At 71.2% G+C, this 56,929-nt stretch carries 53 protein-coding genes (2 of these 53 cut by a window edge); 15 read left to right on the top strand and 38 right to left on the bottom strand.

All coding sequences use genetic code 11. The features are described 5' to 3' along the window. From trpC to ACOKM3_RS29945, 5 genes are all read right to left on the bottom strand, one after another. Positions 1–314, bottom strand: the start of a protein-coding gene (trpC, locus tag ACOKM3_RS29965) for an indole-3-glycerol phosphate synthase TrpC (protein WP_426904124.1). Its footprint begins 493 nt before the window's first position; the window shows 314 of its 807 coding nt (coding positions 1–314); it begins with the start codon at positions 312–314; the stop codon falls past the left edge of the window. Between the two features lie 125 nt (positions 315–439). Further along, a complete protein-coding gene (locus ACOKM3_RS29960; protein ID WP_426906935.1) occupies positions 440–877 on the bottom strand; it encodes a DUF2752 domain-containing protein in 438 nt (145 codons plus the stop codon). Between the two features lie 121 nt (positions 878–998). Continuing rightward, entirely contained in the window at positions 999–1,250 is a 252-nt protein-coding gene (locus ACOKM3_RS29955) for an HGxxPAAW family protein (protein WP_426904123.1), read from the bottom strand. 124 nt (positions 1,251–1,374) lie between these two features. Then, entirely contained in the window at positions 1,375–2,031 is a 657-nt protein-coding gene (locus tag ACOKM3_RS29950) for a TIGR02234 family membrane protein (protein ID WP_426904122.1), read from the bottom strand. A gap of 71 nt (positions 2,032–2,102) precedes the next feature. Continuing rightward, complete coding sequence (locus tag ACOKM3_RS29945; RefSeq protein ID WP_426904121.1) at positions 2,103–3,575, bottom strand: anthranilate synthase component I; 1,473 nt, start codon at positions 3,573–3,575, stop codon at positions 2,103–2,105. 78 nt (positions 3,576–3,653) lie between these two features. Here ACOKM3_RS29945 and ACOKM3_RS29940 point away from each other — a divergent pair, with 78 nt between their 5' ends. Further along, positions 3,654–4,127 (top strand): hypothetical protein, encoded by a 474-nt coding sequence (locus tag ACOKM3_RS29940; protein ID WP_426904120.1) that lies wholly within the window; start codon positions 3,654–3,656, stop codon positions 4,125–4,127. Here the strand turns inward: ACOKM3_RS29940 and hisI are convergent. Further along, positions 4,108–4,485, bottom strand: coding sequence for a phosphoribosyl-AMP cyclohydrolase (gene hisI, locus ACOKM3_RS29935; protein WP_422477767.1), 378 nt, complete (start codon positions 4,483–4,485; stop codon positions 4,108–4,110). The genes ACOKM3_RS29940 and hisI overlap by 20 nt on opposite strands. A gap of 71 nt (positions 4,486–4,556) precedes the next feature. Here hisI and ACOKM3_RS29930 point away from each other — a divergent pair, with 71 nt between their 5' ends. After that, positions 4,557–5,192, top strand: coding sequence for a TIGR03085 family metal-binding protein (locus tag ACOKM3_RS29930; protein WP_426904119.1), 636 nt, complete (start codon positions 4,557–4,559; stop codon positions 5,190–5,192). On the opposite strand, the gene ACOKM3_RS29925 is transcribed toward ACOKM3_RS29930, so the two are convergent. The 10 genes from ACOKM3_RS29925 to hisD all read right to left on the bottom strand — a co-directional run bounded on the left by ACOKM3_RS29925 (position 5,164) and on the right by hisD (position 16,219). Continuing rightward, positions 5,164–6,420 carry a PucR family transcriptional regulator gene (locus ACOKM3_RS29925; protein WP_426904118.1) on the bottom strand — a complete coding sequence of 419 codons (1,257 nt, stop codon included), beginning with the start codon at positions 6,418–6,420 and terminating at the stop codon, positions 5,164–5,166. The two genes, ACOKM3_RS29930 and ACOKM3_RS29925, sit on opposite strands and share 29 nt — an antisense overlap. Positions 6,421–7,666: 1,246 nt before the next feature. Continuing rightward, positions 7,667–9,634, bottom strand: coding sequence for a LuxR C-terminal-related transcriptional regulator (locus tag ACOKM3_RS29920; RefSeq protein ID WP_426904117.1), 1,968 nt, complete (start codon positions 9,632–9,634; stop codon positions 7,667–7,669). Between the two features lie 158 nt (positions 9,635–9,792). After that, positions 9,793–10,677, bottom strand: a complete 885-nt coding sequence (bdeA, locus tag ACOKM3_RS29915) for a bis(hydroxyethyl) terephthalate hydrolase (RefSeq protein WP_461855855.1) — start codon at positions 10,675–10,677, stop codon at positions 9,793–9,795. 193 nt (positions 10,678–10,870) lie between these two features. Next, positions 10,871–11,626, bottom strand: a complete 756-nt coding sequence (hisF, locus tag ACOKM3_RS29910; protein ID WP_426904116.1) for an imidazole glycerol phosphate synthase subunit HisF — start codon at positions 11,624–11,626, stop codon at positions 10,871–10,873. Further along, positions 11,623–12,351: a bifunctional 1-(5-phosphoribosyl)-5-((5-phosphoribosylamino)methylideneamino)imidazole-4-carboxamide isomerase/phosphoribosylanthranilate isomerase PriA gene (gene priA / locus ACOKM3_RS29905; RefSeq protein ID WP_426906933.1), complete on the bottom strand. Its 729-nt coding sequence runs from the start codon at positions 12,349–12,351 to the stop codon at positions 11,623–11,625. Before priA ends, hisF begins: the two co-directional genes overlap by 4 nt. A gap of 11 nt (positions 12,352–12,362) precedes the next feature. Continuing rightward, positions 12,363–13,010 (bottom strand): imidazole glycerol phosphate synthase subunit HisH, encoded by a 648-nt coding sequence (hisH, locus tag ACOKM3_RS29900; RefSeq protein ID WP_426904115.1) that lies wholly within the window; start codon positions 13,008–13,010, stop codon positions 12,363–12,365. Next, positions 13,010–13,174: a hypothetical protein gene (locus ACOKM3_RS29895; RefSeq protein WP_356388036.1), complete on the bottom strand. Its 165-nt coding sequence runs from the start codon at positions 13,172–13,174 to the stop codon at positions 13,010–13,012. The genes hisH and ACOKM3_RS29895 overlap by 1 nt, the downstream gene beginning before the upstream one ends. Continuing rightward, a complete protein-coding gene (gene hisB, locus ACOKM3_RS29890) occupies positions 13,171–13,770 on the bottom strand; it encodes an imidazoleglycerol-phosphate dehydratase HisB (protein ID WP_426904114.1) in 600 nt (199 codons plus the stop codon). Before hisB ends, ACOKM3_RS29895 begins: the two co-directional genes overlap by 4 nt. After that, positions 13,767–14,885, bottom strand: coding sequence for a histidinol-phosphate transaminase (locus ACOKM3_RS29885; protein WP_426906931.1), 1,119 nt, complete (start codon positions 14,883–14,885; stop codon positions 13,767–13,769). Before ACOKM3_RS29885 ends, hisB begins: the two co-directional genes overlap by 4 nt. 8 nt (positions 14,886–14,893) lie before the next feature. Then, positions 14,894–16,219, bottom strand: a complete 1,326-nt coding sequence (gene hisD, locus ACOKM3_RS29880; RefSeq protein ID WP_426904113.1) for a histidinol dehydrogenase — start codon at positions 16,217–16,219, stop codon at positions 14,894–14,896. Between the two features lie 221 nt (positions 16,220–16,440). On the opposite strand from hisD, the gene ACOKM3_RS29875 reads away from it, so the two are divergent. The 4 genes from ACOKM3_RS29875 to ybaK all read left to right on the top strand — a co-directional run bounded on the left by ACOKM3_RS29875 (position 16,441) and on the right by ybaK (position 20,499). Beyond that, entirely contained in the window at positions 16,441–17,955 is a 1,515-nt protein-coding gene (locus tag ACOKM3_RS29875) for an oxidoreductase (RefSeq protein ID WP_426906930.1), read from the top strand. Between the two features lie 240 nt (positions 17,956–18,195). After that, a complete protein-coding gene (locus tag ACOKM3_RS29870; protein WP_426906929.1) occupies positions 18,196–19,173 on the top strand; it encodes a hypothetical protein in 978 nt (325 codons plus the stop codon). 5 nt (positions 19,174–19,178) lie between these two features. Continuing rightward, positions 19,179–19,964 (top strand): LON peptidase substrate-binding domain-containing protein, encoded by a 786-nt coding sequence (locus tag ACOKM3_RS29865; protein WP_426904112.1) that lies wholly within the window; start codon positions 19,179–19,181, stop codon positions 19,962–19,964. Positions 19,965–19,995: 31 nt separating this feature from the next. Beyond that, on the top strand, positions 19,996–20,499 hold the full coding sequence (gene ybaK, locus ACOKM3_RS29860) for a Cys-tRNA(Pro) deacylase (protein WP_426904111.1): 504 nt from the start codon (positions 19,996–19,998) through the stop codon (positions 20,497–20,499). A gap of 119 nt (positions 20,500–20,618) precedes the next feature. On the opposite strand, the gene ACOKM3_RS29855 is transcribed toward ybaK, so the two are convergent. Beyond that, a complete protein-coding gene (locus ACOKM3_RS29855; protein WP_426904110.1) occupies positions 20,619–21,314 on the bottom strand; it encodes a FadR/GntR family transcriptional regulator in 696 nt (231 codons plus the stop codon). Positions 21,315–21,464: 150 nt separating this feature from the next. Here ACOKM3_RS29855 and ACOKM3_RS29850 point away from each other — a divergent pair, with 150 nt between their 5' ends. Next, the gene (locus ACOKM3_RS29850; protein ID WP_426904109.1) at positions 21,465–22,412 is read left to right on the top strand and encodes a dihydrodipicolinate synthase family protein; all 948 of its coding nucleotides are present in this window, start codon (positions 21,465–21,467) and stop codon (positions 22,410–22,412) included. A 42-nt stretch (positions 22,413–22,454) separates the two neighbouring features. Then, positions 22,455–23,951: a sialate:H+ symport family MFS transporter gene (locus tag ACOKM3_RS29845; protein ID WP_426904108.1), complete on the top strand. Its 1,497-nt coding sequence runs from the start codon at positions 22,455–22,457 to the stop codon at positions 23,949–23,951. A 24-nt stretch (positions 23,952–23,975) separates the two neighbouring features. Here ACOKM3_RS29845 and ACOKM3_RS29840 read toward each other — a convergent pair whose 3' ends face one another. From ACOKM3_RS29840 to ACOKM3_RS29825, 4 genes are all read right to left on the bottom strand, one after another. After that, positions 23,976–24,656 carry a DUF2567 domain-containing protein gene (locus ACOKM3_RS29840; protein WP_426904107.1) on the bottom strand — a complete coding sequence of 227 codons (681 nt, stop codon included), beginning with the start codon at positions 24,654–24,656 and terminating at the stop codon, positions 23,976–23,978. A gap of 34 nt (positions 24,657–24,690) precedes the next feature. Further along, complete coding sequence (locus tag ACOKM3_RS29835; RefSeq protein ID WP_426904106.1) at positions 24,691–25,527, bottom strand: ABC transporter permease; 837 nt, start codon at positions 25,525–25,527, stop codon at positions 24,691–24,693. Beyond that, positions 25,524–26,549: an ABC transporter ATP-binding protein gene (locus ACOKM3_RS29830; protein ID WP_426906928.1), complete on the bottom strand. Its 1,026-nt coding sequence runs from the start codon at positions 26,547–26,549 to the stop codon at positions 25,524–25,526. Before ACOKM3_RS29830 ends, ACOKM3_RS29835 begins: the two co-directional genes overlap by 4 nt. A gap of 130 nt (positions 26,550–26,679) precedes the next feature. Then, positions 26,680–27,936, bottom strand: coding sequence for an NYN domain-containing protein (locus ACOKM3_RS29825; protein ID WP_426904105.1), 1,257 nt, complete (start codon positions 27,934–27,936; stop codon positions 26,680–26,682). Positions 27,937–28,215: 279 nt separating this feature from the next. On the opposite strand from ACOKM3_RS29825, the gene ACOKM3_RS29820 reads away from it, so the two are divergent. Then, positions 28,216–28,386: a hypothetical protein gene (locus ACOKM3_RS29820; protein WP_266720614.1), complete on the top strand. Its 171-nt coding sequence runs from the start codon at positions 28,216–28,218 to the stop codon at positions 28,384–28,386. Positions 28,387–28,467: 81 nt separating this feature from the next. On the opposite strand, the gene dnaE is transcribed toward ACOKM3_RS29820, so the two are convergent. Then, positions 28,468–32,007: a DNA polymerase III subunit alpha gene (gene dnaE / locus ACOKM3_RS29815; protein WP_426904104.1), complete on the bottom strand. Its 3,540-nt coding sequence runs from the start codon at positions 32,005–32,007 to the stop codon at positions 28,468–28,470. A 181-nt stretch (positions 32,008–32,188) separates the two neighbouring features. Here dnaE and ACOKM3_RS29810 point away from each other — a divergent pair, with 181 nt between their 5' ends. The 4 genes from ACOKM3_RS29810 to ACOKM3_RS29795 all read left to right on the top strand — a co-directional run bounded on the left by ACOKM3_RS29810 (position 32,189) and on the right by ACOKM3_RS29795 (position 36,967). Next, the gene (locus tag ACOKM3_RS29810; RefSeq protein WP_426904103.1) at positions 32,189–33,514 is read left to right on the top strand and encodes a DUF2252 domain-containing protein; all 1,326 of its coding nucleotides are present in this window, start codon (positions 32,189–32,191) and stop codon (positions 33,512–33,514) included. 64 nt (positions 33,515–33,578) lie between these two features. Beyond that, positions 33,579–34,259: a hypothetical protein gene (locus ACOKM3_RS29805; protein ID WP_426904102.1), complete on the top strand. Its 681-nt coding sequence runs from the start codon at positions 33,579–33,581 to the stop codon at positions 34,257–34,259. 70 nt (positions 34,260–34,329) lie between these two features. Beyond that, positions 34,330–35,181, top strand: a complete 852-nt coding sequence (locus ACOKM3_RS29800) for a thioredoxin domain-containing protein (protein WP_426904101.1) — start codon at positions 34,330–34,332, stop codon at positions 35,179–35,181. A gap of 112 nt (positions 35,182–35,293) precedes the next feature. Beyond that, on the top strand, positions 35,294–36,967 hold the full coding sequence (locus tag ACOKM3_RS29795) for an alkaline phosphatase D family protein (protein WP_426904100.1): 1,674 nt from the start codon (positions 35,294–35,296) through the stop codon (positions 36,965–36,967). Between the two features lie 7 nt (positions 36,968–36,974). On the opposite strand, the gene ACOKM3_RS29790 is transcribed toward ACOKM3_RS29795, so the two are convergent. After that, positions 36,975–37,544 (bottom strand): dienelactone hydrolase family protein, encoded by a 570-nt coding sequence (locus ACOKM3_RS29790; protein WP_426904099.1) that lies wholly within the window; start codon positions 37,542–37,544, stop codon positions 36,975–36,977. A gap of 62 nt (positions 37,545–37,606) precedes the next feature. Between ACOKM3_RS29790 and ACOKM3_RS29785 the strand changes: the two genes are divergently transcribed. Then, a complete protein-coding gene (locus tag ACOKM3_RS29785) occupies positions 37,607–38,713 on the top strand; it encodes a mechanosensitive ion channel family protein (protein WP_426904098.1) in 1,107 nt (368 codons plus the stop codon). Here the strand turns inward: ACOKM3_RS29785 and ACOKM3_RS29780 are convergent. The 6 genes from ACOKM3_RS29780 to ACOKM3_RS29755 all read right to left on the bottom strand — a co-directional run bounded on the left by ACOKM3_RS29780 (position 38,710) and on the right by ACOKM3_RS29755 (position 44,468). Beyond that, the gene (locus tag ACOKM3_RS29780) at positions 38,710–39,456 is read right to left on the bottom strand and encodes an SDR family NAD(P)-dependent oxidoreductase (protein ID WP_426904097.1); all 747 of its coding nucleotides are present in this window, start codon (positions 39,454–39,456) and stop codon (positions 38,710–38,712) included. The genes ACOKM3_RS29785 and ACOKM3_RS29780 overlap by 4 nt on opposite strands. A 41-nt stretch (positions 39,457–39,497) precedes the next feature. Beyond that, entirely contained in the window at positions 39,498–41,084 is a 1,587-nt protein-coding gene (locus ACOKM3_RS29775; RefSeq protein WP_426904096.1) for a Na+/H+ antiporter, read from the bottom strand. A 127-nt stretch (positions 41,085–41,211) separates the two neighbouring features. Next, the gene (locus tag ACOKM3_RS29770; protein WP_426904095.1) at positions 41,212–41,691 is read right to left on the bottom strand and encodes a GNAT family N-acetyltransferase; all 480 of its coding nucleotides are present in this window, start codon (positions 41,689–41,691) and stop codon (positions 41,212–41,214) included. Further along, positions 41,688–42,629: an RluA family pseudouridine synthase gene (locus ACOKM3_RS29765; RefSeq protein WP_426904094.1), complete on the bottom strand. Its 942-nt coding sequence runs from the start codon at positions 42,627–42,629 to the stop codon at positions 41,688–41,690. Before ACOKM3_RS29765 ends, ACOKM3_RS29770 begins: the two co-directional genes overlap by 4 nt. An 82-nt stretch (positions 42,630–42,711) precedes the next feature. After that, positions 42,712–43,305 carry a signal peptidase II gene (gene lspA, locus ACOKM3_RS29760; protein ID WP_426904093.1) on the bottom strand — a complete coding sequence of 198 codons (594 nt, stop codon included), beginning with the start codon at positions 43,303–43,305 and terminating at the stop codon, positions 42,712–42,714. A 98-nt stretch (positions 43,306–43,403) separates the two neighbouring features. After that, entirely contained in the window at positions 43,404–44,468 is a 1,065-nt protein-coding gene (locus ACOKM3_RS29755) for a TraR/DksA family transcriptional regulator (protein WP_426904092.1), read from the bottom strand. 627 nt (positions 44,469–45,095) lie between these two features. On the opposite strand from ACOKM3_RS29755, the gene ileS reads away from it, so the two are divergent. After that, positions 45,096–48,239, top strand: a complete 3,144-nt coding sequence (ileS, locus tag ACOKM3_RS29750; RefSeq protein ID WP_426904091.1) for an isoleucine--tRNA ligase — start codon at positions 45,096–45,098, stop codon at positions 48,237–48,239. A gap of 789 nt (positions 48,240–49,028) precedes the next feature. Here ileS and ACOKM3_RS29745 read toward each other — a convergent pair. The 9 genes from ACOKM3_RS29745 to ftsW form a co-directional block, all read right to left on the bottom strand. After that, a complete protein-coding gene (locus ACOKM3_RS29745) occupies positions 49,029–50,204 on the bottom strand; it encodes a DivIVA domain-containing protein (protein ID WP_426904090.1) in 1,176 nt (391 codons plus the stop codon). Between the two features lie 55 nt (positions 50,205–50,259). Continuing rightward, positions 50,260–50,544 (bottom strand): YggT family protein, encoded by a 285-nt coding sequence (locus ACOKM3_RS29740; protein WP_026246351.1) that lies wholly within the window; start codon positions 50,542–50,544, stop codon positions 50,260–50,262. Between the two features lie 74 nt (positions 50,545–50,618). Continuing rightward, positions 50,619–51,272, bottom strand: a complete 654-nt coding sequence (locus ACOKM3_RS29735) for a cell division protein SepF (protein ID WP_426904089.1) — start codon at positions 51,270–51,272, stop codon at positions 50,619–50,621. A 126-nt stretch (positions 51,273–51,398) separates the two neighbouring features. Continuing rightward, positions 51,399–52,127 (bottom strand): YggS family pyridoxal phosphate-dependent enzyme, encoded by a 729-nt coding sequence (locus ACOKM3_RS29730; RefSeq protein ID WP_426904088.1) that lies wholly within the window; start codon positions 52,125–52,127, stop codon positions 51,399–51,401. A gap of 6 nt (positions 52,128–52,133) precedes the next feature. Next, complete coding sequence (pgeF, locus tag ACOKM3_RS29725) at positions 52,134–52,874, bottom strand: peptidoglycan editing factor PgeF (protein WP_426904087.1); 741 nt, start codon at positions 52,872–52,874, stop codon at positions 52,134–52,136. Positions 52,875–52,919: 45 nt separating this feature from the next. Then, positions 52,920–54,167, bottom strand: coding sequence for a cell division protein FtsZ (gene ftsZ / locus ACOKM3_RS29720; RefSeq protein WP_426904086.1), 1,248 nt, complete (start codon positions 54,165–54,167; stop codon positions 52,920–52,922). Positions 54,168–54,465: 298 nt separating this feature from the next. Continuing rightward, on the bottom strand, positions 54,466–55,269 hold the full coding sequence (locus tag ACOKM3_RS29715; RefSeq protein WP_426904085.1) for a cell division protein FtsQ/DivIB: 804 nt from the start codon (positions 55,267–55,269) through the stop codon (positions 54,466–54,468). Positions 55,270–55,297: 28 nt separating this feature from the next. Further along, positions 55,298–56,386: an undecaprenyldiphospho-muramoylpentapeptide beta-N-acetylglucosaminyltransferase gene (gene murG, locus ACOKM3_RS29710; RefSeq protein WP_426904084.1), complete on the bottom strand. Its 1,089-nt coding sequence runs from the start codon at positions 56,384–56,386 to the stop codon at positions 55,298–55,300. 6 nt (positions 56,387–56,392) lie between these two features. Further along, positions 56,393–56,929, bottom strand: partial view of a putative lipid II flippase FtsW gene (gene ftsW, locus ACOKM3_RS29705; protein WP_426904083.1) — the final stretch only. 792 nt of this gene lie beyond the right edge of the window; 537 of the gene's 1,329 nt are visible here — the last part of the coding sequence; its start codon lies beyond the right edge, outside the window — the gene reads right to left on this strand; the stop codon is at positions 56,393–56,395.

Genomic DNA, 56,929 nt, shown 5'->3' with positions numbered 1-56,929 from the left:
ACGGCCTCCAGGTCGGCGAGCGAGCCGCCGAAACGGCGCTGCTCGGTGAGGACGGAGATGACGGCCGCGCCGCCCGCCTCGTAGTCGGCGGCGAGGGCGGCCGGGTCGGCGATCGCGGCGAGCGCGCCCTTGGAGGGGCTTGACCGCTTGACCTCGCAGATCACCTTGACGCCGTCGCCCTTGAGCGCGGCGACCCCGTCCTTGGCCGGGCGAGCCTTCGCCGCGCGCTCCTTGAGCTCGTCGAGGCTGACGCGCGCCTGCCGCTCCGCAAGGTCGGCACGGACTCCGTCGATGATCTCGTCGAGCACACTCACGCGAGCGGACTCCTTTCCGGGCATCCCCTGGGTGTTCATCTGGTCCTTGTGAATGGTATCCGTCAATGGGCGAAGGTCCCGCATCCGGTTGACGCCGGTCCCACTACCTGGACAAACGCAGTTGATCAAGGGGCTAGGAAGCCACCGAAGGGCAGGTTCCGGACAACCGTGAAGGCGAGCACGACGCCGCCGACGATCCACAGCTGTACGCGGCCGAGCGCGAGGCTCACGACCCTGCCGCGGGCCGCCCGTACCGCCCACACCGTCCAGATCACCGCGAACAGCGCGTAGCCGACGACGGCGAGGGCATTGGCCCCGAGCGCGCCCGCGAGATCCCCGTGCGCGACCGCGTGGGCGCTGCGCAGCCCGCCGCAGCCGGGGCAGTAGGCGCCGGTGAGTTGAAGGAACGGGCAGGCCGGGTAGTGGCCGGGCTCATTGGGGTCGACGGCGCCCACATAGGCGAAGGCGAGGGCGACGCCGCCGAGCACGCCGAGCGGGACGGCGAGCCGGCGCAGGGCGCCGGAACGGGGGGTCTTCTCGGTCTTCTCGGTCTGCTCCGACATCTCCACGGTCACCCGTGAATTCTGCATCCGCGGGCCCCGGGCCGCTCCCCGGAAAACGCGAAAGGGGCGGGACGGCCGGTCGGTCGGCCGCTCCACCCCTTTCGCGGGTCTGTGCGAGGGCTCAGGCCTCCGAGCCCGCGGGACGCGCCGCCCCGGTGGACTTGAGCTGCAGCTCGGCACGCTTCGGCTTGCCCATGCCCATGGCGCTCATCAGGCCGCCGACGACCGCGGCGATCGCCAGCAGGGCGATGCCGGCCCAGAAACCGGCGACGTTGCCCATCACCATGAAGGCGCCCGCGACACAGAAACCGATGAAGGCGATGATGACACCGGTCCAGGCGGCCGGGGTGTGTCCGTGGCTGCTGTCCGCCATGGCTTGCTCCTCGTTGCTTATGGCCTATGCGTACGCATGACGTACGACGTTCCTATCTATTGTCCCGCACTCGCGCGCAAGCTCTGTACGCGGGGTCCGGGCGTGGGTCCAGGACGTCCGGGACCTATGCGCCGGTCGGGTCCTCGCCGCGGTCGAGGGCCTTCCAGAGCTCCTCGGGGCGGTCCGGGTCCACGGCCTTGGCGCGGCGGGTCCGCGGGGCGCCGGAGCGCTCGTAGCGGCCGCCCATCGACGGCCAGGCCGCGCCGTAGATCACGGCGAGGATCCCGGCGATCAGGATGAGTGCGCCGCCGGCCGCGGAGACGTACGGCCATGCGGTGTTGCTGAGCGCGTGGATGGTGGCGGAGGCGTCACCCGCGGCCTGCGCCGCCTTCTCGTCGAGCGCGGCGCTGTCACCCGCTCCGAGCACGGCGGCGGCGACCGCCCCCGCGCCGCTGAGCGTGAGCAGGAGGGCGACCAGGACGCGGCCGACCTTGCGGACCGCGAAGACGGCGACGAGCGCGGCGAGGCCCACTATGGCGAGGGCCGCGGGCACGCCCGTGACATCGCTGCCCTTGGCGGTCAGCGGCAGCCTGCCACCGGCGACGGCGGCGACGCCCGAGCACCACTCCTGCCGGGAGGCGAGCAGGGCGATCGCGGCTCCCGTGGCCCCGCAGAGCAGGGCCACGGCGAGGCTGCGCCGGCCATTCGGCGAGGAAGCAGCCGGCTCGGCCGACTCGGCGGCATCGTTACGGGGGTGCGGTACAGCAGTCACGTACTCCACTATCGCCTGTCTGTACGGGTTTACGTGACCCGGGGGCCGGAGTCGTGCGTCACTTCACAGCGTCTCGTGCCTCACAGCCGGTTCGCCGTGTGCACGGCGCGCAGCACCGCCGCCGCCTTGTTGCGGCACTCGGTGTCCTCCGCGAACGGGTCGGAGTCGGCGACGACACCCGCGCCCGCCTGCACATACGCGGTGCCCTCGCGCAGCAGCGCGGTGCGGATGGCGATGGCGGTGTCGGAGTCGCCCGCGAAGTCGAGGTAGCCGACGCAGCCGCCGTAGACGCCGCGGCGCGAGGGCTCCAGCTCGTCGATGATCTGCAGCGCGCGCGGCTTGGGGGCGCCGGACAGGGTGCCGGCCGGGAAGCAGGAGGTCAGTACGTCGAAGGCGGTGTGCCCCTCGGCGACGGTGCCCGTCACGGTCGAGACGATGTGCATGACGTGGGAGTACTTCTCGATGGACATGAAGTCGACGACCTCGACGGAGCCGGGCTCGCAGACCCGTCCCAGGTCGTTGCGCCCGAGGTCGACGAGCATCAGGTGCTCGGCCCGCTCCTTGGGGTCGCCGAGCAGCTCCTCCGCGAGGTCGTGGTCCTCCTGCGGCGTCGCGCCGCGCGGCCGGGTCCCGGCGATCGGGTGCACCATGGCGCGCCCGTCCTCGACCTTGACGAGTGCCTCCGGCGAGGAGCCGACGACGTCGAATCCGTCGAAGCGGAAGAGGTACATGTACGGCGACGGGTTCGTGGCCCGCAGCACCCGGTAGACGTCCAACGCGCTTGCGGTGCAAGGGGTTTCGAAGCGCTGGGAGGGGACGACCTGGAAGGCCTCGCCCGCGCGGATGCGCTCCTTGATGTCCTCGACGGCGTCCTGGTACTGCTTGCCGCCCCACAGCGCCGTGAACTCCGGGAGCTCGGACGGCGGGAGCGCGGTGGGGGCGGTCTCGACCGGCTTGGCGAGGTCGGCCTCCATGGCGTCGAGGCGGGCGACGGCGTCGGCGTAGGACTCGTCGACACCGGTGTCGAGGTCGTTGTGGTTGATCGCGTTGGCGATCAGCAGGACGGACCCGTCCCAGTGGTCGAGCACGGCGAGGTCACTGGTGAGCAGCATCGTCAGCTCGGGCAGCTTGAGGTCGTCCCGCTCCCCCGGGCCGACCTTCTCCAGGCGGCGCACGATGTCGTACCCGAGATAGCCGACCATGCCGCCGGTGAACGGGGGCAGGCCCTCGTAGCGCGGGGTGTGCAGCGTCTGGACGGTGGCGCGCAGGGCGGCGAGCGGGTCGCCGTCGACCGGGACGCCGACGGGCGGCGTGCCCAGCCAGTGGGCCTGCCCGTCGCGCTCGGTCAGCGTGCCGGCGGAGCGCACGCCGACGAATGAATAGCGGGACCAGGAGCGGCCGTTCTCCGCGGACTCCAGGAGGAACGTGCCGGGCCGCTCGGCGGCGAGCTTGCGGTACAGGCCGACGGGCGTGTCGCCGTCCGCGAGGAGCTTGCGGCTGACGGGGATCACTCGGCGGTCGGTCGCGAGCTTGCGGAAGGTCTCGAGGTCCATGGCAGGAGCCTACTTCCGTCGGGGGGACGCCCCGCGCGCCTGGTCGAGGGGTGGACGGCGCCCCGCTAGAAGGGAGCGGTGACACATCTTGAGAAGTTCACCAAGCCCGTACTCGCCCTCGCCGCCGCGGGCGCCGCCGTGGTCGCGCTCACCGGCGCCGCGCCCTCTTCCGGGGACTGGGACGCGCCCCGGGACGTCGAGGCGCGGGTGCACGCGGCGGGCCTGAAGATGCTCGACTCCGAGAAGCTGACCATGCACATCCACCCCCACCTCACCGTGTACGCGGGCGGCCGTCAGGTGACCGTCCCCGCCGACATCGGCATCGACCGCTCCGGCAGGAAGCCCCGCTACAGCCCGCTGCACACGCACGACACGACCGGCACCGTGCACGTCGAATCGGCCGTGTGGCGGGACTTCACGCTCGGGCAGTTCCTCACGGAGTGGGGCGTGCACCCCACGTGCCGGGCCGAGGTCGACGGGTCCCCGGTGGCGGGGGACCCGGCCCGGATCGTCTTCCGGGACCGTCAGGAGATCACGCTGCGCTGTCGCTGACCGGCAGCTCGTCGCGGTCGAAGCAGGTGCGGGCGCCGGTGTGACAGGCGGCGCCCACCTGGTCGACCTTGACGAGCACGGTGTCCGCGTCGCAGTCGAGGGCGACCGACTTCACGTGCTGGAAGTGGCCCGAGGTGTCGCCCTTGACCCAGTACTCCTGGCGGCTGCGCGACCAGTACGTGCAGCGGCCGGTGGTCAGGGTGCGGTGCAGCGCCTCGTCGTCCATCCAGCCGAGCATGAGCACCTCGCCGGTGTCGTACTGCTGGGCGATGGCGGGAACCAGGCCGTCGGCGCTCCGCTTGAGGCGGGCGGCGATGGCCGGGTCGAGGCTGCTGCTGGGTACAGGCGCGCTGGTCATATGGACCATTGTGCCGCGCCGAGTCGAACGTCCACTGTCCGGTGCGGCGCGGCCGGTCGTAGGCTGGCGACATGTCGACCCATGCCAAGCGTGAACGACTTCTGCTCGCCAACCTGTTGGAGGCGTCGGGCCCGGACGCCCCCACCCTCTGTGAGGGCTGGAACACCCGGGACCTCGCGGCGCACGTGGTGGTGCGCGAGCGCCGGCCGGACGCCGCGGGCGGCCTCCTCGTCAAACAGCTCGCCGGGCGCCTGGAGCGGGTGCAGGCCGAGTTCGCGGAGAAGCCGTACGAGGAACTGATCCAGCTCATCCGCACCGGCCCGCCACGCTTCTCGCCCTTCTCGCTCAAGCAGATCGACGAGGCGTCGAACGCGATCGAGTTCTACGTCCACACCGAGGACGTGCGCCGCGCGCAGCCCGACTGGACGCCGCGCGAGCTCGACCCGGTCTTCGCCGACGTCCTGTGGTCGCGCCTGGAGCGGATGGCGCGGGTGATGGGCCGCAAGGCGCCCGTCGGCCTGGTGCTGCGCCGCCCCGACGGCCAGACGGCGGTGGCGCATCGCGGCGCTCCCGTGGTCACGGTCACGGGCGCGCCCGCGGAGCTGGTGATGTTCGCGTTCGGCCGGCAGGAGGCGGCGGACGTGGAGATGGACGGCGAGAAGTCGGCCATCGAGCGGCTCACGGAGACGAAGGCGCTCGGCCTGTAGCGGGTGTGCCGGTGTGGGGCAGGGCGTACAGCGCCAGTCCCAGTTCCACGAGGTCGGCGGGGCGGGCGAGGCTGCGCCCCGTGAGCTGTTCGCAGCGGCGCAGCCGGTTCAGGACCGTGTTGCGGTGGCAGTAGAGGCGGGTGGCGGCGCGCTGGGCTGAGCCGTCGCAGTCCAGCCAGGCCGTCAGTGTGTCGAGCAGCAGGGTCCGGTCGGTCGGGGGCAGGGCGAGCAGGGGGCCGAGCACCCGGTCGGCGAGGATCCGGCCGAGCTCGGGCGCGGCGGCGACGAGCGCGGCGGGCAGCTGCTCGTCCAGGAGCACGGTGCCGCCGCCCTCCGGGCAGATGCGCAGCGCGGTCTCGGCGAGCCGCCGGGCGCCGCCCACCGCGGCGAGCCCTTCGACGGCGGGGCTGATGCCGACGCGCAGGCCGGACTTGAGGCGGCAGAACTCCCTTAGCTCGGCGGCGAGTTGCGCCGCGCCCAGCTCGCCGAGGTCGACGATGGCGCGTTCGGTCCCGTCGACGGTGTGCCAGACGGCCCGTACGCCGTGCGGAAGGGTGGGCCGCGGTGCGCCCCGGCTGCCGCCGACGGCGATAAGCACCGCGTACCGGCCGCGTTCCGGCAGGTCGAGTGCGGCTGCGGCGTCGGGCAGGTCGGCGATGCGGGTGGCGCCGTCGAGGAGGGCGGCGGCCATCAGGCGGCGCCGGTTCTCGCGCCGCCAGGTGAGCTCGCGCTCGGCGCGCCGATACGACTCGGCGACGTGCGTGCAGTGCTCATCAACGAAGTTCCACACATCGACGGCGAGATGCACCAGCAGATGCGCATCCTCGGGATGCCTCAGGGTCACCTCGTCGACGAGCGCCTGCCAGACGAGGGCGCCGCCGAGCCGGAAGGCGTGCGACACAGCATCGAGCGGAAATCCGCGGGCCGCGCGGGCCGCGCCGATGCGGGCGGTGCAGGCCCGGGCGGCGTCCCGGTTGCGTGGCGGGTCGAGCAGGGAGGCGACGCTGTGCCCGAGCGAGCGCTGGATCTCCGCGCGTACGTCGCCGCGGTCGGCCTCAAGCGCGGCGCGGTAGGCCGGCTCCTGCTCGTACAGCTCCGCGGTCAACCGGTCGGTGAGCGCGGGAAGTTGACCGAGGAGCGGGCGGGCGGCCCGACGCAGCACGGCGACCGCGTCCGATCCGGCGCCGGTGTGCGGGTGAGGTCGGGGACGTACGAGATGCGCGGGCATGGCGGTCCTCCACGGCTCGGCTCACGAGTCCGCAGAATGACATACCGTCTGGTCGGTCTCCAGCCCTCGGGGCGAACGTGCAGGTGGATGGGGGCGGGTAACGGGGTTGCGGGCACCTCCACCGGGGCGGTCGACCGCCCCTACGCCACGGGGCTCCGCCCCGGACCCTGCTGGTCCCACGCCATGGGGCTCCGCCCGGGGCCCTGCACCGGGGTTGCGGCCTCGGGGCTCCGCCCCGGACCCCGCTGCTCAAGCGCCGCAGGGGCTTGATTGGCCCCACCCGCCGCAGGGCTCGAATTGACCCGCCCGCAGGCGATCGCCCGGCTCCTCCCGCCCATCTCCCACCCGCCCGCCCCCTCCGGGGGCGTCGGCCCCCCGGGGTACCGCCATCGCCGTGGGTGATCCGTCGGCAGACACGGCTCCCACCGGGGGCGGCGAGGGACGCTCCCGCCGTTGGCGATCTGGCGACGGCCACGGCTCCCCGCCACTTGCGGTCGACGCCACCACCGCCTTGGGCAATCTGCCGCCTGGGGCGACAGGGTGGGCAAGGCGGCACCCCGGTGCAGCGCGCCGATAGGACGGCCCCAGCCCCGCTGCTGCCCCGAACCTCCGATGCCGCCCCCCCTCACGACGGGCCCCGCCCCGGCACAGCGAGCGGGCCCCGGGCGGGCCGAAGCCCCCGGAGGGGGCGGGCGGTGGGAGATGACAGGGCATCTGCCCAGCCGGACAGGCACCGGTACCGCGCGCCGAACGCAAGGGCGCCCACCCCGGCACAGCCGCAAGACCCGGTCCCGCGAACAGCTACGACAAGCGCCGACCCCGGCACAGCAACCGGGCCCCGAGCAGGCCGAAGCCCCCCCCCGGAGGGGGCGGGAGGGCGGGAGATGACCGGGCACCGGCGCAGCCGAACCGGGACCGGTGCCGCGCGCCGAACGCAAGGGCGCCCACCCCGACACAGCGAGCCGGCCCCGGACTGGCCAAAGCCCCCGGAGGGGGCGGGCGGGTGGGAGACGAGCGGGCACCGGCGCAGCCGGACAAGGACCGGTACCGTGCGCCGAGCGCAACGGCGTCCACCCCGGCACAGCCGGACAGGGACCCGTGCCGCGCGCCGAGCGCAAGAGCCCCCACCCCGGCACGGCGGAACAAGGACCGGTGCCGCGCAACCAGGACGGGAGGCGTCGACCACGGCACAGCCCCAAGACCCCGGCGCCGCGCAACAGTTACTCGCGACCCACGCGCGACGCGCTCACGCGCGGCCCGCCGCCTCCGCCCGGTCCACCAAGCGCGCCAGCTCCACGCGGGAGCGGACTCCCAGTTGGGCGAAGACGTTGCGGAGATGGTGGTCCACCGTGCGGGGGCTCACCGAGAGCCGGCGGGCCACCTCGCGGTTGGTGTCGCCCTTGGCGACGCAGCGTGCGATGCGCAACTGCTGAGGCGTCAACTCCGCCAGCCTGCCGGGCGGTTCGGTGTCGTCCGGAGCCTCGCCCGTGGCACGCAACTCCGCCGCCGCCTGAGCCGCCCAGACCGTGGCCCCGCACCGCTCGAAGGCGACCAGCGCGTCACGCAGCAGCGTACGGGCACGCGCAGGACGGCGCGTACGGCGCAACCACTTGCCGTACAGGGCGAGGGTCCGGGCCCGCTCGAAGTCCCCGCCCGTCCGCTCGTGCCGGGCCAGAGATTCCTCGAAGCGCCTCTCGGCCACGACCGGGTCACCCGTCGCCAACAGGGCCATGCAGCGCGCGAGTTGCGCCGGAGCTATCGGGTCGTGGCCACGCTCGACCCACACCATGAACTCGCCGACCGCGGCCTGCGCCCCACCCGGCTCACCCGCGAGCACCGCCGCCTCCACCAGGCACGGCACGGCCAGCATCCGGATGCCGAAGTGCCCCCGCCGCGGGCCGGGCCCGACGAGCGGCCCGAGCCGGGCTGCCGCCCGCGCCGCGTCGCCACGCGCCAAGTCGGCGCGGGCAAGCGCCCATTGGGCGAGCGTCGCGGCCTGCACAAGACCGTGCCGATCGGCGACGTGCTGCGCGGCGGCGGCATGCCGGGCGACGGTGTCGACGTCGCGGTCGAGCGAGGCGACGAGCGCGAGGACGGCGTGCTGATGCGCGAGCACGTTGCGCTGCCCCGCCGCGACCGCGGTCCGCACCCCCTCCTCCGCATGGGCGCGAGCCCGTACGTGCCGCCCAGAGCGCAGCTCACCGTAGGCCAGCAGCTCCAGGGCGCGCGGCAGTTCGGCCCCCGCGTCCCGATCCCGCGCGGCCGCGAGCGCACGGCTGCCGAGACGGCAGGCCGCGTCCACGTCCCCGGCGACGAGCGCGGCGGCCCCGGCCCGCAGCAGCGCGGCCGGCTCCCGCTCCCCGGCGGACCGCGCCACGACCCGCCGCAGCGCCACCCGCCCCACCCCGGCCCGCTCCCCGAGGGACGCGGCCATGCCGACCCGATAGTCGAGAGCGGAGTCCGCCGGGCGCACACGACCGCCGTGCTCGACCGCTTCCCGGTACCCCTCCGAGTCCCCCAGCGCCCAGGACGCCTCCGCCGCACCGAGGCGCGCTTCGAGGGCGGCAGGCTGTGCGCAGAGGCGGGCCGCCAGCAACAGGGATTCACGGGCGTCCGCCACCGGACCGTCGCGCAGCGCCAGCAGGCCCCGGATCAGAGCGGCGCGGCCCCGTACAGCGTCAAGGCCCGCCGAGTCACCGAACTCGCCCACCTGGTCCAGGAGTTCACGCACCCGGTGCGGGCGACCCGCAAGCCTCGCGTGGTCCGCCGCCGCGACCAGCCACTCGGCGCGGACCGCGGGGTCCTCGGCGAGCCCTGCCGCGTGGGCGAGCGCCGTGCAGCGCTCCCCGTGGGGCGCGCCCTCCGCCGCGGCCAGCTCCGCACCGAGCCCCGGGTCCGGGTAGGCCGCGCCGAGCGACCGGTGCAGCAGCCCCGCCGACCGCTGCCGCTCCCCCGTCGCCGCGGCGGCCAGCAACCGGTGCGCGGCCCTGCGCCGCTCCGGCTGCACGGCCTCGTAGAGCCTGCGCCGCCCCGGCAGCCGCAGCCGGCCGTACGGATCGCGCCGCAGGCCCGCCCGCTCGGCCGCGTCCAGGGCGTCCGCGCCGAGTCCGGCCGCCGCGGCGGCCCGCAGCACGAGCCCCGCGTCGACGCCGGGCCCCTCGGGGTCGGCCTCGTACGCGGCGGCGGCAAGCAACAGGACGGTTCTTCCGCTCACTTGATCCACTCTAGGCACGGACCACCGCAAGCGCAGCGCCGGTTGGGAGGAAACCCAACCGGCGCATTGGCGCCCTGTGCCACCGCACAGAACGTCGGAACCTCATGACACCAGGACTTCATGACGCCAGGACCTCACGACGTCACGACATCACAACCTCACGACGTGTGCGGGCAGTTGCCCCGGTACTCCGCGATCGTCAGGCTCGAACTCGGCAGCGGGCAGAGGAACTGCTCGTACCGGGTGTCGTTGTCGATGAAGCGCTTGAGCCACGAGATGCTGTATTTGGCGATCGTGGTGTTGGACGAGTTCGGCGTGAAGTGCGTGGCGCCGCGCAGCTCCAGGTACGCCTTGTCGAGCGAGCTCGGCAGGCTCTGGTAGAAGGGCTCGGAGTGCGAGGCGACCGGCGCGATGGTGTCGCCGTCGGCGCCCACGACGAGCGTCGGCGTCTTGACCTCGGGCCAGGTCTTGTCGAGGTTCCAGCCGGTCAGGGGAATCGCGGCCTGGAGCGAGGGGCGGCTCTTGGCGGCCTCCAGCGTGCCGCCGCCACCCATGGAGTGACCCATGACGCCGAGCCTGCTGTTGTCGATGCGGCTGCGCACCGAGCTCTGTTGCGTCAAGTAGTCGAGCGCGGACAGGAGTTGGCGGCCCCGGCTGTCGGGCTGGTCGAGCGTGGTGTTGGTGTCGATCGTGAAGACGACGAAGCCCTGCGAGGCGAGGCGCGGGCCCAGCCAGGCGATCGACGACTGGTACGCCGTGTAGCCCGGCGAGATCACGACCGCGCCGAACGTGCCGTCCGCCGTCGACGACGGGTAGTAGATGGTGCCGCCGCCGAAGCCGCTCACACTCAGCGAGGACACGTTGGCCTGCGAGACGGCGTAGGAGCCGCGCGAGGCCTCGATGCTGGAGACGGTGGGGGCGGGGCCGCGCTCATAGGGGTTCTCGGCCGCCTCGGCGGTCAGGGCCTGCTGGGTGGCGAGGCCGCCGAGGGCCAGCAGGGTGGCAAGTCCCGTACGGATCAGGCGGGTTCGGAACTTGTTCACGGCTCGCCCTGCGTGCACGGGGGGCGCCGCACTTCTGTGCTGCTGCACGATGACGGGTTCCTCTCGGAGGGGCGGAGCCCGTCCCGAGGGCGCCGCCGTGGTCACTGACAGCGACCACGGTGGCGCCGGTTCCGCCTCACCCGCATCGGCGAAATCACCGGTCTCGTACGAGAGCGGAACCCCGGAGGGGCCGTCAGCGGACGGGGTGTCCCGCCTCGCGCAGCGTGCCCTTGACCTCGCCGATGCGGAGGTCACCGAAGTGGAAGACGGACGCGGCGAGCACCGCGTCCGCGCCCGCGGCGACGGCCGGCGGGAAGTGGTCGAGCCTGCCCGCGCCGCCCGACGCGATGACCGGCACCGACACGTGCTTGCGGACGGCCTCGATCATCTCGATGTCGTAGCCGTCCTTGGTGCCGTCGGCGTCCATCGAGTTGAGCAGGATCTCGCCCGCACCCAACTCGGCGGCCTGGTGCGCCCATTCGACGGCGTCGATGCCGGCCGACTTGCGCCCGCCGTGCGTCGTCACCTCGAAGAAGCCCGATTCCGTGCGGCGCGCGTCCACGGACAGGACGAGCACCTGGCGGCCGAAGCGCTCGGCGATCTCCCGGATGAGGTCCGGGCGGGCGATGGCGGCGGTGTTGACCCCCACCTTGTCCGCGCCGGCGCGCAGCAGCTTGTCGACGTCCTCGGCGGTGCGTACGCCGCCGCCGACGGTCAGCGGGATGAAGACCTGCTCGGCCGTGCGGCGCACCACGTCGTACGTCGTCTCGCGGTTGCCGGAGGACGCGGTGATGTCCAGGAAGGTCAACTCGTCGGCGCCCTCGGCGTCGTAGACCTTCGCCATCTCGACGGGGTCGCCCGCGTCGCGCAGGTTCTGGAAGTTGACGCCCTTGACGACGCGGCCGTTGTCCACGTCGAGGCAGGGGATGACTCGGACGGCGAGCGTCATACGGAGACCGCCTCCAGCGCCTCCTCCAGCGTGAACGCCTTCGCGTAGAGCGCCTTGCCGACGATGGAGCCCTCGACGCCGAGCGGCACGAGCTCGGCGATGGCACGCAGGTCGTCGAGGGACGAGACGCCGCCGGAGGCGACGACCGGGCGGTCCGTGGCCTCGCAGACGTTGCGCAGCAGCTCCAGGTTCGGGCCCTGGAGCGTGCCGTCCTTGGCGATGTCCGTGACGACGTACCGGGCGCAGCCCTCGTTGTTGAGGCGCCCCAGCGTCTCGTACAGGTCGCCGCCGTCGCGGGTCCAGCCGCGGCCGCGCAGCGTCGTGCCGCGGACGTCCAGGCCGACCGCGATCTTGTCGCCGTGCTCGGCGATGATCTTGGCGACCCACTCGGGGTCCTCCAGGGCGGCGGTGCCGATGTTGACGCGGGTGGCGCCGGTGGCGAGGGCGGCGGCGAGCGAGTCGTCGTCGCGGATGCCGCCGGACAGCTCCACCTTGATGTCCATGGCCCCCGCGACCTCGGAGATCAGGGCGCGGTTGTCGCCGGTGCCGAACGCGGCGTCGAGGTCGACCAGGTGCAGCCACTCGGCGCCGGAGCGCTGCCAGGCGAGGGCCGCCTCCAGCGGGGAGCCGTAGGAGGTCTCGGTGCCGGACTCGCCGTGCACGAGGCGGACGGCCTGGCCGTCGCGGACGTCGACGGCGGGGAGGAGTTCGAGCTTGTTGCCCACAGGGTTCACGCTCACAGTACGGAGATCCAGTTCTTCAGCAGCTGCGCTCCGGCGTCGCCGGACTTCTCGGGGTGGAACTGCGTCGCCCACAGCGCGCCGTTCTCGACGGCGGCGACGAACGGGCCGCCGTGCGTGGACCAGGTGACCTTGGGCGCACGCATGGAGGGGTTGTGGACTTCGAGCTCCCAGTTCTGCACGGCGTACGAGTGCACGAAGTAGAAGCGCTCGTCGGTGTCGACGCCCGCGAACAGCTGGGATCCCTGCGGCGCGTCCACGGTGTTCCAGCCCATGTGCGGGACGACATCGGCCTTCAGCGGTTCGACGACGCCGGGCCACTCGTCGAGGCCCTCCGCCTCCACGCCGTGCTCGATGCCGCGCGCGAACAGGATCTGCATGCCGACGCAGATTCCCATCACGGGGCGGCCGCCGGCGAGGCGGCGGCCGACGATCCAGTCGCCGCGCGCCTCCTTCAGACCGTTCATGCAGGCGGCGAACGCGCCGACGCCGGGCACGAGCAGCCCGTCCGCGTTCATGGCCTTGTCGAAGTCGCGGGTGATCTCGACGTCGGCGCCCGCGCGGGCGAGGGCGCGCTCGGCGGAGCGCACATTGCCGAAGCCGTAGTCGAAGACGACGACGCTCTTGGTGTTGTCGGCCGACATCAGTAGAGCCACTCCAACCGCAGGATTCCGGCGACGAGGCACATCGCGGAACCGATTCCCATCAGCACCACGACGCTCTTGGGCAGTTCTTGCTTGTGGAAGGACCAGGCGCCGCCGGCGAGGAAGAGGCCGACGAAGATCAGTACCGCGGACAGGCCACTCACAGCGCGCCCTTCGTGGACGGCAGGATGCCTGCGGCGGCGGCGCGCGGGTCGATCTCGCTGGCATAGCGCAGGGCGCGCGCGAGCGCCTTGAACTGGCACTCCACGATGTGGTGCGCGTTGCGCCCGTACGGGACGTGGACGTGCAGCGCGATCTGGGCCTGCGCGACGAAGGACTCCAGGATGTGCCGGGTCATCGTCGTGTCGTACTCGCCGATCATCGGCGCCATCTTCTCGGGCTCGGTGTGCACGAGGTACGGGCGTCCGGACAGGTCGACCGTCACCTGGGCGAGCGACTCGTCGAGCGGCACGGTGCAGTTGCCGAACCGGTAGATGCCGACCTTGTCGCCGAGCGCCTGCTTGAAGGCGGCGCCGAGGGCGAGCGCGGTGTCCTCGATGGTGTGGTGCGAGTCGATGTGCAGATCGCCCTCGGTCTTCACCGTGAGGTCGAACAGGCCGTGCTTGCCGAGCTGGTCGAGCATGTGGTCGTAGAAGCCGACCCCGGTCGCGACATCGACCTTGCCGGTGCCGTCGAGGTCGATCTCGACGAGGACCGAGGTCTCCTTGGTCGTACGTTCAACGCGTCCTACGCGGCTCATGCGCCCGGCTCCTGACTGTTCATTCGGTCCTTCTTCACTTCACGGGCCGCGTCCAGGAACGCGTCGTTCTCTTCGGGGGTGCCGACGGTCACCCGCAGCCGTCCCGGGACTCCGTTGTCACGGATCAGGACGCCGCGGTCGAGGATGAACTGCCAGATGGCGTGCGGGTCCTCGAAGACGCCGAACTGGATGAAGTTGGCGTCGGCGACGGTGACTTCGAAGCCGAGCCCCTCCAACTCCCCGACGACACGGTCGCGTTCGGCCTTCAGCTGCTCCACGTACTGGAGCAGCGTGTCGGTGTACTCCAGGGCGGCGAGCGCCGTGGCCTGGTTCACGGCCGACAAGTGGTAGGGCAGCCGCACCAGTTGGACGGCGTCGACCACGGCCGGGTCGGCGGCGAGGTAGCCGAGGCGAAGCCCGGCCGCGCCGAAGGCCTTGGACATCGTCCGCGAGATGACGAGGTTCGGGCGGCCGTCGAGGAGCGACAGCAGCGAGGAGCCGTGGCTGAATTCGGTGTACGCCTCGTCGACGATCACCATCGCGTCCCGGCCGGCGGCCTCGTACAGCGCGAGGACGTCCTCGGCCGCCACCGCGTTGCCGGTGGGGTTGTTGGGGCTGGTGATGAAGACGACGTGCGGCTTGTGCGTCCGGATCGCCTCGACGGCGGCCGGCACGTCGAGCGAGAAGTCGTCCTTGCGAGGAGCGCTCACCCAGCCGGTGTTGGTGCCGCGGGCGAGCAGCGGGTGCATCGAGTACGAGGGCTCGAAGCCGAGCGCCAGACGGCCGGGACCGCCGAAGGCCTGGAGGAGCTGCTGGAGCACCTCGTTCGACCCGTTGGCCGCCCACACCTGCTCGTACGTGACCTCGTAGCCGGTCGTACGGGTCAGGTACTTGGCGAGTTCCGTGCGCAGCTCGACCGCGTCCCGGTCCGGGTAGCGATTGAGCTCGCGGGCCGCGTCGGCGACGCGCTCGGCGATCCGCCGCACGAGAGGCTCGGGCAGCGGGTACGGGTTCTCGTTCGTGTTCAGCCGGACGGCGACGTCCAACTGCGGTGCACCGTAAGGGGACTTGCCGCGCAGTTCCTCGCGTACGGGAAGGTCGTCGATCCTGGTCACTCGGTCGCTCACTTGCTCTGTGGCACCTTCCACCCGAAACGGGCCTTGATCGCCGCGCCGTGCGCGGGCAGGTCCTCTGCGTCGGCGAGCGTCACCACGGTGGCCGCGACCTCGGCGAGGGCGTCCTTCGTGTAGTCGACGATGTGGATGCCGCGCAGGAAGGACTGGACGGACAGGCCGGACGAGTGGCAGGCGCAGCCGCCCGTCGGCAGCACGTGGTTGGACCCGGCGGCGTAGTCCCCGAGGGAGACGGGCGCCCACGGGCCGACGAAGATCGCGCCCGCGTTCTTGACGCGCTGGGCCACGGCGGAGGCGTCGGCGGTCTGGATCTCCAGGTGCTCGGCCCCGTACGCGTCGACGACCTTGAGGCCGTCGTCGAGCGAGTCGACGAGGACGATCGCGGACTGCTGCCCCTTGAGGGCGGGCACGATCCGGTCCTCGATGTGCTTGGTGGCGGCGACCTGCGGCTCCAGCTCCTTCTCGACGGCCTCGGCGAGTTCGGGAGAGTCCGTGACGAGCACGGCGGCCGCCAGCGGGTCATGCTCGGCCTGACTGATCAGGTCGGAGGCGACGTGCACCGGGTCGGCCGTGGAGTCGGCGAGGACCGCGATCTCGGTCGGGCCCGCCTCGGCGTCGATGCCGATGCGGCCCGTGAAGTAGCGCTTGGCGGCGGCCACCCAGATGTTGCCGGGGCCGGTCACCATGTTCGCCGGGGCGCAGGACTCGGTGCCGTACGCGTACATGGCGACGGCCTGGGCGCCGCCGACCGCGTACACCTCGTCGACGCCGAGCAGCGCGCAGGCGGCGAGGATGGTCGGGTGCGGCAGGCCACCGAATTCCTTCTGCGGCGGGGACGCGAGCGCGATCGACTCGACACCCGCCTCCTGCGCCGGCACGGCGTTCATGATCACGGACGACGGGTAGACGGACCGGCCACCGGGCGCGTACAGGCCGACGCGCTCGACCGGCACCCACTTCTCGGTGACGGAGCCGCCCGGCACGACCTGCGTCGTGTGGGTGTCGCGGCGCTGCTCCCGGTGGACGATGCGGGCCCGGCGGATGGACTCCTCCAGGGCGGCGCGCACGGCGGGATCGAGATCGGCGAGCGCCTTGGCCAGCGCCTCGGCGGGAACCCGCACGCGCTCCAGCTTCACTCCGTCGAATTTCTCCCCGTATTCGATCAGCGCCGCGTCGCCACGATGATGCACGTCCTCGCAGATCGGACGCACCTTCTCCAGGGCGGCCGAGACGTCGAAGTCGGCTCGGGGCAGCAGCGAGCGCAGGGCCTGGCCCTCGGGGAGGGCGGCGCCGCGCAGATCGATTCGAGAGATCACAGAACAATTCTCTCAGATGCGGGTTTACGCTCGGCGCCCTGTATCAGTGGCTGATACCCGCAGGGCAACGTAACTGCAAGTGTTCAGACGGTCACACAACGGGCATGAACAGTTGTACGAACCAGCGAGTGGCACGGGGGAGGCAGAACAGCGTGGTCGAGGGGACGACCGGCAACGGCAACGGGGACGTGCCGGACGGGCTGACCGCCACCGAGGTGGGGATGTGGCAGGCGTTCCGCAACGGAAGCGTCTACGACCTGCGCACCGGGGACAGCGGGCGGGACGATCCGCACGGCGGCCACCCCTGGGGCCCGGAGCGCAGCGTGCGGGCGCGCATCGTGGCGTGGCTGCTGCTCGACGGCCCGCCGGCGCTCGACGGCCGGGTCTCCTCGCTCAAGCTCCAGGGCGTACAGATCACGGACGTCTTCGACCTCGCGGGCGGCAATGTCGTCCCGTACCTGGAGATGAAGGGCTGCCGCTTCGAGAAGGAGGTGCTCCTCCCGGAGGCGCACTTCACGACCGTGCGGCTCATCGGCTGCTCGGTGCCCCGCCTGGAGGGCGCCCGGGTGCACACGGAGGGCGATCTGCACCTCGCCCGCTGCCGCTTCCACAACGGGATCCGGCTCACGGACGCGCACATCGGCACGGACCTGCTGCTCAACCAGGCCGTCGTGTTCAGCGACCGGCGCAAGAAGTCGATCATGGCGGACGGGCTCACCATCGGCCAGGACCTCCAGGCCGAACTCCTCGAGACGCACGGCGAGCTGAGCCTGCGCGGCGCGACGGTCGGCGTCTCGCTGTCGCTGCGCGGCGCCAGGCTGAACAACAGCCGGGGCCGCAGGGCCCTGAACGCCCCACAGATGTCGGTCGAGCGGACGCTGTACCTCGGGCCCGCCGCGCTCGGCGGCCCGCTCCTCAACGGCGGCGGCACTCCCGCCCGCGGCACCCGCGTGCAGCGCTTCGAGTGCGTGGGCGGGGTGCGGCTCGACGACGGCCGGTTCGGCGACGCGCTCGACCTGGACTCGGCGCGCTTCACGATGGAGAACGAGCAGGAAGTCTCCATGCGCCGCATCCAGACCCCGGAGCTGCGTTTCCTCTGCGAAAAGCCGGAGCGCGGGCGGATCGTGCTGTCCGGCGCACGGGCGACGAACCTGGTCGACAGGTCGACCAGCTGGCCGGGCCCCGGCCAGCTCCGCCTCGGCGGATTCCAGTACGAGAACCTCATCGCGTCCGGGCCCTTCCCCCTCGCCCGCCGCCTCGACTGGCTCGCCGCCGCGACCCCCGAGTACAGCCCCGAGCCGTACGAGCAGCTGGCCACGGTGCTGCGCAACAGCGGCGAGGACTCCGACGCGCGCGAGGTACTGCTCGCCAAGCAGCGCAGGCGCCGCGAGACACTGCCGATCGCGGCGAAGGTCTGGGGCTACGTCCAGGACTGGACGGTGGCGTACGGGTACCGGCCCGGCCGGGCCGCGCTGTGGATGGCGGTCGTCTGGGCGCTCAGCGCGATCGCCTTCTCCCAGGCCCCGCACCCCCGCATCAAGCCCGGCGAGGGCCCGGTCTGGGACCCGGCCCTCTTCACCCTCGACCTCCTGCTCCCCGTCATCGACCTCGGCCAGGCCGGCAGCTGGCAACTCCGCGGCCCCTGGCAGTGGGCCTCGGCGATCCTGGTCCTCCTGGGCTGGATCCTGGCGACGACGGTGGCGGCAGGCGCAACCCGCCTCCTCCGGAGAAGCTAGCCATATAAAGCCCCGCCGGCGATTGAGGCGCGGGGTCCGGGGCAGAGCCCCGCGACGTCAACCCCGTTGCCGCGCACACAGCACCCCGCCCGGCCCCCGGCCAAGACACGGCAAAGAACCCCGCCACACCGTGCAACCTTCCACCCACCCCAACCGTCAACCCACCGCAGACCCGCAACCACGTCCCGCGCAGAAGGAGGCCCCGTGCCATTCCTGCGCGCCCTCATCCGCACCACCCGCATGCTCCGCCACACCACCTCCCTGGGCATCGGCCTCCCCCCGGACGAGGACCTCCTCCTCGACGCCCCGGACGACCGCCTCGCCCCGGCCCTCGTCGCCGCCGGCCGCGGCGACCACGGCCCCGCCGCGAAGGCCCTCGCCCTCACCCGCGAGGCCGCCGAGTGGGAGAACCGGGACCGCGGCGTGCAGCGCCTCGCCGCGTTCGCCGCCGCCCGCCCCGAGTGGTTCGAGAACTGGCAGGAGGCGTCCCCGCACGACCCCGACCTGCTCCTCGTCAAGGCCGAACTCGCCGTCACCCGCGCCCTCGCCGCCCCCGCCCACGCCGAGCTCCTGCGCGAGGTCACCCCGCTGATCCTGGCCGCGGCCGAGTCCGACCCCCGCGACCCGGTCCCCTGGCGCATCGCCCTGGACCACGCCCGCGGCACCAACGCCCCGCACACCGAGTTCGAGCAGCTGTGGGCGCGGGCCGTGCGCCGCTCCCCGCACCACTACGGCTGCCACGTCGCGGCCCTGCAGTATCTGTCGGCCGCCTGGTACGGCTCGCACCGCGAGTGCTTCGACTTCGCGGAGCGCGCCGCCCAGGACGCCCTGCCGGGCTCGCTCCTCCAGGCGCTCCCGGCCCGCGCGGCCCTCGCGTATCTGACGTCGGGCGCCCCGCGGACCGGCATCCCCCGCGCCCGCCTGGACGCCGCCGCAGACCTCGCCGTGGAGCTCTCCCGCTCGTACGAGGCGTCGGACCCGTGGCCCGCCGAGGTGCGCAACCTGCTGACCTGCGTACTGGTCGAACTCGAACGCTGGCAGGACGCCCTCGAGCAGCTGCGGCTCATCGGCCCGTACGCGACGTCGTTCCCCTGGGACCGCCTCACGGACGACCCTCTGGGCCATTTCATGGAGCTGCGCGGACAGATCCGTCTCGAAGTCGCGGCGACGATGCCGCTGCGCGGCGGACCGGCCGGCTCCGACGACCATTACGCTTGACCGACGTGACCACCGTCCGACTTCCGCTGTTCCCGCTCAACTCGGTGCTGTTCCCGGGACTCGTGCTCCCGCTGAACGTGTTCGAGGAGCGCTATCGCGCCATGATGCGCGACCTGTTGAAGGCGTCGCCCGACGATCCGTCGGAGCCCGACACCGAACCGTCCACCTCCGACGAGCCCCGCCAGTTCGTGGTCGTCGCGATCCGCGACGGCCACGAGGTCGCGCCCAGCGCGTCCGGCATGCCCGACGAGGTGACCACGAAGGAGGCGGGCGCGGGCCCGGCCGCGGGCTTCGGCGACGACCCCATCACGTCCTTCCACGCCGTCGGCTGCATCGCGGACGCCGCGACGATCAGGGAGCGCGCGGACGGCAGCTACGAGGTGCTGGCCACGGGCACGCGCCGGGTGAAGCTGCACTCGGTCGACGCCTCGGGCCCGTATCTGACGGCCGAGGTGGAGGAGCTGCCCGAGGAGGACGGCGAGGAGGCGGGCGCCCTCGCGGAGGGCGTGCTGCGCGCGTTCCGCTCGTACCAGAAGCGTCTCGCGGGTGCCCGTGAGCGCTCGCTGACGACGGGCGCGGAGCTGCCGGACGAGCCGTCGGTGGTGTCGTATCTGGTCGCGGCGGCCGCGGTCCTCGACGTACCGACGAAGCAGCATCTGCTGGAGGCCGAGGACGTGGTGTCCCGGCTGCGCGAGGAGCTGACACTGCTGCGCGCGGAGACGGCGATCATCCGCCACCTGCCGTCGCTGCCTGCGACGGAGCTGACCCGGCAGTCGACCAGCCTCAACTGACGTCACTCAACTCACCGAGGGAATCGGCACATTGGCGAAGAAGGCCAAGAAGCAGAACCAGACCGGGGGAACGCCCGCGACCGTCGCCCTGACGACCGCGGGGACCCCCTTCACGGTCCACTCCTACGAGCACGACCCCGCGCACGCCTCGTACGGCGAGGAGGCCGCGGAGGCGATGGGCGTGTCCCCCGACCGGGTGTTCAAGACGCTCGTCGCGGACGTGGACGGCGCGCTCGTCGTCGGCGTCGTGCCGGTGGCGGGACAGCTCGACCTGAAGGCGCTCGCGGCGGCGGTCGGCGGCAAGCGCGCCACCATGGCCGACCCGGCGCTCGCCGAGCGCACGACCGGGTACGTACGCGGGGGCATCTCGCCGCTCGGGCAGCGCAAGAAGCTGCGTACGGTCATCGACTCCTCCGCGGAGAAGCACGACACGATCTGCGTCTCGGCGGGGCGCCGCGGGCTCGAAGTCGAGCTGGCGGCAAGGGACTTGGCGGCGCTCACGGATGCCGTGCTCGCCCCAGTCGGACGTGCGTGACCCCTCGACGTACCCCGCCGCTTCGACTAGACACCCAGGACATGTCGAAGAAGACGCGCAAGCGCAAGTGGCGGATCAAGAAGGGCAAGGCCAACCACGGGCACCGGCCCGCCTGACGCTCACCGTTTGCTCAACCGGCCGCGGATGTCGTCGAAGTGCGAATGCACGGCGGCCTCCGCGGCCTCCGCGTCCCGGGCCCGCACGGCGTCGACGATCCGGCCGTGCATCCGGGCCAGCTCCGCGCCGTCCGCGTCCTCCGGGGCGCGCCCGATGTCCTGTGCCCGCGACTGGTGAAAGGCGCTCCAGAACGCGTCGAGCAACTCGCTGAGCAGCCGGTTCGCCAGCGGTCCGTACAGCGCGAGATGGAACTCCCGGTCGGTCGCGGCGTCGATCGCCCCGCCGCCGGCGACCTCCTCGTGCATCCGCCGTACGAGCCCGTCGAGCACGTCGAGCTCCGCCGCGCCGAGCCGGCCCACGAGGCTGCTCATCAGGCCCGCCTCCAGCGCCTCCCGCATCTGCAGCAGTTCGAGCAGGCTGTCCTCGCCCCTGCGGTGCCCGACGACGGTGCGGAAGGCGAGCCCGTCGATCAGCGGCTCCAGGGACATCGACCCGACGTACGTCCCGAAGCCGCGCCGGATCTCCACGATGTGCTTGGCCTGGAGCGACTTCAGGGCCTCACGCAGTGAGTTGCGGCTGACCGAGAACCGCTCCATCAGCTCGGTCTCGGTCGGCAGCGGATCGCCGGGGCCGAGACCGCCCTCGACGATGAATTCCTTGATCTTCTGCTGCGCGTCGTCCGCGACCAGCGCTCGCATCCAGGCCCCTCCTGTGATCTTTCCCGTGCTCTGCCGGATTCTTCGAACCCTTGACAGTGTGCTCGACGGTGGAGCACTGTCACCTCCAGGACGTAGGACATCCTACGTCCCATCTCCGTACACCATCAGTTAACCCTGGAGACCACCGCCATGACTCTCCGAGCCCCGCTCCCCGCCCCTTTCCAGGGCGTCGTTCCGCCGCTGGTCACCCCGCTCACCGCCGAGGGCGAGGTGGACGTCGCGTCGGTGCGGCGGCTCGCCGAGCATCTCATCGGCGCCGGGGTGCACGGCCTCTTCGTGCTGGGCTCCAGCGGCGAGACCGCCTACCTCACGGACGCCCAGCGCCGCACCGCCCTGGAGGCCGCCGTCGACGCGGCCGGGGGCCGGGTCCCGGTCCTCGCCGGCGTCATCGAGACGACGACGGCCCGGGTCCTGGAGCGGGCCCAGGACGCCGTGAAGGCGGGCGCCGACGCGCTCGTGGCGACGGCGCCGTTCTACACCCGCACGCACCCCGCCGAGATCGCGAACCACTTCCGCCGCATCCGCTCCGGAGCGGACCTGCCCCTGTTCGCGTACGACATCCCGGTCGCGGTGCACAGCAAGCTCGGCCGCGACACGATCCTCGAACTGGCCGCCGACGGCACCCTCGCGGGCCTCAAGGACTCCAGCGGCGACGAGGGCTCCCTGCGTCGCCTGCTCGCCCCGCTGCGCGCCGCGGTCCCCACGTTCTCGGTGTTCACGGGCGCCGAACTGACCGTGGACGGCGCCCTCCTCGCGGGCGTCGACGGCGTCGTCCCCGGTCTCGGCAACGTCGACGCGCACGGCTACGTCCGGCTCTACGAAGCCGCCCGCGCCGGCGACTGGGACGCGGCCCGCACCGAGCAGAACCGGCTCGCCGCGCTGTTCGCGATCACGGACGCCGGCGACCCGGCCGTCATGGGCGGCTCGTCCTCGGCGCTCGGCGCGTTCAAGGCCGCCGTCCACCTCCAGGGCGTCATCGACTGCCCCGCCACGGCCGCGCCGCAGATCCCGCTCGGCGAGGCCGAGTTCGCGTACGTCCGCCGCCACCTGGTCGAGGCCGGTCTCCTGCCCGCCTGACCCTCCCCTTCCCGCCTCACCTGTCGCACCCTGGATTCGACGATGACTCCTGGCACCACCCCCGCGGCCGCCTCCGGCCGCTGGTACTCCGACATCGGCCCCGCCCGGTGGAAGTCCTTCTTCGCCGCCTGGATCGGCTACTTCCTCGACGGCTTCGACTTCGTCCTGATCACCCTCGTACTGACCGAGATCGGTCACGACTTCGGCCTGTCGGGGGTCGAGCAGGCGAGCCTGGTCTCCGGCGCGTTCATCACGCGCTGGCTGGGCGGCGCGGTCCTCGGCGCGCTCGGCGACCGCTTCGGCCGCAAGGCGGCGATGGTCGTCTCGATCGTGCTCTATTCGTTCGGCACGTTCGCCTGCGGTTTCGCGTGGGACTACACGAGCCTGTTCACCGCGCGCCTGCTGATCGGCATGGGCATGGCGGGCGAGTACAGCGCGAGCGCCACGTACGTCCTGGAGAGCTGGCCCGCGAAGCTGCGCAACCGCGCGTCGGGCTTCCTGATCTCCGGCTTCTCGCTCGGCGGCGTCCTCGCGGCCGAGGTGTACGAGCTCGTGGTCCCGGACCACGGGTGGCGCTGGCTGTTCTACATCGGCCTCTTCCCCGTGGCGATCGCCCTGTGGGTGCGGCGGGCGCTGCCCGAGGCGGAGGAGTGGCAGGAGCAGGTGGCGGACGCCGGTCAGCGGCCGAACCCGTTCCGCCCGCTGTTCGCCACGCGCCGCCTCGCGACGGTCAACACGGTGCTGGTGGTCGTGGCGACGGGCGCACTGTTCGCGGTGTTCACGCCGCTCGGCGGGGGCGCGGTGCCGATCCTGTCCGTGGTGGCGGCGGCCTGTCTGCTGGCCTTCACGGTGCAGCTGGGCGGCCGAAAGCGCTGGCTGCTGTACGTGGCGCTGACGGTGACCGTGTTCTGCGCGTTCCTGTACAGCTGGCCGGTGCAGGCGCTGCTGCCGACGTACCTGAAGACCGAGCTGGGCTACTCCCCCTCCGAGGTCACCGACGCCCTCTTCTGGGCGGGCTTCGGCACGGCGGTCGGCTGCGTCGTGGCGGGCTTCATCGGCGACCGGTTCGGGACGCGGCGCGCGTACGCGGTGACGCTGATCGTCGGCCTCGCCTTCGTCTTCCCGGTGTTCGCGGTCCACGACAGCCCGGTGGGGCTCGGCATCCTGCTGTTCTCCATGCTCGCGTGCATGCAGGGCATCTCGGGCCTGCTCCCCAAGTACATCGCGGGCCACTTCCCGACCGAGACCCGCGCTGCGTCCCTCGGCTTTACGTACAACGTGGGCGCGCTGGGCGGCGCGGTCGCCCCTGTCCTCGGCGCGCGACTGGCCTCGGGCATGTCGCTGGGTCAATCCCTGGCGATCCTGACGTCCGCCCTCACGCTGCTGGTGATCATCCTGATCGGCTTCAACGTCCCGGCGCGGCTCAGCCGCTTGGTGGACAAGGAGGGACCGAGCGATTATCTGGCCGAGGAGGGGGCGCCCCATCAGGGGCGCGGGGAACTGCGCAAACCACACTCAGACAGCACCCGGCAGCATTGAACAGCCACACGGCAAGCCGCCCGCTCAGGTGGTGGGCGAAGCCCCACCGTCCCCCTGCACCCCGTAGGGCGTCGCAAAATACGGATCCGGGTCCCGCGGCCCGAAGAGGCCGGTAAGGCCCAGGTGCACCACCAACCCGGCCAACGGCCACGCCAACAACGCGCCCTTGGCGTTCAACTCCAGGGGCGCGTCGAACACCACCCCCTTGCCAACGGCCTTCGCATGCGCGGCAACGTTCTGAGCCGGCCCGAGCCACACGCCGAACCGCCAGGCCAGCACGCCACCGAGCAGGCTGCCCAGGGCCAACCCCACAACCAGTGGAACGCCCCCGCGCCTGCGCCACAGGAAGACGGCCGCACCGGTGACGACGCCGAACGCGAGCCCGAGCAGGGTGAACGTTCCGTCGATGCCGATGGCCTGCTCGCCCTCGGTGTCCTTGAGGTAGACCGCCGAGGCGTCCGAGACCAGCGGGACCCGGGGCGCGAGCCACAGCCACAGCGCGCCGAGCGCGAGCCCCACCACCGCGACGCCGACCGTCACGACGGCGGCCTCGCGCAGTTCGGCCCGGAGCCCGGGGCCGTCCTCCTGGGGGGCCGGGGGCGCGGGCGGCAGATGTCCGGTCATGGGGTCGGGGGCCTGCCAGGGGTCGCTGTGCCCATTGTTGTGCGGGGGCTGATGGGGTGGCGGTGTCAGCGGTGCGGTCACACTGCCATCGTGCCAGGCGTCGCTGTGCGGCGCGTCACCGGACGGCGGCCCGACGGTAGGCCCACGTCGCCACGGCCAGCGAGGCGACGCCGACGGCCGCGCAGACGCCCAGGTCGAGCAGGACCACGCCCCAGTCGGGGTGCGCGGCGAAGGTACGCGCGAAGGCCTCGACCCCGTACGTCGACGGGAGCAGGTCCCGCGCCCACTGCACGCACTCCGGCATCCGGTCGGCCGGCAGCACGCCGAGCAGCAGCGCCGCGGACATGCCCAACTGGCCGAGCAGCGTGGCCAGTTCGGGCCGGGGCGCGAGCAGGCCGAGCGCGGCCCCGAGGCCGGCGAGCGCCGCCCCCGCCAGCGGGATCACCGCGACGAGCACCCACAGGTGGGCGAGCGGCAGCTGGAACATCAGGCAGCCGACGACCGCGGTGACCACGGTCCCCGGCACGGTGAACGAGGCGTACGCGCCCGCGGCGCCGAGCACCACGGACGCGGGCGGCACCGGCAGTGTCGCGTAGTGGTCGAGCCCGCCGGCCGCCCGCAGCTGCCCGAAGTACTGGGCGAGCAGGTTCAGCGCGACGAACGCGACGACGAGCACCGCGGACCCGGCCACCACGGCCTGCGCCTCACGGCCGCCCTGGTCGACGACGCCGCGCATCAGGATCATGATGCCGATGCTCTGGAACGTCGCCACGAACAGCAGCGGGATCCGGGCCACGCGGGCCCGGCTGAGCTGCGCCCGATAGACGGCGGCGAGCGCGGGCAGGAAGCGGGCGCGGGGCGCGAGCGTCTCCTCGGCGGGGCCCGGCGCGGGCGCGGGGCGCGCGGGCGCGAGCTCGGAGGCGACCGCGGGAGCGGTGGGAACGACGCTCATGCCTTCACCAGGCCCTTCACACCGCTGCGGCTCCCGCCGAGCGCCAGGTACACGTCCTCCAGGCTCGGCGTCGCGAGCGTGAAGTCGTCCAGGAAGTCGAAGGCCGGGCCGCCGGTGACGGCGGCGACGGCGGAGCGGGCCGCGTCCGGTTCCAGCCGCAGCGACCAGCGCCGCCCCGATTCCACGGCGTGCGGGCGCAGCCGCGCCACCTCGTCGAGCTCCATCGGAGCCTCCTGGCGCCACACGAGTTCCACGCGCACCTCGCCGGCGACACGTTCCTTGAGGCCCGCGGGGGTGTCGCAGGCGATGACCCGGCCCTGGTCGAGCACGGCCACCCGGTCGAGCACGGTCTCGGCCTCGATCACGTTGTGGGTGACGAGGAGTACGGTCGTGCCGCGCTCGGCCCGCCGCCGGTCGACGGCGCCCCAGACGGCGCGCCGGGCGACGGGGTCCATCCCGGTGGTCGGCTCGTCGAGCACGAGCAGCGGCCGCTCTCCGACGAGCGCGGACGCGAAACAGGCGAGCCGCCGCTGCCCGCCGGACAGCTTCTTGATCGGCCGCGAGGCGAGCGCGGTGAGCCCCAGCTCGTCGAGTACGTCGTCGCGCGCGGCCCGGGCGTCCTTGAGCGGGAGCCCCCGCAGCCGCCCTGTGGTCTCGGCGGCCAGCGCGACGGTCAGCTCGTCCAGCGCGGTCGACTCCTGCCCGAGGTAGGCGAGGATCCGGGAGGCGCGCTCGGGGTGCCGCACGATGTCGTGGCCGAGGATCTCGACGCTTCCCGCGTCGGGGCGCATCAGCCCGGTCAGCTGCCGTACGAGGGTGGACTTGCCGGCCCCGTTCGGCCCGAGGAGCCCGAAGATCTCTCCGCGCCGGATGTCGAGTCGTACGTCGTCCGTGGCCCGCAGCTCCGGGGTACCGGGCACACCACGGCGCCCGCGCGAGGCGGGATACGTCTTGTGGAGCCCCCGCACCGCGCACACCACAGCGCCCCCGTGACGCTTGGGGGCGACGGCATCGGTGCGCATACTCACGAGGAAGGAGCCTACGGGGTCCGGCGTTCACGATTGCACGCGGGGCAGGACATTTCCCACGCCTGCCGTACACCCGGCTCCCCCACCCCTACGCCACGGGGCTCCGCCCCGCCGGCCCGCCCGCCTACTCCGCCGCAGCCGCGTGTTCGGCTGTTCGGACGTCGATCTCGCGCCAGAACCCCGCCCGGATCGCATAGCGGTCGTGCTCGTCGATCTGGTCGTCCTTGTGCGCGAGCAGCCCGAACCGCGCCGCGTACCGCAACAACTCACCGTCGATCCGGTGCGGCACCCGCGGATACATGGTCGCCAGCTTCTGCAACTCCGTCTGCTCCCCCAACCGCTCCCGCCACCGCCGCGCGAACACCTGCCCGACCTCGTACGGATCCCCGCCGATCGCGGTGATGTCCTCCTCGCGGTCGGCCCACCGCTGCTCCGCCGTGGTGAGCTGCGCCAGCGTGGGCAAGGACGCCACATCGGCCGGCTCCCCACCGCCCCCGGGCCGCTCGACCCACCCCTTGTCGGACGACCACCGCAGCGTCGCGTTCGCGGGATGCTGCGCGACCTGCGCCGCGGCTCCCGGCCCGCGCAACGCGGCGAGGTCCTTGGGCGTGGGCACGCCCTTGCCGCCGCCGGCCCGCTCCTCCTCCGAGGCCTGCGAAGCCCCCGCACGGTTCTCACCGTGTCCGGCCGGCGCATGCTGCACGGGCGCGGCGCCCCCGGCCTCCTCCACGGGACGCCCCGCGGAGGAGAGCGCCGACTCGGGCAGCGGCGCGGACAGGATCGCGGCGATCTCCGGGCGCGGCACGGGCGGCGGGGCGCAGATCCCGCCGAGCTCCTTGGCGCGTACGGCCTTGGTGATCCAGACCCGGTCGAGCACCCGCCGCTCGTCGGCCTCCGCGACCAGGTCCTCGGACTGGTTGTAGTCGCCGTCGGCGGCCTGCACCGCCCACAGGTGGACGGCGACGCCGTGCTCCTTGGCGGCCATCATGCCGGGCAGCAGATCCCCGTCCCCGGTCACGAGCACAATGTCCGAGCAGGCGCGATTGCGGGCCAGCTCCGTCAGCTCCGCGTGCATCGCCGCGTCGACGCCCTTCTGCGCCCACCGCCCGTCGGACCGGGTCAGCGCGCCGAGCCGGACGGTGACCCGCGGCATCACCCGCAGCCTCCGGTGCTCGGGCTGCGGCACCCGGTCGGGCGCCCCGTCGAACCAGTAGATGCGCAGCAGTTCCCGCCCGGTCTCCGCCTCGGCGCGCTCGCGCAGTCCCTGGATGAGGGCGGCATGGTCGACATGAATCCGGGAGCGGGACGGCTCGCCCGCGAGCAGGCTCGCCGCGGCCCCCAGCAGATATCCGGCATCCACCAGAACGATGCAACGATCCACGGGATCCACCCTCTTTCCGCCGACTTGCCACCAGTCCGGACACGCTCCACGGGACGGCTCCCGCGGCTTCGCTTCGGGTTTCCTTCGAGTCTGCCCGACCGCGGTGGGGTTAACGGCCCGAACTGGATCTTCGGCGTGGCGGAAGCCGTGAACCCGGGGTGCGCGCCCTGCGAAGATCACCCGTTACGAACGGTAATACTCCGAAATGCGTTCTTCCTCCGCCTGTGTGAATCTGAATCCGGCCCTGGCCCCTAGATCCCCCGCAGGAGGCAGATCACCATGGCCAAGAACCGTAAGCAGAACCGCCATCAGCAGAAGGCGGCCCAGGCCGCTCAGCCGGACGAGCAGGCCCGGTCCTCGGCCATGGAGGCCCAGGCCAAGTCGGCCGTGGAGGCGACTCCGGGCGACGTGGCCCGCAAGCACCGCGAGCGCCGCTTCGGCCACAACTGAGGCTCGTCGCAAGGCAGTTGGCACAGAACGAGGGGCGCACCCGGAAGTCCGGGTGCGCCCCTCGCGCGTGTCCGCGTGCGGTCAGCCGGCCAGGCAGGACGGGCCGAGCAGCACCTTCAGGTCGCCGTACAGCGCCGGATCGGGCTTCACCCGGTGCCGGTCGAGCCGCAGCACCGTGGTCTTGCGCGGCCCCTGGAGCTTGATCCGCACCTCGCTGTCGCCCCGGTGGTTGGTGAGGATCTCGCCGAGCCGGCTGATCATCGGCGGGGTCACCTTCAGGGCCGGGATCGTGAGGATCACCGGCGCGTTGGTCCCCGCGTTCGACAGGTCGGGGACCTGCATCTCCATCGCGACGAGGCGCGGCACGTCCTCCCGCTTGTCGAGGCGGCCCTTCACGAACACCACGGCGTCCTCGACGAGCTGCGTGGACACCAGCTGGTACGTCGCCGGGAAGAACATGCACTCGATGGAACCGGCGAGGTCCTCGACGGTCGCGATCGCCCAGGCGTTGCCCTGCTTGGTCATCTTGCGCTGGAGGCCCGAGATGATGCCGCCGACCGTGACGACCGCGCCGTCCCCGAAGTCACCGCCGGTGAGCTGGCCGATGCCCGCGTCCGCCTTGTCGGAGAGCACGTGCTCCAGGCCGAAGAGCGGGTGGTCGGAGACGTACAGGCCGAGCATCTCGCGCTCCTGGGCGAGCAGATACGTCTTGTCCCACTCGTCGGTGGAGAACTCGACGTCGAGGCCGAAGCCCGGCTCGTCGCTCTCCCCCTCGCCCATGCCGCCGAAGAGGTCGAACTGTCCCTCGGCCTCCTTGCGCTTCACCGCCACGACGTTGTCGATCATCGGCTCGTACTGGGCGGTGAGCCCCTTGCGGGTGTGTCCCATCTGATCGAAGGCACCGGCCTTGATCAGCGATTCCGTCGTCCGCTTGTTGCAGGCGGCGGCCTCGATCTTGTCCAGGTAGTCGGGGAACGAGGTGAACTTCCCCTTCGCCTTGCGGGCCCGGACGATCGACTCCACCACGTTCGACCCGACGTTGCGGACCGCCTCCAGGCCGAAGAGGATCACGTCGTCGCCCTGGGCGGCGAAGTTGTGCACCGACTCGTTCACATCCGGCGGGAGGACCTTGATCTTCATGCGCCGGCACTCGTTGAGGTAGACGGCCGACTTGTCCTTGTCGTCCTTGACCGAGGTGAGCAGCGCGGCCATGTACTCGGCCGGGTAGTTCGCCTTCAGGTACGCGGTCCAGTAGGTGACCAGGCCGTACGCGGAGGAGTGCGCCTTGTTGAACGCGTAGCCCGCGAACGGGACCAGGACGTCCCACAGGGCCTGGATCGCCTGGTCGGAGAAGCCCTTCTTCTTCGCGCCCTCCTGGAAGAGGACGAAGTTCTTCGCCAGTTCCTCGGGCTTCTTCTTGCCCATCACGCGGCGCAGCACGTCGGCCTCGCCGAGCGAGTAGCCCGCGACGATCTGGGCGGCCTTCTGCACCTGCTCCTGGTACACGATCAGGCCGTAGGTCAGGCCCAGCGTCTCCTTCAGGGGCTCTTCGAGCTCCTTGTGGATCGGCGTGATCTCCTGCCGGCCGTTCTTGCGCTCCGCGTAGTTGATGTGCGAGTTCATGCCCATCGGGCCCGGCCGGTACAGGGCCGAGACGGCGGAAATGTCCTCGAAGTTGTCGGGCTGCATCTGGCGCAGCAGCGAGCGCATCGGGCCGCCGTCGAACTGGAACACACCGAGCGTGTCACCGCGGCAGAGCAGTTCGTACGTCTTCGGGTCGTCGAGCGGGACGTCGAGCATCTCCAGCTTGATGCCCTTGTTGGCCTCCACCATCTTCACGGCGTCGTCCATGATGGTGAGGTTGCGAAGCCCCAGGAAGTCCATCTTCAGGAGGCCGAGCGACTCGCACTGCGGGTAGTCCCACTGTGTGATCGTCACGCCGTCGGTGTGCCGGGTCCACAGCGGGGCGTGGTCGACGATCGGCTCGCTGGACATGATCACGCCGGCCGCGTGCACACCCATCTGCCGGACCAGGCCCTCGACGCCCTTGGCGGTGTCGATGACCTTCTTGACGTCCGGCTCGTTCTCGTACATCCCCCGGATCTCGCCGGCCTCGCTGTAGCGCGGGTGCTGGGGGTCGGTGATGCCGGAGAGGTCGATGCCCTTGCCGAGGACGTCGGCGGGCATCGCCTTGGTGAGGCGGTCGCCCATCGCGTACGGGTAGCCGAGCACGCGCGCGGAGTCCTTGATCGCGTTCTTGGCCTTGATCTTGCCGTAGGTGCCGATCATGGCGACCTTGTCGGCGCCGTACTTCTCGGTCACGTACCTGATCACTTCGACGCGCCTGCGCTCGTCGAAGTCGATGTCGACATCGGGCATGGAGACGCGCTCCGGGTTGAGGAAGCGCTCGAAGATCAGGCCGTGCGTGATCGGGTCGAGGTCGGTGATGCCCATGGCGTACGCGACGATCGAACCGGCCGCGGAACCACGGCCGGGACCCACCGCGATGCCGTTGTTCTTGGCCCACATGATGAAGTCGGCGACGACCAGGAAGTATCCCGGGAACCCCATCTGGATGATGATGTCCATCTCGTACTCGACCTGCTTCTGGCGGTCGTCCGGGACGCCGTCCGGGTAGCGGCGGGCCATGCCGCGACGGACCTCCTCCTGGAACCAGGTGACCTCCGTGAAGCCTTCCGGGATGTCGAACTTCGGCATGAGGTCGCGCTTCTCGAACATGCCGGTCGTGTCGATCTGCTCGGCCACGAGCAGCGTGTTGCGGCAGCCCTCCTGCCAGGCGTCCGAGGAGTCGATGGCGTACATCTCGTCCGTCGACTTCAGGTAGTAGCCCGTGCCGTTGAACCGGAAGCGGTCCGGGTCGGAGAGGTTCTTGCCGGTCTGGATGCACAGCAGCGCGTCGTGCGCCGTCGCCTCGTTCGCGTACGTGTAGTGCGAGTCGTTCGTCACCAGCGGCGGGATGCCGACCTTCTTGCCGACCCGCAGGAGGTCCTCGCGGACCCGGTGCTCGATGTCGATGCCGTGGTCCATCAGCTCCAGGAAGTACCGGTCCTTGCCGAAGATGTCCTGGTACTCGGCCGCCGCCTTGACCGCCTCGTCGAACTGGCCGAGACGCAGGCGCGTCTGCAGCTCACCGGAGGGGCAGCCGGTGGAGGCGATGATGCCCTCGCTCCACTGGGAGAGCGTCTCCTTGTCCATGCGGGGCCACTTCTGGAGCCAGCCCTCGGCGTACGCGTCCGAGGACAGCTTGAAGAGGTTGTGCAGCCCCGTGCTGTTCGCCGCCCACATCGTCTTGTGGGTGTAACCACCGGAACCGGAGACGTCGTCGCGCTTCTGGTGCGGCTGGCCCCACTGGACCTTCCGCTTGTTGCGCCGGGACTCCGGGGCGACGTAGGCCTCGATGCCGATGATCGGCGTGATGCCCGCCTTCTCCGCGGTGTGGAAGAAGTCGTACGCCCCGTGCAGGTTGCCGTGGTCGGACATCGCGATGTGCGTCATGCCCATGTCGCCGGCGGCCTTGAACATGTCCTTGAGCCGCGCCGCACCGTCCAGCAGCGAGTACTGAGTGTGCACGTGCAGGTGCGTGAACGGCGGCTTGGACACGGTGGGGGCCTCCAATGGAAAACACCGGGCGACAGTCTGGGGGACAGCTTGGAAGTCTACGACCGGTCACTGACAACCGGCGGGCACTCCGGAGTACGGTCGTGCGTTGGACAGATCAGAACATCTGTCCCACGCGTCAGTACGGCGTACCGGACCACCCCGCACCAGGAGGCACCCAGCGATGTCGGAACCGCAGCCCACCGCTGAACAGCGCGGCGAGCAGATCCTCTCCGTCTTCGACACCGCGTTCGGCGAGCTCCTCGCCGCCGACCCCGCGGCCTTCCGGGTCAAGTTCCGCAAGATGGCGGCCTCGGCCTTCGCGTTCTACCGGGGCACGGCCTGCCTGTTCTACGGGGACGTGGAGCGCGAGCAGCACGGCGGGCCGTACCTGGACGAGCGCACCAGCCGGGTGTGGATCCACGGCGACCTGCACGCGGAGAACTTCGGCACGTACATGGACTCCACGGGCCGGCTGATCTTCAACGTGAACGACTTCGACGAGGCGTACGTGGGCCCCTTCACGTGGGACCTCAAGCGCTTCGCCGCCTCCATGGCGCTGGTCGGCTACTCGAAGGCGCTGAGCGACGAGCAGATCACGGACCTCGTGCGCACGTACGCGGCGGCCTACCGCGAGCGCATCCACGCCCTTGCGACCGGCGCCAAGAGCGACGAGGTGCCGCCCTTCACGCTCGACACGGCCGATGGCCCCCTCCTGGAGGCGCTGCGCGACGCCCGCTCGCTGACCCGTTTCGGCCTGCTCGAGTCCATGACGGAGATCCGCGAGTTCGAGCGCCGCTTCGCCGAGGGCGGCGGCAGCATCGAGCTGGACGCGGCGACGCGCTACAAGGTGCTCGCGGCGTTCGACGGGTACCTGGAGACGCTGCCGGAGGCCTCGCTCTCCCGTCCCGACTCGTACCGGGTGAAGGACGTGGTCGGGCGCCGCGGCATCGGTATCGGCTCCGCGGGCCTCCCCTCGTACAACATCCTGCTGGAGGGCAACAGCGACGCCCTCGAGAACGATGTCGTGATCTACATGAAGCAGGCCCAGACCCCGGCCGTCTCACGGCACATCACCGACCCGGCGATCCGCGGCTACTTCCAGCACGAGGGCCACCGCACGGTCATCTCGCAGCGCGCCCTGCAGGCGCACGCCGACCCGTGGCTGGGCTGGACGGAGCTCGACGGCGCCGGGCAGCTGGTCGCCGAGATCTCGCCGTACGCGGTGGACCTGGACTGGGGCGACATCGACGAGTACGAGGAGATCGCGGCGGTCGTCGCCGACCTCGGCCGGGCCACGGCGACGATGCACGCGGCGGCGGACGACCAGTCCGGCGAGTCGCTCGTCCCGTTCTCCACGGAGCGCGCCATCGACGCGGCGATCGCCGCCGACGAGGAGGGCTTCGCGCCCCTGCTGGTCGACTTCGCGCACTCCTACGGGGCACGCGCGCGTGCGGACCACCAGATCTTCGTGGACCTGTTCCGCAACGGCCGGATCCCGGGGCTGTGAAAGGTGCTGTGAATCGGCCCCCTTTAGGCATCGCTTACAGGAAGCCATGGCACACTCTGCCGCGATGGACGACATATCCGGGACCCAGCTACGAGTGATGCGCGCGGCGCTGTTCACGGCATGCGCCGTGACGCTGTCCGTCGCGTCGCACGTGCTGCTGTCCCGGGCCCCGCTGCCCCTCACGACGGTCGCCGCGATCACCGCGGCCGTCTTCGTGATCGCGTACGCGCTGGCAGGACGCGAGCGCGGCTTCGGCCGGATCGCGGCCCTGCTCGTCCCGCTGGAACTGGCCGCCGACACGGTCTTCACGACCGGCCAGCACGTCTGTTACGGCCGGGCGGGCGGCCCCGTCGCGGGCCCGCTGCGCCAGTTCGGCTTCGACGTGCTGTGCGCGGGGAACGTGGGCACACCGCTCGCCCGGATGACGGGCGGCGGCTCGGAGCGGGCCGCGGCCCTCTTCGCGCACACCGACCCGGCTGCCTCCTGGCTGCTCCTGGGCGCGCACGTCGCCGTCGGCCTGCTCGCGGCCGCCTGGCTGCGCCGCGGTGAGCAGGCCCTGGCCCAACTGCTGCGCGCGGTGGCCGCCTTCGCGTTCCGGCCGCTGCTCATCGCGTTCGCCGCGGTCACCGTCCGGCGCGAGCCGGACGTCCGCCTTCCGCGCCCCGCCACGCGCGTACCGGCCTCCCGCACCCGGCTCTGGGTGCACTCCGTAGGACGGCGCGGGCCGCCGTGCCCCGCCGCCTGAGCCACGTTCCGGCTCGGGCTCCGGCACGGCAGTCCCCCATACGCATGTCACTCACCTACGGAGCACGACCATGAGCAAGCGCAACACCCAAGAGGCGAAGACCGCGGCCCGTGAGCGGCTGCGCGCCGAACGCGAGCGCCAGGCCAAGCGGGAGAAGACGAAGCGGCAGGCGATCGTCGGCGTCTCCATCGTCGCGGTCCTCGCGATAGCCGGCGGCGTCGGCTATGCCGTGATGCAGGCCAACAAGCCCTCCCACTGGGAGACGGCGATGGACGCCAAGTCCTCCGCCGTGAAGGCGCCCAAGAACACCTCGGGCAAGGACGGCACGACCGTCGTCATCGGCAAGTCCAGTGCCAAGAAGACCATGAAGATCTACGAGGACTCGCGCTGCCCGGTCTGCGCCTCCTTCGAGCAGACGGTCGGCCCGACGCTCCACAAGGACGTCGAGGCCGGCAAGTTCAAGCTCCAGTACGTCGGCGGCACGTTCCTCGACGGCGACAGCGCAGCCAAGGGCGACGTCGGCACCAACGGCGAGGGCTCGAAGAACGCGCTGAGCGCGCTCGGCGCGGCCCTCAATGTGAGCCAGGACGCCTTCCTCGACTACAAGACGGCGCTCTACTCGGCGAAGTTCCACCCCGAGGAGAGCGACGACAAGTTCAAGGACGACGACTACCTGATCAAGATCGCCGACACCGTTGACTCGCTCAAGGGCAACAAGGCGTTCCAGAAGGACGTCACGGACGGCACGTACGACGACTGGGCCATGAAGATGTCCAAGTCGTTCGACACCAACAAGGACGGCGTCACCGGCACCCCCAGCCTGGTGATCGACGGCAAGAAGCTGACCGGCTCGGACGGCCAGAACGCTCCGATGACCGTGGCCGAGTACAAGACCGCGACGGAGAAGGCCCTCAAGGGCTGACGTCCTCAAGGGCTGACGTCCGGTCCCAGGAGGGACAAGCGCAGACGAAGAGCGGGCGAACCTTTCGGGTTCGCCCGTTCTCTGTATCTACCAGTCAGTAGTCTGACCGGCTGTGACCAGTCGACTTCATCAATCCGTTCCCAGATCCGCGCCGGGCACGCCGGGCGCCCCGAGCCGCCGTACGGTCGTCAAGGCCGCGGCCGCGGGCGCCGCGCTCGCCGGGCCGCTCGCCGCGGCGGCTCCCGCCCACGCCGCCGAGGCCCCCGCCTTCCTGCACGGCGTCGCGTCCGGCGATCCGCTGCCCGACGGGGTCCTGCTGTGGACGCGCGTGACACCGAACGCCGACGCGGTGCCCGGCTCCGGCAAGGGCCCCGATGTGCGGGTGGCCTGGGAGATCGCCGAGGACAAGGCCTTCCGTCAGGTCGTCGGCCGGGGAACCGTGACCGCGAGCGCCGCGTCCGACCACACGGTCAAGGCCGATGTAAGGGGCCTGCGCCCGGCGACCGCCTATTACTTCCGCTTCTCCGTGGACGCCACCCACTCCCCCGTGGGCCGCACCCGCACCACCCCCGCCGCCGACGCGTCCCCCGACGGCCTGCGCTTCGGCGTCGTCTCCTGCGCCAACTGGGAGGCCGGCTACTACTCCTCGTACCGGCACCTGGCCGCCCGCGGCGACCTGGACGCGGTCCTGCACCTCGGCGACTACCTCTACGAGTACAAGACGGGCGAGTACCCGACCGCCGAGTACACCGTCCGCGAGCACCGACCGACCCACGAGATCGTCACGCTCGCCGACTACCGAACCCGGCACGGCCAGACCAAGACCGACCCCGACGTCCAGGCGATGCAGGCAGCGCACCCGCTGATCGCGATCTGGGACGACCACGAGTTCGCCAACGACGCCTGGTCGGGCGGCGCGGAGAACCACACGCCGGACACCGAGGGCTCCTGGCAGGCGCGCCAACAGGCCGCGAAGCAGGCCTACTTCGAGTGGATGCCGGTCCGCCCGTCCACCGCGGGCACGGTCTTCCGCCGCCTGCGCTTCGGCAACCTCGCCGACCTGCACCTGCTCGACCTGCGCTCGTTCCGCTCCGAGCAGTCGAGCGTCGGCAACGGCGCGGTGGACTCCCCGGAGCGTACGATCACCGGCCGCGCCCAGCTCGACTGGCTGAAGTCCGGCCTCACCGCATCCGACGCGCGCTGGAAGCTGGTCGGCACCTCGGTGATGATCTCGCCGGTCGCCTTCGGCTCGCTGCCCGCCCACATCGCGGGCCCGCTGGCGGAACTGCTCGGCCTCCCGAAGGAGGGCCTGGCGATCAACGTCGACCAGTGGGACGGCTACACGCACGACCGCGCCGAACTCATCTCCCACCTGCGCGAGCACGCCGTCCGCGACACCGTCTTCCTGACCGGCGACATTCACATGGCGTGGGCCAACGACGTGCCGGTCAAGGCGGCGACGTATCCGCTGTCCCCCTCCGCCGCGACGGAGTTCGTGGTCACGTCCGTGACATCCGACAACCTGGACGACATCCTGCACGTCGCCCCGGACACGCTCTCCACGGTCGCCGAGGGCGCCATCAAGGCGGCCAACCGGCACGTGCGCTGGCTGGACATGGACCGCCACGGATACGGCGTCCTGGACGTCACGGCCGAGCGCACCCAGATGGACTTCTACGTGATCTCCGACCGCGCCGACCAGAGCGCGACGTCCGCCTGGCAGCGCTCGTACCGCACCCTCACCGGCACCCAGAAGGTCGAGCGGGCGGACGCCCCGGTGGCGTAGCAGGCGGCTACAGCGTCTCGAGGAAGCCGAGCGCCACCCGCCAGGTGGCCTCGGCGGCCTCCTCGTCGTAGTCCGGAAGGTCGGGGTCGGTGTAGAGGTGGCCCGCCCCGGCGTACCGGTAGACCTCCACGTCGGCGCCCGCGCGCCCCATCTGCAGGTACCAGGCGGTCAGCCAGTCGTCCGTCTCGAAGGGGTCGGGCTCGGCGACGTGCAGCTGGACCGGGAGCTCGTCCACGGTGACGCCCTCCGCGATGTCGGACGTGCCGTGCAGGAGCAGCAGCCCCTTCGCCTTGTCGTCGCCGAGGGCGAGGGTCTGCGCGGTCGCGGCGCCGAACGAGAACCCGGCGTAGACGAGCCCCCGGTCGGAGTAGGGCGCGGCCGCCAGGACGGCGCGCTTGAGCAGCTCGTCCTTGCCGATCTCGTCCTTGAAGGCCATGCCCTCCTCGACGGTGTCGAAGGTGCGGCCCTCGAAGAGATCGGGGGTCCACACCTCGTGCCCGGCGGCCCGCAGCCGGTCGGCGGCGGCCTCGACCGCGGGCCGCAAACCGAACGCCGAATGGAAAAGCATGATGTTCATGGGCTCCATGGTGCCAGGGCCCTCGCAGGTTAGGCGCGCCCGATCCCGGTTACCGTCGTGGCATGGAGAACGTACTGCGTCCACTGATCGTCATCGGTGGCTCGGTCGTGCTCACGCTGTTGGTGGGGTGGGCGGTCGACCGGTTGCTGCTGCGCACCGACGAGCGCCACCACGAGACGCCGCTCTGGGGACTGCTGCGGCGCTGCCGGCTGCCGCTCCAGCTCGTGCTCTGCGCGGCGCTGCTGAGGGGCTCGTACGACCAGACGGGCGTCGCGAAGGAACACGGCGGCACCATTGGAGAAACGCTCAACCTGGTCCTGATCGGGGCCACCGCCTGGCTCGCCGTCCGGATCTCCTCCGCCGTCGTCGAGTCGTCCTACGCCCGCTACGCCACCGCCCAGCGCGACCCGGCCCGGGTCCGCCGCGTGCGCACCCAGGTCACCCTGATCCAACGCGTCGTCATCGCGGTCGTCGGCGTGGTCGCGGCGGCGGCGATGCTCCTGACGTTCCCCGCCTTCAGAGCGGCCGGGGCCTCACTGCTCGCCTCGGCCGGCATCCTGGGCATCGTCGCCGGTGTCGCGGCGCAGTCCACGCTCGGCAACCTCTTCGCGGGCCTGCAGATCGCGTTCGGCGACATGGTGCGGATCGGCGACACCGTGGTCGTGGACGGCGAGTGGGGCACGGTCGAGGAGATCACCCTCACCTTCCTCGCCGTACGCACCTGGGACGAGCGGCGCATCACCATGCCGGTCTCGTACTTCACGTCGAAGCCGTTCGAGAACTGGTCGCGCGGCGGCGCCCAGATGACCGGCACCGTCTTCTTCCACCTCGACCACAGCGCGCCCGTGCCCGAGATGCGCGAGAAGCTGCACGACATCCTGCGCGAGTGCGCCGCCTGGGACGGCCGCGACTGGGGCCTCGCCGTCACCGACACGACACCCAGCACGCTCCAGGTCCGCGCCCTGGTCACGGCCAAGGACGCGGACGACATCTGGACGGTGCGGGTCACGGTCCGCGAGCAGCTCGTGCGCTGGCTGACCGACCAGCACCCGTACGCGCTGCCGCGGATCAACACGGCGACGGCCCTGGTCGCCCCGGACGAGGCGGGCTCCCTGCCGGAGCACGTCCTCAGCCGCAACGGCCGGGCGCCCCGCACCGGCCGGGGCTAACGCCCCAGGCACTCCCCGCCGTTGACCTGGACGATCTGCCCGCTGACATGGCCTCCGCCCGGCGAAGCCAGCCACAGCACGGTGGCCGCGATGTCCTCGGGCGTCCCGGCGCGGCCGGTCGGGATGGCGTCGACCCGGCGCCGGTAGTCGGCCTCGGGCATCGAGGGCCCGAAGAACTCGGTGTCCTCGATGTAGCCGGGCGCGACGGTGTTCACGGTGATGCCGCGCGGGCCGAGGGCCTTGGCGAGGTCGTACGTGTACGGGTGCAGGGCCGCCTTGGCGCCGCCGTACGCACCCGTGCCCGAGCCGCGCAGCGCGGCGATGGAGGACAGGAACACGATGCGCCCGCCCGGCGAGGTCAGGTGCTCGCGCAGCGCCTCGGTCAGCAGGACCGAAGTGAGCGTATTGATACGGAAGTTGGCGTTCCAGTCGTGGGCGACCGCGTCGAGCGGATCGGCCCCCTCCGGAGCCGGGAGCATCCGGCCGCCGAGCCCGCCGGCGCTGTGCACGATGACGTCGACCGTGCCCTCGAACGCCTCGAGCGCGAAGTCGGCGGCGCCGCGCGCCCCTTCGACCGTACTCAGATCGGCCGGGTACTTCAGGGCGCCGGGCACACCGGCCTTCTCCAGGACCTCGATCCGCCGCCCGACCAGCAGCACCCGGTCCCCCTCCGCGGCGAAGGCCTTCGCCGCCGCGAGCCCGATTCCCGTACCGCCACCGGTGATTATCACGTTGCGTGCCATACACACGAGCCTATGACGCCACACCCGCCGCCGGGCGATCTCTAACGCAAACTGCGCACATCCAGTTTCCTGAGCACCCGGTCGACCACCTCCGGGTCGGAGCCCGGTTCGCTGCGGGCCGCGAGGACCTCGTGCCGGGCCGCCGACATCATCTCCGCCTGGATCCGGCGGATCCGCTTGATCCGCTCGACCCGCTTGGTCTGCTTCTCGCGCCGCTCGTCCGCGCCGATCTCCGGGTTGATGCGCAGGCCGATGTCGAGCGCGCGGCGCAGCATCTGCTCGGTCACCTCGTCCGGCAGCTCCTCGACCTCCTCGATCTCCTTGAACCGACGCTTCGCGGCCTTGGCGGCCCGCATCGCGAGCTGCCGCTCGAACTCCCGCTCGGCGGTGTCGTCGCTGCGCACCCCGAGCTTGCGCACCAGCCACGGCAGGCTCAGCCCTTGCAGCACCAGGGTCGCCATGATCACCCCGAAGGCGAGGAAGACGATCTCGTCCCGCTGTGGGAAGGGCGAACCGTCGTCCATGGTCAGCGGGATGGCGAGGGCCAGCGCCACCGAGGCCACACCACGCATTCCGGCCCACCACATGACGACCGTCTCGCGCCAGCTGACCGGGATGTCCTCGTCGACATCGCGCCGCAGGTGCATCCGCCGTGTCACCCACGTCATCGGCAACAGCCACAACAGCCGTACGACGATGACGACCCCGACGACCGCGCCCGCCCAGCCGAACATCTCGCCCCAGCGGCCCTGCGCGGTCCTGACGACGTTGTGCACCTCCAGGCCGATGAGACCGAACGCGACGCCCGTGACGAGGGTGTCCACGACGTCCCAGAAGGCCCGCCCGGTGAGCCGCGTCAGCACGTCGTCTGCGTCGAAGGCGTGCTCGGCCAGGAACATGGCCGTGGTCAGGACCGCGAGCACGCCCGAGCCCTTGAGCTCCTCGGCGAGTACGTACGAGGCGTAGGGGATCAGGAGCGTGAGCCCGATCTGGAGCGTGGCGTCGCCGAGATAGCCGATGAGCTTGTTGGCGACCCAGCCGAGCGCCCAGCCGACGAGGATGGCGACGACCGCGGACAGGACCAGGTCGAGCGCGGCGCGCGGCAGCGAGAAGGTGCCGCTGACGGCGGCGGCGATCGCGACGTGGTAGAGCACGATCGCGGTCACGTCGTTGAACAGGCCCTCGCCCTCCAGGATCGACACCATGCGCCGGGGCAGGCCGAGTTGGCCCGCGACGGCGGTCGCGGCGACCGGGTCGGGCGGCGCCACAAGCGCGCCGAGCGCGACGGCCGCGGCCACCGGCAGGCCCGGCACGATGGCGTCGGCGGTGAAGGCGACCGCGGCCGTGGTGACGAAGACCAGGGCGACGGCGAGCAGGAAGATCGGCCGTTTATTGGCGGCGAACTGGCGCCAGGACGTGCGGTGCACGGCCGCGTAGAGCAGCGGTGGCAGCACGAGCGGGAGGATCAGATCCGGGTTGATGTCGACATTCGGCACCGCCTGGATCAGCGCGAGGGCGATGCCGAGCAGGGTCATCAGGACCGGGGACGGCAGGCCGAGCCGGTCACCGAGGGGGACGGTCAGCACGGCCCCGAGCAACAGCACGAACAGCAGGGCCAATTGATCCACCGGGGACTCCGACCAGACTCGACGATCATGTGCGTTCCGGCCTCAAGAGTGCCACGCGCTTCAGATCAAATCGGTCTTATCGGGGCCCGGTGACCACGATGCCGGGCCGCCGGGACGCCGCCGCTGTCTAGCCGAGCGTCTTCCGCATCGCACGGTGGTCGATGCCGGCGTCGAGGAACTCCGGCCCGTACGCGACGTATCCGAGGCGCTCGTAGAACCCCAGCGCGTGCGTCTGCGCGTGCAGGTCCACGGCGGCGAGCCCACGCGCGCGGGCCGCGTCCTCGATGGCCCGCACCAGCGCGGCGCCGACGCCGAGTCCGCGCGCCGCCTTCGTCACGGCGAGCCGCCCGAGGGCGCCGACATCCGCCGCCCCGCCGTTCTTCACGGCGGCTGCCTCGCCGGTCAGCAGGCGACCGGTGCCGAGCGGCTCCCCGTCCTGCCGGACGGCCAGGACGTGCACCGCCCCTGCGTCGTACGCGTCGTACTCGATGTCCTCGGGTACGCGCTGCTCGACGACGAAGACCTCCTTGCGGACGGCGAAGCAGGCCTGCCGGTCCGCCTCGTCCTCCGCGACACGGGTCACGTACGAGGGAAGGGGGGTGCTCACGCGCTCTCCGCCCTGACCCTGTCCAGGGCCGTCTGAAGGTCCTCCGGGTACTCGCTCTCGAACTCGACCCACTGGCCGTCCGCCGGGTGCTCGAAGCCGAGCCGCACCGCGTGCAGCCACTGCCGCGTCAGGCCCAGCCGCTTCGCGATCGTGGGGTCCGCGCCGTACGTCAGGTCGCCCACGCACGGGTGCCGGTGCGCGGACATGTGGACGCGGATCTGGTGCGTGCGCCCCGTCTCCAGCTTGATGTCGAGGAGCGAGGCGGCGCGGAAGGCCTCGATGAGGTCGTAGTGCGTGACGGACGGCTTGCCCTCTGCGGTCACGGCCCACTTGTAGTCGTGGTTCGGGTGCCGCCCGATGGGCGCGTCGATGGTGCCGCTCATCGGGTCGGGGTGGCCCTGCACCAGCGCGTTGTACCGCTTGTCCGGGACGCGCTCCTTGAACTGGCGCTTCAGCGACGTGTACGCCCGCTCCGACTTGGCGACGACCATCAGGCCCGACGTGCCCACGTCGAGGCGGTGGACGATGCCCTGGCGCTCGGCGGCGCCGGACGTCGAGATCCGGTACCCGGCGGCGGCGAGGCCACCGATCACCGTCGTCCCGGTCCAGCCGGGGCTGGGGTGGGCGGCGACTCCCACCGGCTTCATGATCACGACGATGTCGTCGTCGTCGTGCACGATCTCCATGCCCTCGACGGGCTCGGCGACGATCTGTACGGGAGCGGGCGCCTGCGGCATCTCCACTTCCATCCAGGCGCCGCCGTGCACCCGCTCGGACTTGCCCACGACCGAGCCGTCCACCGCGACCTTTCCGGCGGCGGCGAGCTCGGCGGCCTTGGTGCGGGAGAAGCCGAACATGCGCGAGATGGCGGCGTCTACGCGCTCGCCCTCCAGGCCGTCGGGTACGGGCAGGGTGCGGACCTCGGGAATCGTGCTCACGCATCGAGTATGCAGGAGCGCACCGACACTCCCGCACACGAGCCCCGTGACCTCGGCCTTTGTGCGCCGCGGGCCTCGGGCCTCAGTCCTTGTGGACGGACCCGTCGGGGTCGATGCCGCGGAAGGACAGCAGCACGATCAGGATGCCGCCGCACACGATCGCCGAGTCGGCGAGGTTGAACACCGGGTAGTGCTTCGGCGCGATGAAGTCCACCACGGCGCCCTCGAAGACGCCCGGCGCCCGGAAGATCCGGTCCGTGAGGTTGCCGAGCGCCCCGCCGAGCAGCAGACCGAGGGCGATCGCCCAGGGCGTGCTGTACAGCTTCCGGGCGAGCCGCGCGATCACGACGATCACGGCGGCCGCGATCAGGGTGAAGATGATCGTGAAGGCCTCGCCGATGCCCCAGGCGGCGCCCGGGTTCCTGATCACCTCGAGCTGCAGCCAGTCACCGATGATGTGGATGGCGTCGCGGTGCTCCAGCTTCGCCACCACGATGAGCTTGCTGCCCAGGTCCAGGACGTACGCGAGCGCGGCCACGACGAACAGCACGGCGATCCGCCGCCTGCCCTTGGGCCGCTCCTGGACCTGCTCGTCGACCTCATCGGGCCGCTCCGGCTCGGCTGCCCCCGCGTCCGGGGAATCCGGCGTACCGATGATGCGCTCCGCCTCTGCCACGTGAGTCCCTCAACCTAGTACCTGACTGAGGACGAGAGTACGGCACGCGGGGGCCCGCCCCCATGGGCCGGTGCCCCGGCGCGGGCCCGGCGCACGCTTCAGTACCTGCGCTCCTGCTTCTGCTTGCACTCGACGCACAGGGTCGCCCGCGGGAACGCCTGCATGCGCGCCTTCCCGATCGGGTTGCCGCAGTTCTCGCAGAGCCCGTACGTCCCCGCGTCCAGGCGCTCCAGGGCCCGCTCGGTCTGGAGCAGCATCTCCCGCGCGTTGGCGGCGAGCGACATCTCGTGTTCGCGGGTGATGTTCTTGGTGCCGGTGTCGGCGTCGTCGTCGCCTGCCCCGTCCCCGGAGTCGCGCATCAGCCCCGCGAGGCCCTCCTCGGCGGCGGCGATCTCGTGCCCGAGCCGCAGCACCTCGCTCTGCAGCTCGGCGCGCGCCTCCTCGGCCTCCTCCGGGGTCCAGGGATCCTCGCCCGGACGGACGGCCAGCTCGCCGGGTTCGGCGGTGCCGCGCGCCTTGGGAACCGCGCCCGGCTTCTTGGTCGCCGTGGCCGTGCCCTGAGTCTTCTTCGCAACCACTGTCATGGCTCCCGTCTGCTTCGCGGCCTCGGCCGCGTCCTCGGTCGCGGAGGCGACCGTCTTCTTCGCGCCCTTGCGTCCGCCCGCCGGGCCGACGCCGTCCGCCTTCTCCCCCGCCTTCTCGGCGTGCGCACCCGCCTTCCCGGCACCCGGGCCCTTGCCCTCCGCCTTCGCGGCTGCGGTCTTCTTCTTGGCCGCGGCCTTCTTGGGTTCCGCGTCCGTGGCACCGGCCGCCGCCGCGCCCTCCTCGGTGCCGGCCTCGGCCTTTTCCGCAGCCGCCGTCCTGGCTGCGGCCGTCTTCTTGCCCGCAGTCGTCTTCTTGGTCGCGCTCTTCGCCGTCGCCGCCTTCTTGGTCGTGGCCTTCTCCGGTGTCGCCTTCGTGGACGTGGCCTTCGCGCTCGTCTGCTTGCGGGTCGTCGTGTGCGACGCGGCGGACGACTTCTTCTTGCCGGAGGGCGTCTCCTTCGGCTCGGGCGTCTGCGACGCCTTCGCCCCGGCCGCGTCCTTCCCGGCACCGCCGGAGGCCGCCGCGCCCGTGGTTCTCCCGGACTCCGACTGCTGATCGGCGGTCTTCTTCGCCACCATGGTCGCGGCCCCTTCACAATTTGTGATCTTGCTCGCGAATCGTGCTGGGACGATAAATCGACTCCAGGCCCGCGGCAACGGGGCGCACCACAGGACCGGGCCCCGCGCGAAGGCCTCGTGACCGACCCGCGACGAACCTGCAAGCGTTGTGCCCAGCTCCCCGCTTGGTAATCCGCCGCCGTCCCGGCCTCCCCCGGCCCGCCCGGTGACCGGCCAGGATCGGACAACCGGCGTATGGCCATTCGGGTCACCGGACGCACCCGCGCCGCGCCCGCCCGGGCCCCCGCGAAAACCGGTCGGCCGCCCCCTCCCGGGCGCCGTACACTGGGCGGAGCGAAAAGCGTGGATGGGGCCGAGTAGCGGCGTAGGCAGCCAAGAGCGAACCGGGGACGGTGGAAGCCCGGCGGCGAGCGCGACGCGAAGATCACCCCGGAGCCGCCGGAAGAACACCGCAGCCCGCAGGGCGCGGCCAGTAGACCCGGCATCGCGACCCCAATGAGGGGGCTCACCGGAGCGCACCACGCCCCGGCGGGCCAAGGAGGGTGGTACCGCGGGAGCGCGCCGCACACGGCGCAGCAGCCTCTCGTCCCTCCGACGGAAGAAGGCAGATCCGCCGGAGGAAGACTGATGACGCAGTACCGCCAGGTGCCCGCCCAGGTCGACCTGCCCGCCCTCGAGCACGCGGTGCTCGACTTCTGGGACGAGCAGAAGATCTTCGCCAAGACCCTGGAGCAGTCCGAGGGGCGCCCCGAGTGGGTGTTCTACGAGGGCCCGCCCACGGCCAACGGCATGCCGGGCGCCCACCACATCGAGGCCCGCGTCTTCAAGGACGTGTTCCCCCGGTTCCGCACGATGCGCGGCTACCACGTGGCCCGTAAGGCGGGCTGGGACTGTCACGGCCTCCCGGTGGAGCTGGCGGTCGAGAAGGAGCTCGGCTTCAGCGGCAAGAAGGACATCGAGGCGTACGGGATCGCCGAGTTCAACGCCAAGTGCCGCGAGTCCGTGACCCGGCACACCGACGCCTTCTCCGACCTGACGACCCGCATGGGTTACTGGGTGGACCTCGACGACGCGTACCGGACGATGAACCCGGAGTACGTCGACTCGGTCTGGTGGTCGCTGAAGGAGATCTTCAACAAGGGCCTGCTGGTCCAGGACCACCGCGTCGCTCCCTGGTGCCCGCGCTGCGGCACCGGCCTCTCCGACCACGAGCTGGCCCAGGGCTACGAGACGGTCGTGGACCCCTCGGTCTATGTCCGTTTGCCGCTCACCTCCGGTCCGCTGGCGGGCCAGGCCGCGCTCCTGATCTGGACGACGACCCCGTGGACCCTGGTGTCCAACACGGCCGTCGCCGCGCACCCCGACGTGACGTACGTCGTCGCCACGAACGGCGAGGAGAAGCTCGTCGTCGCCGAGCCGCTCGTCGAGAAGGCGCTCGGCGAGGGCTGGGAGACGACCGGCGAGTCCTTCACCGGCGCGGAGATGGAGCGCTGGAAGTACCAACGTCCGTTCGAGCTGGTGGAGTTCCCGGAGGAGCCGGCGGCCCACTACGTCGTCAACGCCGAGTACGTGACGACCGAGGACGGTACGGGTCTGGTCCACCAGTCCCCCGCCTTCGGTGAGGACGACCTCAAGGTCTGCCGCTCGTACGGCATGCCCGTCGTGAACCCGGTCCGGCCCGACGGCACCTTCGAGGAGGAGCTCGACCTGGTCGGCGGTGTCTTCTTCAAGAAGGCCGACGAACAGCTGACCGAGGACCTTCAGAACCGCGGCCTGCTCTTCAAGCACATCCCGTACGAGCACAGCTACCCGCACTGCTGGCGCTGCCACACGGCGCTGCTCTACTACGCGCAGCCGTCCTGGTACATCCGCACCACGGCCATCAAGGACCGCCTCCTCCAGGAGAACGAGAAGACCAACTGGTTCCCGGAGACCGTGAAGAACGGCCGCTTCGGCGACTGGCTGCAGAACAACATCGACTGGGCGCTGTCCCGCAACCGCTACTGGGGCACGCCGCTGCCGATCTGGCGCTGTGAGGAGAACCACCTCACCTGCGTCGGCTCGCGCGAGGAGCTCTCGCGGCTGACCGGCACGGACCAGTCGTCCCTCGACCCGCACCGCCCGTACATCGACGACGTCACGTTCACGTGCACCCATGAGGGCTGTACGCGGACGGCGGTGCGCGTGCCCGAGGTCATCGACGCCTGGTACGACTCGGGTTCCATGCCGTTCGCGCAGTGGGGCTACCCGTACAAGAACAAGGAACTCTTCGAGTCCCGGTACCCGGCGCAGTTCATCTCCGAGGCCATCGACCAGACGCGCGGCTGGTTCTACACGCTGATGGCGATCGGCACGCTGGTCTTCGACAAGTCGTCGTACGAGAACGTGGTGTGCCTCGGCCACATCCTCGCCGAGGACGGCCGCAAGATGTCCAAGCACCTGGGCAACACGCTGGACCCGATCCCGCTGATGGACCGTCACGGTGCCGACGCCGTGCGCTGGTTCATGGCGGCCGGCGGCTCCCCCTGGGCGGCCCGCCGCGTGGGCCACGGCACCATCCAGGAGGTCGTCCGCAAGACGCTCCTCACGTACTGGAACACGGTCGCCTTCCAGGCCCTGTACGCCCGTACGTCCAACTGGGCACCCAGCGCGGCGGACCCGGCCCCGGCCGACCGCACGGTGCTCGACCGCTGGCTGCTGTCCGAGCTGCACCAGCTCACGGACGAGGTCACCAAGTCCCTTGAGGCGTACGACACCCAGCGCGCCGGCAAGCTGCTCTCGGCGTTCGTCGACGACCTCTCCAACTGGTACGTGCGTCGCTCGCGCCGCCGCTTCTGGCAGGGCGACAAGGCCGCGCTGCGCACCCTGCACGACGTGGTGGTGACGATCACTCAGCTGATGGCGCCGCTCACGCCGTTCATCGCGGAGCGCGTGTGGCAGGACCTGGTCGTGCCGGTCACCCCGGACGCCCCGGAGTCGGTGCACCTGTCCTCGTGGCCCGAGGCCGACCGTTCGGCGATCGACCCGGAGCTGTCGACGCAGATGGCGCTGGTCCGCCGGCTCGTGGAGCTCGGTCGCGCCACGCGCGCGGAGTCGGGCGTCAAGACCCGCCAGCCGCTCTCGCGCGCGCTGGTCGCGGCGACGGGCTTCGCAGGCCTCTCCCCCGAGCTCCAGGCCCAGATCACGGAGGAGCTGAACGTCTCCTCCCTGGCCTCGCTCTCGGAGGTCGGCGGCAGCCTGGTGGACACCACCGCCAAGGCGAACTTCCGTGCCCTCGGCAAGCGGTTCGGCAAGCGCGTCCAGGACGTGGCGAAGGCGGTCGCGAACGCGGACGCGGCGGCGCTGTCCCTGGCCCTTCGCGAGGGCAATGCCTTCGTGGAGGTCGAAGGCGAGAAGATCGACCTCGCCCCGGATGAGGTCATCATCACGGAGACCCCGCGCGAGGGCTGGTCCGTCGCCTCGGACTCCGGCGCCACGGTGGCGCTCGACCTGGAGCTCACGGAGGAGCTGCGGCAGGCGGGCCTGGCCCGTGACGCGATCCGCCTGATCCAGGAGGCCCGCAAGAACAGCGGCCTGGACGTGGCGGACCGGATCGCCCTGCGGTGGACGTCCACGGACCCGGCGGTGATCTCGGCCCTGTCCGAGCACGCGGGCCTGATCGCCGACGAGGTCCTCGCCACGGACTTCACCCAGTCCGAGGCGGACGACACGTACGGCTCCGCCTTCACCGACGAGGGCCTGAGCCTGACCTTCCACCTCCGCAAGGCCTAGCCACACCGGGGGCTCCGCCCCCGGACCCCCTTGCCCTCAATCGCCGGGCGGGCTTGATACCTCAACCCCGCCCGGCGATCACTTTTCCCAGACGAAGCCCGACCTTCCCAGCCCCGCCGCGATCGCGGCCCTGGGCCGGGGACAGAACCCCGATCTCTCCAGCCCCGCCGGCACTTGAGGCGCACAGTCCGGGACGAAGCCCCGATTTTCCAAGCCCTTGCGGCGCTTGAGGCCCGGGGTCCGGGACACAGCCCGACCCTTCCAGCCCGCCGACGCTTGAGGCCCGGGGTCCGGGACACAGCCCGACCCTTCCCAGCCCGCCGACGCTTGAGGCCCGGGGTCCGGGACACAGCCCGACCCTTCCAGCCCGCCGACGCTTGAGGCCCGGGGTCCGGGACACAGCCCGACCCTTCCAGCCCGCCGACGCTTGAGGCCCGGGGTCCGGGACACAGCCCGACCCTTCCCAGCCCCGCCGGCGCTTGACGCACGGGCCCGGGGCGGAGCCCCGAACTTTTCAGCCCCTGCGGCGATTGAGCAGCGGGGGCCGGGGCGGAGCCCCGAGGCCGGGTGACGGCCGACCGTCACGACCCACGACCGAAGGGCCGGTTGACCAGAAACGTTTCTGGTCAACCGGCCCTTCGGCGTTTCGTACCCCCTACGTACACCAGAACACCCACCCCAAGCGGCCAGCGCAAAGGCCTTGGCCCGGATCGCAGAAACGATCCGGGCCAAGGCCTGAATGAATGCCGACGCCTAGCTACTACCTGGCGCTACAAGCAAACGCGCCGCTCAGTTGTCGTCCTCGTCGATGAGGAACCCACGCATCGGCGAGGGCGCCTGCCCCATCGGCGACGGACCCTGCGGCCGCACCGGAGCCATCGGCTGCGTCATCGCGGGCGACATCTGCTGCTGGCCGCCGCCGTACGACGGACCGCCGCTCTGCTGGTTGCCACCCATCGACTGGTTGCCACCGTAGGACGGCGCACCCGCACCGGCCGGAGCCATGGAAGGCGCCGGGGACGGCGGCAGGCTCGCGGTCGCCGGCGTACGCGGCGGGGCCAGCGAGTCGTCCGCCTGGGTCTCCAGCTGGCGCAGCTGCGACTCCAGGTACGACTTCAGACGCGTGCGGTACTCGCGCTCGAAGCCGCGCAGGTCCTCGACCTTGCGCTCCAGCGTGGCGCGGGCGGACTCCAGGGAGCCCATCGCCACGCGGTGCTTCTCCTGCGCGTCCCGCTCCAGGGCATCGGCCTTGGCACGGGCGTCACGCTCAAGACCCTCGGCACGGCTGCGCGCCTCGCCGACGATCTTGTTCGCCTCGGAGCGGGCCTCGGCGATCGCCTGGTCGGCGGTCTGCTGGGCCAGCGAGAGGACACGGGCGGCGCTGTCGCCACCGGGGCCCTGACCGGGCTGCGGCAGCTGCGGGCCACCGTGGCCGCCCATGGGACCGCCCATCGGGCCGCCCAGCTGCGGCTGCTGGCCCATCGGCCCCTGGCCCATCGGGCCGGGACCCTGCGGGCCGCCCTGCGGACCGTGTCCGCCAGGACCGGCCGGCAGCTGCGGGGCACCGCTCGGCAGCTGGGGCGGGCCACCCATGGGGCCGCCCATCTGCTGCTGCGGCGGGCCCGATATACCCGCGGGCACCGGAGCGCCCGGGCCTCGCATGCCCTGCGGGGGACCCTGCTGCTGGTCCTGCGGGCCACCCTCGGGTCCACCGGGACCGCCAGGTCCACCGGGGCCACCAGGACCGCCGGGGCCCTTGCGCATCCCGCCCTGCTGCTGGTTCTGCGCAGCGGCGCGGGTGGCTGCGGCAAGTTTCGCGCGCAGGTCCTCGTTTTCTCGAAGAAGACGAGTCAGTTCGGCTTCGACCTCATCGAGGAAGGCATCGACCTCGTCCTCGTCATAGCCTTCTCGGAGGCGGACGGTCGTGAACTGCTTGTTCCGCACGTCCTCGGGGGTCAACGGCATCTCTTCACCTCAACGTTGTCGTCGGCATTCGGCAAGACCGTAGTTGACATCGTGCTCACAGCCGGCTCACGACGGAGATCAGGATGTAGACGATGATCATGAGTACGAAGAAGGACAGGTCGAGCGCCACGCCCCCGAGACGCAGCGGCGGAATGAACCGCCGCAGAAGCTTGAGCGGTGGATCAGTGACAGTGTAGGTGGCCTCCAGAACGACCACCATCGCCTTGCCGGGTTGCCACGAGCGGGCGAACTGGAAGACGTAGTCCATGACCAGCCGGAAGATCAGCACGATGAGGAAACACATCAGCGCGATGTAGACCACATCAAAAACCACGCCCATGTCGGCGGTTCCCTCTCCCCTGTTGCTCGTGCCTTGTGACTAGTTGGTAGCTAGCCGTCGTACTTTGCTGCGTCTCAGCTCTGGTTGAAGAACCCGCCCTCTGCGATACGGGCCTTGTCCTCCGCCGTGACATCGACGTTAGCAGGCGACAACAGGAACACCTTCTGTGTCACTCGCTCGATGCTCCCGTGAAGACCGAACACAAGACCGGCGGCAAAGTCGACAAGTCGCTTCGCATCGGTGTCGTCCATCTCCGTCAGATTCATGATCACCGGAGTGCCCTCACGGAAGTGTTCCCCGATGGTACGGGCCTCGTTGTAGGTCCGGGGGTGCAAAGTGGTGATGCGGTAGGGCTCCCGCTCGGACACGACCTTGGGCATGATCACCGGTGCGTTCTTCTCCAGGCTCTGACGTTCAGGTGTGATGGATGCCACGGGGGCGATTCGTGCCGGACGTCCGGATTCAGCGGCAAGCGAAGCAGGTTGGCGCACCGGCTCACGCGGAGCCGGGGGCTGCACTACTCTGACCGATTCGTCCACATCCGTCGCGGCGTGGGAATTGTGTGACTGATGCGACGGCTCGTGCCGGTCGTGTCGTCGAGGGGCCCGCTCGGGCTCCGGGTCGAGTTCGGGCTCGAAGTCGTCATCGGGGTCGAACCCCCGGCCGTCGTACCCATCGTCCTCCACGAGGCCGAGGTAGACCGCCATCTTGCGCATCGCGCCGGCCATTCTCTGAGTCCTCCGCTCTGTGGTGGATCGGCTGACGTCAACCAAAGTGCCCGCGATCCACGTGGCCTCCCCGCCCATCAGCGAGAATGACCATATTTTCTGCTGTGGTCCGACTTCTTCGCGACGTTACCCGAGCCGGGGTCGGACACCGAGGACCGCGGTACCGACGCGCACATGTGTCGCTCCGGCCGCCACGGCCTGCTCGAGGTCCGAACTCATCCCTGCCGAGACCATGTTCGCAGCCGGATGGGCCGCGCGCACGGCAGTCGACAAATCCATGAGCCGCTCGAACGCCGCCTGTTGCCGCCCCGCGTAGTCCCCGGTGAGCGGCGCGACGGTCATCAGTCCGTCGAGCCGCAACCCCGGAGCCTCGGCCACGCGCGCGGCCAACTCCTCTACTCCGCCGGGGCCGATGCCCCCGCGCTCCCCCCGGCCGTCCGCGCCGGCGTCGAGCGCGACCTGGATCAGACAACCCAGTTCGCGCTCGGCCCGCACGGCTTCCTTGGAGAGCGCCGTGACGAGCTTGTCCCGGTCGACGGACTGCACCAGACCGGCATAACTCGCCACGGAACGAACCTTGTTGGTCTGAAGCTGACCGACAAAGTGCCAAGTAAGCGGCAGATCCGAGCATTCCGCGGCCTTGGGTGCCGCGTCCTGGTCCCGGTTCTCCGCCACGTGCCGCACCCCGAGCCCGGACAGGATCCGCACATCGCTCGCGGGGTACGTCTTGGTGACCACGATGAGGGTCACGTCGTCCCGCTTGCGCCCGGCCGCCGCGCAGGCCGTGGTGATACGTTCCTCCACCGTGGCCAGGTTCGCGGCGAGCTCTGCCGTACGTTCCTGAAGGTTCGTCATGTCGTCTCAGTCCAGCCAGACATAGCCGGCGAGTCGGCCGGTGGCCTTGTCGCGGCGGTACGAGAAGTGATCGTGCGACTCAAGTGTGCACACCGGCGACTGCTCCCGGTCACGCACCCCGAGCCTCTCCAGCTGGGCATGCACACCCGCGGTCACATCGACGGCCGGGGTGCCCCAGCTGGTCTCGGCGTACGCCGCCGGCTCCACCGCCGCGACCTCGGCCCGCATCTCGGCCGGCACCTCGTAGCAGCGCCCGCAGACCGCGGGCCCCGTACGGGCGATGATCCGGGCCGGCTCGGCGCCCCGCTCCACCATCGCCCGGACCGCGGCCGGCACCACTCCGGCGACCATGCCGGGACGCCCCGCGTGCGCGGCGGCGACGACCCCGGCGACCGGGTCGGCGAGGAGAACGGGGGTGCAGTCCGCCGTCAGCACGGCGAGCGCGAGTCCGCGCCGCGTGGTGACGAGGGCGTCGACGCACGGAATGTCGGCTTCGGTGGGCCAGGGCCCGTCCACCACCGCCACGTCGGGGCCGTGCACCTGGTTCATCCACACGACACGGGAGGCCTCGAGGCCGAGCGCCCGCGCGGCCAGCTCCCGGTTGCGCAGCACGGCTTCGGAGTCGTCGCCGACCGCGCCGCCGAGATTCAGCTCCTCGTACGGAGCGGCGCTCACCCCGCCCCACCGGTCGGTGAAGGCGAAGTGCGCGCCACTCTCGGAAGACACTGTGTGATGTTGTCCTGTCACTGCGGTGATCCGACCCGCTCCACGATCACGTTCAGAAACACGTGATCACTTGAGGAAGTCCGGCACGTCGAGCTCCTCGGCCTGGCTGTCCGGGTAGGACGGCCGCGGAACCTGCGGGGCGGTGGCCGGGGCCGCCGGGGCCTCGTTCACCGGGGCGGGCGCCTCGGCCGGCGGGGCCGGGGTCGGCGCCTGCGGCTGGGACTCCTCGCGCTGGGTGACGCTGCCGAGGTTGCCGAAGGCCGGACGCGCGGGCTCGGGGGCCGGCGTCGAAGGCCGCGCCGGCGTCGCCGGCTCCTCACGCTTGGCGGTCGACGAACCGACCACGTTGTCCCGCTTGTTCGGCGGCTGTCCGCCGTCGAAGCCGGCGGCGATGACGGTGACCCGCACCTCGTCGCCGAGCGCGTCGTCGATGACGGCGCCGAAGATGATGTTCGCCTCGGGGTGGGCCGCCTCGCTGACCAGCTGCGCGGCCTCGTTGATCTCGAAGAGACCGAGGTCCGAGCCGCCGGAGATGGAGAGCAGCACGCCGCGGGCGCCGTCGATGGACGCCTCGAGGAGCGGCGAGGAGATCGCCATCTCGGCCGCCGCCACCGCGCGATCGTCGCCGCGGGCGGAGCCGATGCCCATCAGGGCCGAACCCGCCTCGGACATCACGGACTTCACGTCCGCGAAGTCGAGGTTGATGAGCCCCGGGGTGGTGATGAGGTCGGTGATGCCCTGGACACCGGAGAGCAGGACCTGGTCCGCCGACTTGAAGGCGTCGAGGACGGAGACCTGCCGGTCCGAGATGGACAGGAGCCGGTCGTTCGGAATGACGATGAGGGTGTCGACCTCTTCGCGGAGTTCGGCGATGCCGTCCTCCGCCTGGTTCGCCCGGCGCCGGCCCTCGAAGGTGAACGGCCGTGTGACCACACCGATCGTGAGGGCGCCCAGCGAGCGCGCGATGTTGGCCACGACGGGTGCGCCGCCGGTGCCGGTGCCGCCACCTTCACCGGCGGTGACGAAGACCATGTCGGCCCCCTTGAGGACCTCCTCGATCTCCTCGCGGTGGTCCTCGGCCGCCTTGCGTCCGACGCCCGGATTGGCTCCGGCGCCGAGTCCGCGGGTGAGTTCACGGCCGACGTCGAGCTTGACGTCCGCGTCGCTCATCAACAGGGCTTGCGCATCGGTGTTGATGGCGATGAACTCGACGCCCTTGAGACCGACCTCGATCATCCGGTTGATGGCATTGACACCACCGCCGCCGACACCGATGACTTTGATGACTGCGAGGTAGTTCTGCGGTGCTGCCACGTCGAAGGCCTCTCGCCTCGAGTTACGTGTCGCCGCCTCGCGTTCTACGGTGCGACGACTGATGCCGAATTGGGGCGGTCCGGACTACTAGTTGACTACTAGTCGACTGCCGACCCGAACCCTAACGCTGAAGTTTAGGGTTACCAGTGTGTCTGTTTCCTGGACTCTTCCGAACCTGACACTAAGTCGACAAGTGGCGCCCGTTCAACGAACACGCCGAACCTCCCGTTTTTCTTTTCACCCTATGTGATCAGCCATGTCGATGCCCAACCAGGGTGCTGGCCTGCATCGATGTGCGTCAACTCCCGGACGCCGCAGGGGCCGTGGGAACACTCACGTCCAAGTGCCTGCCCTTCGGCTCGGCTTTCATGAGAGCGGTGAGAGTGCGTGCCTTCGTGTCACCCTGTTCGGCGCTCCCCCAGTCGACGGTCCGCCCGCCGGTCAGCTCCAGCGAGATGGCGTCGTACGAACGGACCTTGACGGTCCGCGTGTCACGCGCGACCGGCTTCGGGAGCTGCCCCGCGACCCGCACCGCCTCCCGTACGAGCCGGTCGGGGCCGAAGCGCCGCAGACTCGCCTCGGCGCGCCCCTGATCCGGCGTCAATTCCAGGCGGGGAACGTGCTTCAGGGGCTTGTCGACCGTCGCGAAACGAACGCCTTCACGGTCGACTTCGACGAACTTGTCTGAATTTCTGCCGTCTTCGACAATCAGGACCGGCTTGCGTTCCGTCACTTTCAGCCCGATTCCGTGCGGCCATGAACGGACCACATCAACGGAGTCGATTCGGGGCAATTTCCGGCGCAATCGGTCCTCAATGGCATCCGTGTCGACGGAGATCAGCGGGGCACCGACCGGCACGGCGGCCGCGTCCCGGACCTGAGACGGCGTCAGGACCCGGGTGCCGGAGGGCTTGACGCGCTCCACGCGCAGCCAGGGCGAGCCGTACAGCAGCCAGGTGCCGCCCGCACCGATCAGCACGAGCAGCACTCCGGCCACGACAAGGGTGCGCACGCTCGGCATGCGCACCCATCCCGCGGCGGGGGGCGGCTCGGACGCCTCGGACGACTCTCGTTCGCGATCGGTCGTGGTGGGTCCGGCCACTGTCCCCTGCCTTACATTCGTCCACTCGCTAACGACGCGAGTTGATCGCCTCGTACACCATCCCGACGAGCAGGTCGTCGGCGTCCCTGCGGCCGAACTCGGCGGCCGCGCGGGACATCTCGTACAGCCGGTGCGGGTCGGCGAGCACGGGCAGGACATTGGCCTGGACCCACTCGGGGGTCAGCTCCGCGTCGTCGACCAGCAGGCCGCCACCGGCCTTGACCACCGGCTGGGCGTTGAGCCGCTGTTCGCCGTTGCCGATGGGCAGCGGGACGTAGGCGGCCGGGAGTCCGACGGCGGAGAGCTCGGCGACGGTCATCGCGCCCGCGCGGCAGAGCATCATGTCGGCCGCGGCGTACGCGAGGTCCATCCGGTCCACGTACGGTACCGGGATGTAAGGGGGCATCCCCGGCATCTGCTGGACCTGCGGCAGTTCGTTCTTGGGGCCGACCACGTGCAGCACCTGGATGCCGGAGCGCTGGAGGAGCGGCGCGACGCGGGTGACGACCTCGTTCAGGTGGCGGGCGCCCTGGGAGCCGCCGGAGACGAGCAGCGTCGGCAGGTTCGGGTCGAGGCCGAACGCGGCGCGCGCCTCGGGACGTACGGCGGCGCGGTCCAGCATCGCGATGGTGCGGCGCAGCGGGATGCCGATGTAGCGGGAGCCGCGCAGCTTGCTGTCGGGCGAGGAGACCGCGACCTGCGCCGCGTACCGCGAACCGATCTTGTTGGCCAGACCGGGCCGCGCGTTGGCCTCGTGCACCACGATCGGCACGCCGAGCCGCTTGGCCGCGAGGTAGCCGGGCAGGGCCACGTATCCGCCGAAGCCGACGACCGCGTCCGCCTTGGTGCGCTCCATGACCTGCTCGGCCGCCTTGATGGTGCCGCGCAGCCGGCCGGGAACCGTGATCAGTTCGGGCGTGGGCTTGCGCGGCAGCGGTACGGCGGGGATCAGCGCCAGTTCGTAGCCGCGCTCCGGTACGAGTCGGGTCTCAAGGCCGCGTTCCGTGCCCAGGGCCGTGATGCCCACGGTCGGGTCCTGCCTGCGCAGGGCGTCCGCGAGGGCGAGCGCCGGCTCGATGTGGCCGGCGGTCCCCCCACCGGCGAGTACGACATGCACCGAAATTCACCGCTCTCTGGACGGACGCGCCGAGGCGCGCCGTCGCATCGTGTTCCATCTCATCCCCCGGACTCCCGGGCTCCGCCGCATGGCGAGGGCGGCCCGCGCCGCCGGCTCGTCCCGCGCGAACGCGATCAGCAGCCCCACGGCGAACATGGTCGGAAGCAGCGCGGACCCACCGTACGAGAACAGCGGGAGCGGGACTCCGGCGATCGGCAGCAGACCGAGCACCGCACCGATGTTGACCACGGCCTGTGCCGTGATCCACGTCGTCACGCCTCCCGCGGCATAGCGAACGAAGGGGTCCTCCGTGCGTCCGGCCACGCGGATACCCGCATAGCCTAGAGCCGCGAACAGGGCGAGCACCGACAGCGTCCCCGCCAGGCCCAGTTCCTCACCGGTGATGGCAAAGATGAAGTCGGTGTGCGCTTCGGGAAGTTGTCCCCATTTTTCCACACTCGCTCCGAGGCCCGAACCGAAGAGTCCGCCGGAGGCCAGGGCGTAGATCCCGTGCAGTCCCTGCCAGCACATGTCGCCGGGTCC

It is taken from the genome of Streptomyces nidicola (genome assembly GCF_050106155.1).
Lineage (GTDB): Bacteria > Actinomycetota > Actinomycetes > Streptomycetales > Streptomycetaceae > Streptomyces.
Note: the sequence above shows the minus strand (reverse complement) of the source record. Positions and strands in the feature narration are given on the sequence as shown.

Bases quoted from the DNA above. Each gene is read 5' to 3' on its own strand.
- ACOKM3_RS29955 (WP_426904123.1), bottom strand. From the start codon at position 1,250: ATGGCGGACAGCAGCCACGGACACACCCCGGCCGCCTGGACCGGTGTC.
- ACOKM3_RS29960 (WP_426906935.1), bottom strand. From the start codon at position 877: ATGTCGGAGCAGACCGAGAAGACCGAGAAGACCCCCCGTTCCGGCGCC.
- hisH (WP_426904115.1), bottom strand. From the start codon at position 13,010: ATGTCGGCCGACAACACCAAGAGCGTCGTCGTCTTCGACTACGGCTTC.
- ileS (WP_426904091.1), top strand. From the start codon at position 45,096: ATGACGCAGTACCGCCAGGTGCCCGCCCAGGTCGACCTGCCCGCCCTC.
- ACOKM3_RS29740 (WP_026246351.1), bottom strand. From the start codon at position 50,544: ATGGGCGTGGTTTTTGATGTGGTCTACATCGCGCTGATGTGTTTCCTC.
- ACOKM3_RS29800 (WP_426904101.1), top strand. From the start codon at position 34,330: ATGAGCAAGCGCAACACCCAAGAGGCGAAGACCGCGGCCCGTGAGCGG.
- ACOKM3_RS29925 (WP_426904118.1), bottom strand. From the start codon at position 6,420: ATGCCCGCGCATCTCGTACGTCCCCGACCTCACCCGCACACCGGCGCC.
- ACOKM3_RS29930 (WP_426904119.1), top strand. From the start codon at position 4,557: ATGTCGACCCATGCCAAGCGTGAACGACTTCTGCTCGCCAACCTGTTG.
- ACOKM3_RS29830 (WP_426906928.1), bottom strand. From the start codon at position 26,549: ATGCGCACCGATGCCGTCGCCCCCAAGCGTCACGGGGGCGCTGTGGTG.
- hisB (WP_426904114.1), bottom strand. From the start codon at position 13,770: ATGAGCCGCGTAGGACGCGTTGAACGTACGACCAAGGAGACCTCGGTC.
- ACOKM3_RS29810 (WP_426904103.1), top strand. From the start codon at position 32,189: ATGTCGGAACCGCAGCCCACCGCTGAACAGCGCGGCGAGCAGATCCTC.
- hisF (WP_426904116.1), bottom strand. From the start codon at position 11,626: ATGACGCTCGCCGTCCGAGTCATCCCCTGCCTCGACGTGGACAACGGC.
- ACOKM3_RS29855 (WP_426904110.1), bottom strand. From the start codon at position 21,314: ATGCGAGCGCTGGTCGCGGACGACGCGCAGCAGAAGATCAAGGAATTC.
- ACOKM3_RS29850 (WP_426904109.1), top strand. From the start codon at position 21,465: ATGACTCTCCGAGCCCCGCTCCCCGCCCCTTTCCAGGGCGTCGTTCCG.
- ACOKM3_RS29735 (WP_426904089.1), bottom strand. From the start codon at position 51,272: ATGGCCGGCGCGATGCGCAAGATGGCGGTCTACCTCGGCCTCGTGGAG.
- ACOKM3_RS29745 (WP_426904090.1), bottom strand. From the start codon at position 50,204: ATGCCGTTGACCCCCGAGGACGTGCGGAACAAGCAGTTCACGACCGTC.
- ACOKM3_RS29790 (WP_426904099.1), bottom strand. From the start codon at position 37,544: ATGAACATCATGCTTTTCCATTCGGCGTTCGGTTTGCGGCCCGCGGTC.
- ACOKM3_RS29845 (WP_426904108.1), top strand. From the start codon at position 22,455: ATGACTCCTGGCACCACCCCCGCGGCCGCCTCCGGCCGCTGGTACTCC.
- ACOKM3_RS29785 (WP_426904098.1), top strand. From the start codon at position 37,607: ATGGAGAACGTACTGCGTCCACTGATCGTCATCGGTGGCTCGGTCGTG.
- hisI (WP_422477767.1), bottom strand. From the start codon at position 4,485: ATGACCAGCGCGCCTGTACCCAGCAGCAGCCTCGACCCGGCCATCGCC.
- ACOKM3_RS29780 (WP_426904097.1), bottom strand. From the start codon at position 39,456: ATGGCACGCAACGTGATAATCACCGGTGGCGGTACGGGAATCGGGCTC.
- ACOKM3_RS29755 (WP_426904092.1), bottom strand. From the start codon at position 44,468: ATGGTGGCGAAGAAGACCGCCGATCAGCAGTCGGAGTCCGGGAGAACC.
- ACOKM3_RS29730 (WP_426904088.1), bottom strand. From the start codon at position 52,127: ATGACGAACCTTCAGGAACGTACGGCAGAGCTCGCCGCGAACCTGGCC.
- ACOKM3_RS29835 (WP_426904106.1), bottom strand. From the start codon at position 25,527: ATGAGCGTCGTTCCCACCGCTCCCGCGGTCGCCTCCGAGCTCGCGCCC.
- ACOKM3_RS29805 (WP_426904102.1), top strand. From the start codon at position 33,579: ATGGACGACATATCCGGGACCCAGCTACGAGTGATGCGCGCGGCGCTG.
- ACOKM3_RS29875 (WP_426906930.1), top strand. From the start codon at position 16,441: ATGTGGCAGGCGTTCCGCAACGGAAGCGTCTACGACCTGCGCACCGGG.
- ACOKM3_RS29870 (WP_426906929.1), top strand. From the start codon at position 18,196: ATGCTCCGCCACACCACCTCCCTGGGCATCGGCCTCCCCCCGGACGAG.
- ACOKM3_RS29945 (WP_426904121.1), bottom strand. From the start codon at position 3,575: ATGGACCTCGAGACCTTCCGCAAGCTCGCGACCGACCGCCGAGTGATC.
- ACOKM3_RS29820 (WP_266720614.1), top strand. From the start codon at position 28,216: ATGGCCAAGAACCGTAAGCAGAACCGCCATCAGCAGAAGGCGGCCCAG.